Here is a 56709-nt window from a genome sequence, read left to right on the forward strand (position 1 = left end):
TAGCCTTAACCACAAACTGGCTGAATGGATTGTAAAAATCAGCGCGGGCTAATTGCAGCCACAAGCGCAGGATAACGACCATCAGATAGAGGTCAAACAAGGTGCCAATCAGAAAATGCATGGAACTCATGGTGCTTCCCTAAAGTACAAATTAAAAAACCTTACTCATTTCACCAGCACGGTTGACCGCGGCTTGCATGGCGTTGTTAACCAGCTCGCGTAGCCCCTGTTGCTCAAACTGCTCGATGGCCGCTGCCGTCGTGCCGCCTTTGGAGGTAACCTGGGCGCGCAAGGTGGATAACTCAAGATCTGAATTGTGACAAACCATGTGTGCCGCGCCCAGCATCGCCTGCTCTACCAACAAGCGCGCGGTATCTTTGTCAAATCCCATCTGCATGGCTGTATCCTGCATGGCTTCTAAAAATAAGAAAAAATAGGCCGGACTACTGCCTGCGGCGGCGGTGACGGCATCCAGCATGGATTCTTTTTCCACCCAGGCGGTTTTACCTACCTGGCCGAGTAAATCCCCGGCAAAAGTACGGTCTGGCGCATTTACCTGACTATTGGCATACAAGCCTGTCATTCCCAGCCCCAATGCACTTGGGGTATTGGGCATGGTGCGCACCAGTGGATATTGTCCGCCGAGCATAGCCTGCAATCTGCTGACCGGCAGCCCGGCGGCAATTGAGATAAATAATTTACCGTCCAAATTGGTTTGTTGCAGTTGTTCACCCACTTGGGCCATTAACTGTGGTTTCACTGCCAGTACCACGACTTCGGCATTGGCCACTGCCTGCAGGTTATCCTGAGTGATTTGTATGGCAAAATCGCGCTGCAATGCCTCCAGCTTTGGCATGGATGGATTGCTGGCGGTAATCAGTTCAGCCGGATAGCCGCTTTTAACCATACCACTGATAATACTGCGGCTCATATTGCCAGCACCGACAAAAGTAATTTTTCTGTGTTGCATGTTTCTCCCGTTGTGGGTCGAAATGTATTCCGACACCTTTATCATGTGTTTTACAGCGGTTGGCCAGATCTTTAGGTATTTTTTTGTCTTTCCCCAAATATGGCCGTGCCTAATCTTACCATAGTCGAACCGGCCTGAATGGCTGCCTGCATATCCCCTGACATGCCCATGGACAAGGTATCCACCTGAGGGTAACGAGCTCTGAGTAACTCAAACAGTTGATGTAACTGATTAAACACCAGACGTTGTGCCTCTTCATTCTGTTGCGGTGCCGGAATGGCCATCAAGCCTCGCAGGGTCAGATTGGGTAAGGCATTGACCTCTTCTGCCAGGGCCAGCAACTCAGCATTGTCTGTGACGCCAGACTTGCTGTCCTCGCCACTGATATTTATTTGCAGCAGCACTTGTAGCGGCGCTTTTTGAGGCGGACGCTGTGCGCTTAAGCGCTGGGCTATTTTTAGTCTGTCAACCGACTGAACCCAATCAAAATGCTCGGCAACGGCTTTGCTTTTATTTGATTGCAGAGGGCCGATAAAATGCCACTGAATATCGTTAAGGTGTTGCAGAGAGTGGATTTTTTCTATCCCTTCCTGTACATAATTCTCACCAAACAAGCGTTGTCCGGCAGCATAAGCCTGCTCAATCGCCTCAACGGGTTTAGTTTTGCTTACCGCCAGCAAGGCCACCTGCTGTGGTGATTTATTCAGCGCAGTGCAGTGCTGAGCTATGCTTTCCAATGCGCTTTGTAGTCGTTCTGCTATGGTTTTCATGAGTGGATCTTGTGATTGTATCGGGTCAACGACATAAGGTTATGCCAGGGCATACCGAACATACCAGGTTTCTATGGTACACCTTGGCTTTTCAAACAGTTAACAGACGGAGTAGGCTGTGGATATTACCGAACTTTTAGCCTTTAGTGTCAAGAATAAGGCCTCGGACCTGCATTTGTCCGCCGGTTTACCGCCCATCATCCGGGTGGACGGCGAAATGCGTCGCCTGAATGTGCCAGAGCTCGATCATAAACAGGTGCATGCGTTGGTGTATGAAATCATGAATGATAAACAGCGCAAGGAATACGAGGAAAATCTGGAAACTGACTTTTCCTTTGAAGTGAAGGGGCTGTCGAGGTTTCGGGTGAATGCCTTTATTCAGAACCGCGGGGCCGCAGCCGTGCTGCGTACTATTCCCAGTGACGTACTGACGCTTGATCAGTTAGGCGCGCCGCAGATATTTAAAGAAATCATTAATCAGCCGACAGGGATAGTATTGGTCACCGGGGCAACCGGTTCGGGTAAAAGTACCACGCTGGCTGCCATGATTGACCATATTAATACCAACAAGCGTGAACACATCCTGACCATTGAGGATCCCATCGAGTTTGTGCATGAAAACAAGATGAGTCTGATAAACCAACGGGAAGTGCATCGCGACACGCACAGTTTTAATAATGCCCTGCGAAGTGCCCTGCGTGAGGACCCGGATGTGATTCTGGTGGGGGAGCTGCGTGACCTGGAAACCATTCGTCTGGCGATTTCGGCGGCGGAAACCGGCCACCTGGTGTTTGGCACCTTGCATACTAACTCTGCCCCCAAAACCATCGACCGGATTATTGACGTATTTCCTGCTGAAGAAAAAGCCATGGTGCGTTCCATGTTGTCAGAATCTTTACGGGCGGTGATTTCGCAGACCCTGCTCAAACGTATTGGTGGCGGTCGTATTGCCGCGCATGAAATCATGCTGGGTATTCCGGCTATACGTAACCTGATCCGTGAAGACAAAGTGCCGCAAATGTATTCAGTGATCCAAACCGGGCAGGCCCATGGTATGCAAACCATGGATCAATGTCTGCAACGTCTGGTGGCGATGGGGCAAATCAGTGCGCAGGATGCCGCGGCTAAATCCATTGATAAGCAACCTAAGTTTTAGGAGTTAAGCCTATGATGATGCAACCTTATTTGCAGGGCATGGTGGATTGTGGCGCATCGGATCTGTTTATTACTGTGGGCTTTCCGGTCAGTGTCAAAGTGAATGGCAAAATGACACCGCTGGACGAACAACGCCTTAGCACAGATATGTCGCTGGCACTGGTAGAAAGTCTGATGAGTGACAAACAGAAGCACGAGTTTGAACAGACCAAGGAATGTAACTTTGCCGTCGCCCTGGACGGGGTCGGACGTTTTCGTTGCAGTGCATTCTGGCAGCGGGATATGGCGGGCATGGTGATTCGTCGTATTGTCACGCAAATTCCCAAAGTGGATGATTTGGGTCTGCCGCAGGTGCTCAAAGACATCATTATGGCAAAACGCGGTTTAGTGCTGTTTGTGGGGGCCACGGGTACGGGTAAATCCACCTCACTGGCAGCACTGATGGGACATAGAAATCAGCACTCCCACGGACATATTCTGACCATAGAAGACCCCATTGAGTTTGTGCATGAACACGCCAATTGCGTGGTGACCCAGCGTGAGGTGGGAATTGATACCCAGTCGTTTGACGATGCCCTGAAAAGCTCTTTGCGTCAGGCTCCGGACGTGATTTTAATCGGCGAAATCCGTTCCATGGAAATTATGGAATACGCCATGTCTTTTGCCGACACCGGCCACTTATGTGTGGCAACCTTGCACGCCAATAATGCTAACCAGGCGATAGAGCGGATTATGCATCTGGCCCCCCCGGACCAGCATGACAAACTGCGTTTTGACCTAAGCCTGAATATGCGGGCCATTGTAGCCCAGCAACTTGTGCCAACAGTGGATGGTAAAGGCCGGGTGGCGGCCATTGAAGTGCTGTTGAACTCACCTTTTGTCAGGGATTTGATACAGCGTAATGAAATTGGCGGGCTCAAAGAAGCGATGCAAAAGGGCCGCGAAATGGGCATGCAAACCTTTGATATGGCGCTGTACGATTTGTATAAAGCTGGCCGCATCAATCTTGATCAGGCCTTGCACCATGCCGATTCACCCAATGACCTGCGCCTGATGATCAAGCTGGATAAAGACGAAGGTCCCGGACTGGGTTCATTGTCCAATGTGTCTATTGATATGGACTAGCGTGAAGGATTGGCGTTGATCCGACTGTATTGCAGCGAAGACCGATTCCAGATCTGGCAGGTAAAAGAACTGCTGGAAAGTCGCGGTATTCCTTGTTTTGTGAAGAATGAATTTGCCATTGGCGCGATGGGGGACTTAGCCCCTTTTGACTGCGCACCGGAAGTGTGGCTGACCGACGATGAATGGCAACCCAGAGCCAAACGACTGCTTGATGACTGGTTGAGTGAGCAGCGGCAATGCACACAAGAGTGGCGTTGTGCGCATTGCCAGGAAGACAATGGCGGGGGCTTTGAAATTTGTTGGCAATGCGGTGAAGAGCGCCCTGCGGAAACAGAATAAACAGCCTAGGTAAACTATACTCTTGGATGGACAACCAACTGTCTCCAGGAGGTGCCTATGAGTTTGTCCCAACGTGTTATGTCGTATCTGAATGAGCTGGATGTAAGCTACGAAGTGATATCCCATCACCCATCACACAGTTCACTGGGCTCGGCTATTGCCGCGCAGATCCCGTCGAATAAGATTGCCAAGGCAGTGATGCTGGAGGATAGCAAAGGCCATAGAGTGATGGCGGTGTTGCCAGCTGACAGCAAATTAAGCCTCAGTGCACTGAACGAGTCGCTTAATGGGCAGTATCATTTGATGAAGGAACAGCAGGTGTATCAGTGCTTTGACGACTGTGCACATGGTGCTGTGCCACCGATTCCGCAGGCGTTTAATCTGGATTGTATTATTGACGAAAGCCTGGGCGATCTTTCAGATCTGTATATTGAAGGAGGGGATCACCGTTCGCTGGTGCATTTGTCACAGCAAGAGTTTTGCCGATTGATGGGGCAAAATCGCAGCGGCCATTTCAGCCATCAGTTGTATCATTAAGGTCTGCATGTGGGCTTAGGCCCACATGCGTTATCTTTGCTCGGGTAATGTGCCGACATAAGTTCTGACCACTTTACGCAATGCGCCATTTTGTTTCTTACTGGCGATATATTGGTTGAGGCCGGGGAGCATGTCTGCCTTGTTTGGACTGAGTGCCAGTCTTAAGCTGTCTACCGCTTTATGCTGCTCTACCGGCGCAATTTGCAGATCGGGAAAATGCTCTTGCACCAACCAGTAGGCAATCAGTTCATTGACATAAGCAAAATCACAACGCCCACTGGCCAGCATGCGCAGTTGGGCCTCTTCACTGCTGGCATCCACCCTTAACAGGCTGGCAGTGGCGAACAGCTCGTTAAGTGTTGGGTAAACATAGTATTGTCGGGTACAAACACTTTGGCCTGCCCGCCAATGCAAAATATCGTTTCCCTTATCCAATCTGAATAGATAATCCGTGTAGGGCAGTATTTCTTCACTAAAAAGTAATTGCTCCGGATGTTTGGTCCAGGCAGGGCTGAGGACCATAGTGTCCACCTGCCCTGCATACAAGCGGGACTCACCTCCCTGGCGATTATCCAGAACATAATCAATGGCAATACCGTACTCAAGCGCATAGTCCGCCATCAAATCTGCCAGTATGCCGCTGACGTTTTGTTGTTCGTCAACAAAGATGTAGGGGGGAAAGCCTGGATCGTAGACGGCAAATTTAAGTTGCTCAGTTGCACCGCTCTGGCAACTGAACAAACAGAGCATAGAGGCTCTCAACAACATCATTGGCCTTGCGCGATTGATTGTCAGATAACTAACAGAATAGACGCAAATTCCGGGGGCGACGACCTGAAGGCCAAATTGCAACGCAGATCAGCAATGGTCAGCCATCCAGCTTTCCAGAATCAAACAGGCCGCAACGCTGTCGACCTTTTGTTTATCGAGCTTCTTGTAGCCGCCCAACTCAAACAATCTGGCCCTGGCATCGGCGGTGGTTAGACGTTCGTCGCAGGTTTCCACCTGCACTTTGAATCTGGCATGCAGGCGGTTGGCAAACTTACGGGCGCCATGGGTTACCTGCTGTTCGGTACCATCCATATTGAGCGGCAGACCTACCACCACAAGATGTGGTTGCCACTCGTTAAACAGCGCCTCTACTTTTTGCCAGTCGGGTATACCGTCCACGGCTTTTAGCGCGGCTAATGGCGCTGCTGTGCCAGTCACTTCCTGGCCTGCGGCCACACCAATGCTTTTTGTGCCGAAGTCAAAACCGAGTAAGGTACGTGCGGTCAATTTGCTTAGTGCCTCAGATAATTGAAAATGTATGACGAGCTACGAGCTACGAGCTACGAGCTACGAGCTACGAGCTACGAGCTACGAGCTACGCATGACCGACATCTGGTGCCAGTTGCCAGATATCCACACCAAGCTTTTGCACTGCGGCCTGCCATTTCTTGTGAATCGGCACATCAAACAACAACTCGGTATCGGCTTCTATCAGCAACCAGGAATTACGCTGAATTTCTTCTTCCAACTGACCGGCGCTCCAACCGGCGTAACCCAACGCCACCAGACATTTATCTGGCGCTTTGCTGTTACCCAGCACATTAAGAATGTCTTTGGAGGTGGTGACCATTATTTCCGAGGTTAGCTCCAGGCTGGACGCCCAGCCCGGCTGAGTGCTGTGCAGTATAAAGCCACGATCCGGGCTGACCGGACCACCGGCCAGCACGATTTGCTCGGCTTTGTCTTCATCCACCTTGATGGACTCATCTACCTGCATCAGCATTTCTTTCAGATGCAAACCGGTGGGCTGATTAATCACTATTCCCATGGCGCCCTGTTCATTGTGTTCACAGATATAGGTCAGGGAGCGAGAGAAGTAAGGATCTTCCAGGCTGGGCATGGCAATCAGGAAATGATTTTCAAAGCTCTGCATATGACTCTCTGTGCAACGAATTCAGGATTTATATGGGGCCATTAAGGCGTTTTTCAATTGCGTCAAACAGCATGCCGACAATACTGATGGGGTAGGCTGCCTCGATTTCCCTGACGCAGGTTGGACTGGTGACATTAATTTCGGTGAGTTTGTCACCAATAATATCCAGTCCCACAAAGAATAGCCCTTTCTCCACCAAAGTGGGGGCAATGGCTTCGGCAATACGACGATCTGTGTCTGATATGGGCTGAGGACGCCCTGTACCGCCTGCCGCCAGATTACCGCGGGTTTCGCCCTGGCTTGGCAAACGCGCCAAACAATAAGGCACCACCTGACCGTTTACTACCAGCACGCGTTTGTCACCTTCGCTGATGGCCGGTAAATACTCTTGTATCATACACAAACGTTTGCCGTGATTGGTCAGTGTTTCAATCACTACCCCCAGGTTATTGCCGTCTTCCTTGATACGGAAAATCGATGCACCGCCCATACCATCCAGGGGTTTACAGATAATGTCTTTATGCTGTTGGTGGAATTGACGAATCAAACCGGCCTGACGGGTGACTAATGTGGCAGGGCAATGTTCAGCAAACCAGGCGGCAAACAACTTTTCATTGCAATCGCGCAGGCTTTGCGGGTTATTCACCACCAGCAGCCCTTGTTGCTCAGCCAACTCAAACAATTGGGTGGCATACAGAAACTCACTGTCAAAAGGCGGATCTTTGCGCATCAGCAGCACATCCAGTTCTGCCAGTTGCTGATGTTGGACATCTCCCAGTTCATACCAACCAGTCTGACTTTCTTGTACTTTAAGGGAGCGCATACTGGCTTTAGCTATCCCGTGATCAAGATACAAATCGGCCATTTCCATGTAGTGAATTTCATAGCCGCGTTGCTGAGCTTCCAAAAGCATGGCAAAGCTGGTGTCTTTCTTGATGTTGATAGAATGGATGGGATCCATCACGATACCGAGTTTAAGGCGCACAGAAATTCCTTGGTTGGCGGGCAGAGTGACTTAAATAGGCATTCTGCCCGGTAAATTCAATAGGACCTGAGATTTATTGCCGGTATCACAGGGTCTTCAGCTTTTTCTTTACGTCTTTAGCCAGTTTTTTGTCCCTGCTTGATTGTATGCTCTGGTACAGCTGTTTGGCCTCAGCCTTATTGCCTTGCAGTTCATACAGGTTGGCGAGTCGAAACGAAGCCCATGCATGACTGGGTAACTTTCTTGTTAAAGGCGCCTGTTTTAAATAGGTCTGTAATGCGGCTACCCCCTGTTCAACCTGGGTTTTACCCATCACGCTGGCCCGGCCTAATTGATACATGGCGATATAACGGCCGGTCAGGCTCTCCTCATCGGCTGCCGGTTGGTTGATGGCTAGCGTGAACTCGGCAATGGCCTGCGGATACTTTTCCTGTCTGACCAAATCCATACCGGCTTGAACGTAGAAGTCAGGTATCCCAGGAAGGGCCTGCTTGGCGCTACTAAGCAATTGCTGGTAGCCTTGCTGGTCGTCTTCGGCGTTAAGATAGCTAAGACGGGCAGCCATACCGGCTCTTTGATCCAGATTTTCTATTTCTTTGACCTGGGCCAGAGCCAAATCCATATCTCCGCCGGCAATGCCCGGTGCTTGCAGATAAAAATTCATCAAGCCTTGCCGGTACTCAGTGTTGTCTGGCGCCAGCTCTACCGCGCGATTAAAGCTATACAAGGATTTTTCAGCGTAGCTTAGGGCTGAAAACACACTGTTACCGGCCTGCTGCCCCATAATGATGCCGCGGGTGTAATGGGCTTCGCTATTTTGCGGCGCCTGGGCAACGGCCTGCTCAATCCACTGTTCAGCTTCATCAGCATCCTGAGCGAGCCATAAGCGACCGAGGTAGATCTTGGCTTCAGCCTGTTCGGAAGATGCTTCAAACAGGCTCTGGGCACGCTCATCGTCCCCTTGCTCGAAGGCTTCTACGGCTTGTTTAAGATTGGCCTGAACAGATGCACTGCTTATCAATAGTGCCAGCGCGATAATTTTCTTCATGTTCATTTCCCTTGAAATTCTAGTTGGTACTTGCGTGACAGATGGGCTATCACCACGGCACCGATAATGCCGGGAGCGACCCAGAAAAATAGCTGCCAATAACCGGCAGCGGCCAGCACTTGTCTGGCACCAAAGGTTAAAAAAGCAGTGTATGCGCCGATTCCCGAGCCAATCATGGCTCCAAGGTGTTCTATCCACCATTGGCGTGGACCAATGCGGCGACGCCAGCAATAAATTAGCATCTGGCTGCCGATGATGGTGCCTAAAATACCAAAAATAATATGTAAAACTTTGTTGAACCACAGACCCAGGCCAAACAAACTGACACCGCCAATCGTCAGCAGGCTGAGCAGGGCCAGATGTGAGACGCTACGCAGTAAAATACGGTTCTGCTTGACGCGAAGTACCAGCATACCATGACGAACACTGGCCAGTGTTAGCCAGCTCAGATACAACAGAAACAAGGCAAACAAACGTATATTCAGGCGTGCCTGCTCTGGGCTGAGCTTGTCCAGATCAAGGCCATGTATTGCCAGAGGGGCAATCAATACCAGAACACAGATGAGCATGCCGCTACCTGCCACCATATACATGGTATTGGCGTAATAGCGACCAAACTTTATATGGTCCAGGCTACCTTTTCGGTTGATAGCAGGTATCCAGAATAACAGCAGTGCTGCACTACCAACCATGATATGACACATCAATACAATAGAATAAAGCAGGTTCATAGGCCTTCCTCCGATTAATGCGGCTAGTCTATCGTTGCGTGAAATTGGGTATCAGTGCCGAAGGTCACGGAATTAAAAATGACTTATGGCCTATTGGCCGCTCAGGTTTGTAAAGGTATGTTGAGCCTGCAATTGGAGAGATAAATATGATTAAACTCGGCTCATACAGACTGAGTGTGGAAACCATCAGTGGTTTGATAAGTTGGGCGATGGTAGCGGGCTCATCGCTGTATTTTATGCAGCAACGCTTGGGGGTGCTGCACTGGCGTGTGGGTTTATTGGCGGGTTTATATCTGGGCTTTGTGGTGTTTTTTGCCCTCGCGACCCGGGAGCAATGCTATTCCAGAGACAGGCAGGTCAGGTTTGCCTTATTGTTTATCCTGTTTTTATTGGTAGTTGGCATCTACTTCACCAGCCCCTATTTTTACAATGCCATCCTTATGGTGATGTGGTCGGCATTGTTACCCTACTTTATGCCGTTCCGGCTGGCGTTATTGCTCTCGCCACTGTGGTCCGCCGTGCCCTACTTTGTTGGGGAATTTTATTGGCAGGACGATATGTCAGCACTCAGTGCGATGCTGTTCTGGACCTTTAATGTGTTTGCTTTGGTGATGGTTAATGTGTCGCTTAAAGAAAAGAGTGCCAAGGAAGCGGCCAATCAGCTAAACCGCGAATTAATGGCCGCACAGGCTTTACTGAGCGAAGCCAACAAACAGGCCGAACGTACCCGTATTGCCCGCAATATCCATGACTTGCTTGGTCATCATCTGACCGCTTTATCTATTAATTTACAGGTGGCATCACGTAAGGCAGGCGGTGAGGTCAAATTGGCGGTGGATAAATGCCATGCTATCGCCGGCTTGTTGCTCAGCGATGTGCGCGAGGCTGTTTCAGAGATACGTGAAAAATCCGCAATTCAGTTGCGCAGTGCCCTGGAAGTGCTGACCAGAGAAGTCCCAAGGCTGAAGGTGCATCTGGACTGCCAGGTGGAACCGGAAGATATCGAGCAGGCCCATGCTCTGCTAATGTGTGTACAGGAAAGCCTGACTAACAGCTTACGTCATTCCCAGGCCAGCCAGATGCATATCGGTCTGTACCAAACCGAACAGGACGTTATGCTGGAGATGCAGGACAATGGCGGTGGCAAGGGACTATTGGTGCCCGGCAATGGCCTCAAAGGTATTCGGGAGCGAATAGAAGCCGTGGGAGGAAAGGTGGAGTTCAGGTTTAATCATCAAGGCATGTTTACCCGTGCCAGTATTCCGGTAACAGCATGAAGGTATTATTGGTAGACGACCAGACCCTGGTCAGAGAAGGCATTAAGAGCTTGCTGTCGCTGTCGGACAATTTATTGGTCGTGGGGGAGGCCAGTGATGGCGATGAGGTATGTCAGGCAGTAACGAATTTGCAGCCGGATGTGATTCTTATGGATATCCGCATGCCTAGAATGTCTGGTGTTGATGCCTTGCGGGCCATGCAAAAGGCCGGGCTGACACAGCCTGTAATCATGCTGACCACCTTTGATGACCACAAATTGGTGTTGGATGCTGTACAAGCAGGTGCCAAGGGCTATTTGCTTAAAGACGTGTCTCTGGAAACACTGGTGGATGCAATAGAAACAGTATACAAGGGGCAGACTCTTATTCAGCCTGCGGTAACTGAAAAGATCTTGCAAGGTCTTCAAGGGCTTCAACAGCAATTTGAAAGTTATCAGACACCGGAACCACTGACCGATGCGGAACGCAAAATTCTTCGCCTGATGGCTGCTGGATGCAGCAACAGGGAAATCGCCGAGGCATTATTTAAGTCGGAAGGGACCATCAAGAATCAGGTGTCCAGTCTGTTGGCCAAGCTGGGTGTCAGGGACAGGACCCGGGCTGTGCTCAAGGCCATTGAGGCGGGGCTGATTTAAAAAGTTCTGGAAGGGAACTTTTCTGCCAGGCCCTGAACAAAAAGGCGTATTTTGGCTGGCACAAATTGCCTCGACTGATACAGGGCATGTAGTGGGTAGCTGGCCTGCGGATATTGAGGCAACACCCTTAACAATGCCCCTTGTTTAATGGCGTCCCTGAACGCCCAAAGTGGGCCAAGGTGCATACCCTGACCGGCAAGGGCAAGCTCTCGTATGGCAGTGACGCTGTTCACAATGTATCTACCCCGTACAGTGAGTTGCCTGCTGTCTTTGCCGAGGCCAAATGGCAGTGGCTTGGCTGCCTGTGCCCGGGTATAAAAGATAAAGTCGTGCTGTGCCAGGTCTTCAGGCTTTTGCGGTGAACCTCGCTTGGCTAGGTACTCTGGAGACGCCACAATCACCCTTGGTACGTCACCCAAATGGCGACCAATCAGGCTGGAGTCCTGTAACTGACCAATACGGATCGCCACATCAATACCCTGGCTGCGTAAATCTTCAAATTGACTGCCCAATATCAATTCGACATTAAGATCCGGCGCGTTAAGCACCATGTCCTGCAATACTGGGGCAATAAACTGGCTGCCAAAATCGTGGGGAGCGGCTACTTTCAGTAATCCGGTCGGAATTTCCATGCTATTTCGAAGTTTATGTTCCAGTGCTAATTGCTCGTCAAGCAGTTGTCTCAGCCCCTGATAATAAAGTTGTCCTGCTTCGGTGGCAGTGGAGCGACGTGTAGAGCGCTGGATGAGCTTCACTTGTAAACGTTGTTCCAGCGTAGCGATGCGCCTGCTTACATTGGACGGATCCAATCCCAGTTGCTCTGCTGCGGCCTTGAGACTGCCAGCCTCTATGACACGTAGAAACAGTTGCTCATGACTATCCAATATTACGCTTCCGGTTAATTGCGAATATCACACTTTTAAAATGCAAAATATCACTCTACTGGAGATATTCGCAAGGGGCTACTCTGCAATGGTCGAAAAGACAGCATCTTAACTCAACAAGCGGAGAGCATTTATGCAACAGTCTCTTACGGGCAATCAACCTAAAGTCGCCTTAATAACCGGCGCGGCCAGGAATATGGGACGGGCTTTTGCCCTTGGTCTGGCGGAAGATGGGGTAGATATTCTGGTGCACTATCACAGTGACAGTTCTAAGATTCAGGCTTTGGAAACGGCCGAGAAGGTTCAGAATCTAGGGCGTCGGGCACTGACTTATCAGGCTGATTTAACCGATAGTGCCCAGGTGAATGGGTTATTCAGCGCCATCCATCAGGAGTTTGGTCGCCTGGATATTGTGGTGAATAACGCCGGAACAGTGATAAAGAAGCCATTTGTAGATTACACAGAAGCTGATTTTGATAAGGCATTTAATACCAACAGCAAAGCCGTATTTCTGGTGATGCAACAGGCCGCTCGCTACCTACAGGATCAGGGACGGGTGATCAATATGGGCACGTCATTACTGGCGGCTTTTACAGGGCACTATGGTTTGTATGCCGGTTCAAAAGCGCCACTGGAAGATTTCTCCCGGGCTTTGGCCAAGGAAATTGGACATCGGGGTATTACCGTTAACACTGTGGCACCCGGGCCAATTGACACGGCGTTTTTTCATGGCGAAGAGGACGAGCAGAGTACTGCCTATCTGAAAGCTGCCAGTGTGCAGGGAAGACTGGGCAAGGTTGAAGATATCGTGCCGGTTATCCGTTTCCTTGCTTCTCCTCAGGCGGCCTGGGTTACCGGCCAGACCTTATTTGTGAATGGCGGTTTTGTGACCCGCTAACTCAGGAGATACAACATGTCCCCATTATTCCGGCCTCATGGCCATCACCAGATTGAAGTGAAAGAAAACGTACTGATTTGTCGGGTAATGGGGGCATGGAATGCCGAACAGGCAGAGCAGTTTTGTGCATCGTTTACCTGGCAGGTCAAACAGTTGGCCAGGCAAAGATGGATGAGAGTTATGGATATGCAGGACTGGGAGCTTTGTTGTCCAGACGTGGCAGGCATTATTCAGCAAATGGCAGTTTGGGAAATTAAACATGGTTGTGCAGGACGATGGTTTTGCCACACCAGTGCTATGCACCGCCAATTACTGGTAAAAAAGTACGCGGGTTTAGGCTTTATGGAACTAGCTGATTCAGTGCCCGATGCCCTTCAACTTGCAACCAGGCAACTTGAGAACGCTTAGTCAACGAACTATCAGATAAGCGGAAAGCGAACAACAAATTGGCATCCCTGGCCCGGTGCGGATTGGCAACGGATGCTGCCATGCAGAATTTTCTCCACCAGGTCCTTGCAGATATGCAGGCCCAGACCGCTACCACCTCGCTGCTTAGCTGAAGTGAAAAAGGGCTCGAATATATGGCTGAGGGTTTCACTGGTCATGCCCTTACCGTCGTCCTGATAACGCAACTCAAGGTGATTGTCCTGGATTTGTACGGCGACACTGATGTGGCCTGCCTGACCGGGTTCAAATGCATGCATCGCTGAATTCATGATCAGATTAATCAGAATCTGACTAAGTGCGCCGGGGTGGCTGAGTATTTCCAGATCCGGATCCAATTCAAGGCAAAACTGCAGTTTATACTTTTTCAGTTTGGGTTTGAGTGACAAGAGTATCTCGCACACATAGCTACTGAGGTTGAATGTACGCGGTTGCTGATTATGCTGGTCCAAAGATAACTGCTTAAAGGTACTGACCAGTTCTGCACTGCGCTGCAGGTTACGCTCGATAATCAGCATTGCCTCAGCGGATTCATCATAAAAAGCTTTCAGAGCGGATCGGGTAAGCTGGTTTTGCTCAAACAAAAGCCGGGACTTTTGCAATTGTGCCTGCAAGTGGCTGGCGGCCGTGACAGCCACGCCAATGGGGGTGTTTACCTCGTGGGTCAGGCTGGACATCATACTGCCCATCGACGCCAGGTTTTCAATTTCCAGTAAATGTTGCTGAACTTCGTAGCGCTGTTCCAACGCCTGACGCAACTGCTTGTTTGACTTGTCTAACTCACGGTTACGTTGCTGAACCTGCTTCTCAAGCGCAGTTTTAGCCTGACTTAGCTGCTCTGACGCCTGCATTTTTTCAATGATTAGTGCGGCGATGCTGGCTTCGGTTCGAATCAGCTCAAGATCCTGCTCGCTGGGTTCACGGACAGTTGAATAATACATGCCAAAGGTGCCCAATACTTTACCGTCTGTGGCCAGGATGGGATAAGACCAACAGGCACGTAAGTTTGCTTGTTGGCACAGTTCACGAAAAGGTTTCCAATAAGGATGAGTGTGTATATCGGCAGCCACCACAGGTTGGCCGGAATAGGCGCTGGCCCCACAAGAGCCCACCGATGGGCCAATATCCAGGCCGTCGATAGCGTTCAAAAAAAATTCCGGCAAACTGGGGCCGACCAATGCACACATGCTTTTGCCATCTGCATTCATCAGCATAATAGAACATTGCAGATCGTCGCAGGCTGATTCAATGGCGCTGACCAGCGCACACAGTACTTGGTCAATAGGAGCCCCCATTACCCATAGATTGAGGGCATTATTTCGACCAGTTTCCACCGCCTTTTGGCTGATAGCGCTGATTTCCAGGTTTTTAAACGGCGTCTGTGCTTTGACTGAGCTTGGCATAGCTGGCATTCGCATATACAACATCTATCCGGACACCAGAATGCACGCTGTATGCAAAACAAACAACTGTTTTATTGCCTAATGCGACAGCCTTCAGACACCAAATGGTTCTGACTCTGTTGCTCGGACCGCTGATTTACAAACTACTTATAAATCGCCAAAGCGCCCTTGCAGATTGGCAATGGCGGTGAGCGCGGCCGTCTCGGTGCGAAGCACTCTGGGTCCCAGCAACACTGATTGGAATCCTCCTTGCTCGGTCAGGTAAACCTCCTGCTCGCTTAATCCGCCTTCCGGTCCAATTAACAGTCGTACGCCATTATCCGGCTTTGACAGATCGGCCATGCGTTTATCTGCTCGTGGATCCAGGGTCAGGCGTAATTGATTGGTGGATTGTTGTAGCCAAGGGGCCAACGGCATAACGGGGTGTAAAACCGGTAAAACATTGCGTCCGCATTGCTCACAGGCACTTTGAATGATTTTCTGCCACTGCTGATGTTTTTTCTGCCAGCGCTGTTCGTCCAGGCGCACGACACAACGTTCAGTGATAAGTGGAGTGATCTCCGTGACTCCCAGTTCAACAGACTTTTGCAGCACAAAGTCCATGCGATCTCCTTTGGAAATACCCTGGCCAAGGTGAATGGCAAAGGGAGACTCGCAGTTAATCTGCAGTTTAGCGTCAATTTGTACCCAAACCGCACGACGCTCTACTTTATGCAAAGTGGCTGGATATTCGTTGCCATCGCCATTAAACAGCACCAGGGGATGACCTTCTCTTAACCTCAACACATTGCCTATATGGTTGGCTGCATCCTGTTCAAGCTGAAGTTGTTGGTCGACGGCCAGAATGCCGGGAAAAAAGATTCTTGGAATTTGCATAAGTAATACCCGCTAGCGTTGTGCAGGTACGGAAGTCTAAGGCATAGCCTGGCATGGTGCACTCACAATTGTAAGACTGGCGAAATCCACACCGGCAGGCATACTTATAGCCTTCTAGAGCAGGACCGAAGGAAATTCTATGAACAACGCAGTGGGCTGGTTTGAAATTTACGTACAAGATATACAACGCGCCAAAGACTTCTATGAGAATGTGTTGGCGGTAACATTGGAGAAGCTGGGCGGGCCGGAATTCGATATGTGGGCATTTCCCAACGATATGCAGCATTACGGCGCGGGTGGCGCGTTGGTCAGTATGTCTGGCGTTGCATCAGGTGGTAACAGTACCTTGGTGTATTTCAGTTGTCAGGACTGTGCGGTAGAAGAGGCGCGGGTAGAAGGTGCGGGCGGGAAAGTACAACGGCCGAAGATGTCAATTGGAGAATATGGTTTTATCAGTCTGGTTCTGGATACCGAAGGGAATATGTTTGGTCTGCATTCGTTAACCTGAACCAGGGCAAATACACACTCCTTCGCCTCATAAACAGGCAGATTGCGCACAAGCAGCTGTTACTGCTTGTGCTAATCGAGATCGAAACTGTAGTAGAGATCCATGGAGCGCTCCAGGCTGCTGACAGCTTCAAGCCATAGCTGATTGAGCAGGTAAAAACGCACGGTAATCTGCGTGACCGGCTCTAGAATGCCCACCCCATACTTCAGATAGATGCGCTCGCCGATATAGCCGCTGACGGTGGCCAAACTGTCACCGCTGACGGCATCCGTTTCTGTGTCCAGAGTAATATCACTGACCAGTGGAATATTGTTCAGTGCATCGGTTAAGCCACTGGCGCCGGTAATGCCGATACCCTGATTGGCCGCCATCAGAATAGCCATGGAACGGCCGTCTGATTCTCCGCCAGCACCAGGCGGCTTGCCGCGTAATATGTACGACAGAATGGCGCTTTGTTCCATGCCAGGATTAGAAAACAGCTCAACCTGCAGCCCGCTGACCGGACCGCTGACCTGAATACCGGCTTCCACCCCGGTGCCTTTCAGTGGGCGGATCGCCTGCAGTTGAACCACAGGGTTATCAGCCTGGCCAAGAAACTGTAACCGGCCTGACTTCACTTCAAGATTCTGGCCATAGGCTTTGTATAAGCCCTCGGTAAAGGTCAGGGCACCAAATACTTCTAAGGGTTCGGGACTTTTTTGTCTGGCACTTAAGGTGCCGTCAATTTTACCATTGAAGCCAAAACCGCTGACGGCAAAGGGATCTACCAGTTCTATATCGAGCTGCAGATTAACCGGCAGCAGAGCCTTTTTCTGTTTTTCCTGCTGATTAACCAGCACCATATCCTCAGAGACATCCACTGCGGAGGCAGGTAGTTCCTGTAATTGCAATTGGCCCTTATCTATATTGACGCGGCCTTGCAGCAGCAGTCCCTGCTCAAATCGGATATTCAGATTGGGGCTGACGCTGGCTTGTAGTTCGGGTAAGGCATGCACTTGTAACCCTTGCCCCGCCAGTGTCGCTTGTAATGACAAGGCTTTTTGCCAGTCTGTCTGGCTGGTATCCCAATTACCCGAGCCCTGAATCTGCCCTTTGCCGCTGCCCATATGAAACAAACCATCAAAATCGACACTGGTATCGCGAAAACGGGCGCTGAGTTCCAGGTTGTCCAGTGCGGTCTGCGTTCTGGCTACAATCAGGGAGGCTTGCCTGAGCTGAATCTCGCCACTGACGGCCGGATTGTCCAGTTTTCCTTTGATGCTGATATCCGCTGACAACTGGCCATCCAGTTTGCTTAGTTGCGGTGTCAACGCCATCAGACTGGCCAGCGAAAGTGGTGTCAGTTGCAAACGGGCGTCAATGTCTGCATCGGCCTTGCTGCCTAATTGACTGGTAAGCTTCAGCAATGCTTGTCCGTCTTCGCCGGTCAGCTCACCATTTAATTGCAGCTTGCCATCTGACTGGGATTGCAAAACAAACTGACCACCCTGCCATTCCAATAAAGATAAGCTTTGCTCCTGAACCTGTTGGCGGATGTAACCTGGACTGCTATGCAGCCTAACATCCAATTGCGGTTGTCCCTGCTCGGGCAGCACAATATTGGCATCCAGATTAATGGCGCCTGAAATTTGCTGGCCATTTAACTGGCCTGCACTCCAGGCGCCGTAGTCTACACTGGCACTCAGCACAATAGCTTGCTGACCGGGTTGCGTCAGGGGTTCCTTCAGGCAAAGTTGTGAAAACAAGCCCTGCCAGCAATGGGCGGCAACTGAAAACTGACCATCTGTGACCGCTATTGCCAAAGGAGCGGCAAGCTGCCAGTGCTCACCATACATTTTACTTTCAGCCTTGTTCAGTTGTCCCTGCCAGCTTGTTTTGGTCAGATCGGCGCTGCCCTGTAATTCAATCGCGGCATTTAGGTCGCCGTCTATCACCAGTTGCAACTGATGCTGTGGCGCATTACCGCTCAGGTTCAGGCTGCCATGAAAATGCTGGCTGTTATCCACCACCAAGTGGGGAAAACTCAGGTTAAGTTCACCGCTATGTTGTTGCATTGGGTGGTAGCGGGCAGCAATGCTGAGATCCTGCCAATCCATTTGTTGCAAGTTGAGTTGCTTAACCAGTCCATTCAGTTCAATTAGCGGGTCGGCCAGAGCTCCGCTTACCCGAAAATTTGCTTCTGCTTTACCGCTTCCTTCATTTAGCACAGCGCTTAAGTCATCACTGAACGCCGTGCCCTGCAATTGCCATTGCTGATCCGCCTGGCCAGTGATCTTTACCGTGCTGTTAAAGGCCTGTAAGCGCAAATCAATATTACTGACCCTGAGCAGTTCATCCTGGTTAATATCTGCCACCGCGCTTAGTCGCAGCGGCAGATTATTTAAACTGCCATTTAACTGAGTATCATCCAGGCGTACATGCCACTTTTGTTCCGACCAACTGCCCTGGTGATCCAATTGCCCGTGGATATCCCCTTGCACAGGAATAACCGGGCTGTTTAGCACCAACTTTTGTATCTGACTTTGTAGTTGCCATTGCAGCAGCTCGCCATACGCCAGGCTGCCGTTCAGCTCCAGCGCAGACTGACTGGCACTGTCTTCAAACTGAAGCTGCAACTGTTGAACATGACCAGGACTGTGCACGGCGTTAAGGGCCAGGTTTGCGGGTTGGGTCTGACCAAAGCCGAAGCCACTGAAAGCAAAATTCACCCTGGCGTTTTGGCTATGCACATCTCCATTGGCAGATAATGTCATAACGCCAGGCCTGAAATTGGCCTCAGCAGGCAGCTTAACAAAGGTGTTAAGCGGGGCGGTATCCAGGGCCACATCAGCAGAAAAAGGCAAAGCAGGATGGGTTAAGTCGGTTTGCGCCTTGGCAAGTAGTTTAAGGGTGGTGGGTTCACTTATTTGTACATTAAGGGCATTTATGGCGCCAGCCAGCCCCAGTTGCACCGGCTGATTGCCTAATGCTTCTGGCCACCATGCCTTACCTGGTATCAAGCTGGCGTTAATGGCTATTTGATAAGGGCTCTTCAGTGTGGCTGAACCTTGCAGATCCAACCGACCAAAATCCTCAGTCGCAAGCTGTAATCTGTCTACCCCAAGCTTCTTGTCAATCCACTGCAACTGCAGCATGGCATGCTGGATATGTATAGGGCTGGTGGAATGAATAAGGTGAAAATCTTCAACTTGCACATCCTTGATACGCATATCCAGCGGCGCGGGTAGATCAGTCAGGTTAGCCAGTGGCCAGGGGGACGAAGGGGGTTCAGGCGCATCGATGCTGGGCAGCAAGGTCAATTCAGTTTGCTGCAACAACAGATTGTTTAAGGTAAACAGCTTATTTTTGAGCTGGGCATTGAGGCTCAGATGCTGCCAGGCCAATTCCAATGTGGGCAGATTCAACTGACTGTGGTTAATTTCCAGTTGTTGGATCCGCGCTGTAGGCAACCAGTCGGGAATGGGCAGTTGTATATCGGTTGGTGCGTCAGTACCTTGGGGAGGGGCAGTGTCGTGCGACAGACTGATATCTATCCGCAGCTCGTTGACCTTGAGCTTTTGCACCACCAGATGGGGTAATAACAATGCCCGGGCGGATATATCCAGCTCCAGCTGCCTGGCATTAACGTCAAGGTTAGTCTGTTGATAATGCAGATCGCTTAAGGTTAAGCCGAACAACAGACTGCCCTGATGCTGACCAACTTTCAGTCCAGGCACATTTGCTTGCGCCTGCGTTAACAACCAGCCGGTCCCGCTTTGGGTTGCCAATAACCAGTAACCACCCAGCAACAGCAAGGTCAATAGTAACGCCAGACCCAGCAGCAAAGCGCGTAGCAGGGGTTTCAATGATATGTATCTGGCCATCAGAGTTCCGCCCCCATGCTAATATGCACACGCCATGGTGGATCATCCTCGCTGACTCCATAAGCCAGTTCAAGTCGCACCGCCCCCACGGGTGATAACCAGTGAACGCCAGCGCCAACCGATTGCACCGGATTGAAGTTATTGCGATTAAAGGCGTTACCGGCGTCGGTAAAAATCGCCATGCGCCAGTCCGGGGTCAGGTAGTATTGATATTCTGCCGACCCTACGGCCAACATCTTTCCTCCCACTACCTTGGTTTGCAGGCCTTCGCTGGTTTGCACTTCGGCGGTGGGGCCTAAGCTGTTGTAATCAAAACCGCGAATGCTCTGATCGCCGCCGGCGAAAAAACGCAGTGAGGGAGCCAGGTCTTCCACCGTATCGATACCCGTGATATTGATACCTGCTTGTCCTTTGAGGACCAGTCTGTGGTTGCCAAAACGATGTAACCATTTCCAGAACGCACTGACCCGCAATAGTCGGCCATCTGAGCCCAACAGCTTATCTGTCGCCTCAATCTGGTAATTCTGTAAGAAGCCTTCTTCCGGGTCGCGGATTGGGCCCTGGCGCCGGGTCCGCGACAAGGTCAGGCCGGGTAGCAGATAACCAGCCTGAAAATCCAGACCGTCCAGGCTCCACTTTTCGTCCAGCCAGCGCAACTGGGCGGCCCAAATCCATTTGTGTGCGGTTGACTGGCTGACCACGGCGGCATGCTTTTGGATGCTGCTCAAATCGCCAAAGTCATTTTGTTCCAATCCCAGCTTGAGTTGATAGCTGTGGGTCAGTGGATCATCGCCAGGGATCTGGTACAAAAAGCTGGCATAAGGGTTGACGGTGGAGTAACGCAGGGTGGTTTCCTGGCTATGTCCATAGCGATTAACTCTGGGGGTGCGCCAGTTTATCTGTGCTCTGGGGCCTGTGTCGGTGACATAGCCAAGGCCGACCTTAAAACTGTGACTTGGTGCATCGGTCAGGGCCACATTCACTGGTACATGATAATCTTCAATGGCGTTCAGGTCAGGGGTCACCAATACGTCGGCGAAATAACCAGAGCGGCGCAGTGCTGATTCCAGCGCACTTAAATGACTGCTTTGATAATATTCTCCGCTGGTGAGCGGTGACAGACGGGACAGCAGCTCGGGGGTCATATCAGAGCCCTGAAAATTAACCTCACCCAGCCTGTGTCTGATACCGGAATCGTAGACCAGATACACATCGGCTTGCTGCGTTTCTGTATTAACTTTCAACTCATGTTGTTGCCACTTGCCGGACAGATAGCCATGACTGCGAGCATAGTTTTGCAGTTCACTCTTCCAGGTTTCATAGCGGCCGTGATTGAGCACTTGCCCTTTATGAGTCTGCATATTTTGGATGAAGGCCTGAAAGTCCTTATCCTGACTGGCATCGCCTGGTACCTCAACATTCATCTGTCTGATATGCGTGGCAGGGCCGGGCTCAATCTGGATCAGCAGCCGCAGCGGCGTCAGTTCCCGTTGTACCTTAGTGTTGATGTTGGCGTTGTTGTAGCCAAGTGCAACCAGTGCCTTTTGGGTCTTGTCCCGGGCCTTGGCGATATAACTGTTCAGTTGCGCCGATGCTTCAGGCACCGGCCCCAGGTGGGCAAGGATATTCTGCTGCTGTTGGTCGCTAGCACCTTCTATCTTGACCTCAAGCAAGGCCTGAGCGCTGACAGACAGGCTGATAATGTATAAACAAAAGAACAAACACCAATAAAGCATCAGGTTAGAAACAAGTCGGCGGTTAAAACTGAAGATTTGCAAGCGGGCCGGCTCCGATAAAACGAGCTTGAAAAAAATGCACTGAAGAACGCCTAAGTTAGCACTGACCGGCCATATAACCAAGGACAGACAGGGCCAAGCTGACAATATCCGGGGTGAAGGTATATGAAATAATGCTGGCCTGCCAGCTTTTGCATACACTATGCTAGCGTGAACGTGATGCATGCATCATGTCAGCAAGTCGCCAATACGGCGCAACAATAACAAGTTCAAATCGTTTTGATGGAGAGTATCCATGTTTCATCCGGATAAAGTGGCCGAAATGGTCGATACCTATGTGATCCCATGGGGTATTAACATAGCCCTGGCACTGCTGATTTTTATTATTGGTCGCATCGTGGTTGGCGTCCTGATAGGGCTGTTTGGCAAAGTGATGGCCCGCTCTAAGTACGACAATATGTTGGTGGAGTTCGTTAAATCCATCCTTAATGCCGTATTGATGTTGTTTGTGGTGGTCGCCTCGTTGGATCAACTGGGCGTTGATACCACGTCATTGGTGGCGCTGTTGGGTGCCGCTGGCCTGGCGATTGGCTTGTCCATGAAGGATTCTCTGGCGAACTTTGCCGCCGGAGTGATGCTGTTAGTATTCCGCCCCTTCAAAGCCGGAGATTATGTGGAAGCAGGGGGGACCGCCGGCTCGGTAAAAACCATCGGGATTTTCACCAGCACATTCAATACACCGGATAACAAGTTAGTGATTGTACCCAATGGCGCCATTTATGGTGGCAATATCACCAATTTTTCCGCCCAGGAAACCCGTCGGGTGGACATGGTGTTCGGTATCAGTTACGACAGCGATTTGCGTAAGGCCAAGCAAATTCTTATCGACATGCTGGATGCTGAACCTCGTGTGCTGAAAGATCCTGCACCGCAGGTTGCGGTATCTGAACTGGCGGACAGTAGTGTGAACTTCGTGGTCAGGCCCTGGGTGAAATCTGCGGATTTCTGGGCAGTAAAATTCGACCTGACCGAAGCGATTAAATTACGTTTCGATCAGGAAGGAATCAGCATTCCTTTCCCGCAAATGGATGTTCATTTGCATAAGGAAGACTAGCGTATTTCGCGCTTCCACCGTTCCTGGTGGTCGTATGTCGGTGTGACAGGGTGCTCACACCGACCTTTGTCAGGCTTTGCCACAATCGGGGCGATTAGGGCTGGCCTGATAATCCTTACTGGCAGCAGGCAGGTTTTTGCTTAGTAGCTGGATACGGGTTTGCGGCGCCGGGTGAGTGGACAAAAACTCCGGTTGACGCTGGCCACCATTAGCTTTTTCCATATTTTCCCATAGCTTAACGGACTCTGCAGGATCAAAACCGGCCCTGGCCATTAATTGCAGCCCAATCAAGTCGGCTTCTGACTCATGCGTGCGGCTGAAAGGCAATTGAATCCCGACCTGGGTGGCCAGCCCTAATCCGGCCATAATCATATTGCTTTGCGCAACCTGCTGCGATTGTAAGATCTGATTGGTGGCCTCCATGCCCATGCCGATTAAGGCACTGTTGGACATGCGCTCGTTGCCGTGTTCGGCAATCACATGACCGACTTCATGACCCAGCACGGCGGCAAGCTGGTGCTGATTCTGTGCGACTTTTAGCAGGCCGGTGTAAACACCAATCTTGCCACCGGGCAGGGCAAAAGCGTTGACTTGGTCATCCTCAAACACCACCACTTCCCACTGGCCATTAAATACGCCATCAGGCACCTGATGAACAATGTTCTCCGCCACACATTTCACAAAACGATTTTCCACTGGTTTAGCCGAGACTTTCTGCTCGCTTTTCATCCCGTCAAAGGCCTGTGCGCCCATTTCCGATAATTGACTGGACGAATACAGTTTCAATTGGTTGCGGCCGGTGGGCGACTTAGCGCAGGAAGCCAGAAGTGCGGTGGCACAGATGGCCAGAGTAATATGCTTGAGTTTCATCCGTATTCTCTTGATGATGGAATGCCTGAGGCTATTTTTGCCCAGCCGCACAACAATTACCAGAATCCCATGGGAATTCTAAGGAAGCCTGATGACCTGGCTGCAAATGCTGATGTTGTTTTTATCTATGGCGGGCCTCGCTGCGCTACCCAGTGCCAGTGTGGCCTTAGTCATCACCCGCAGTATCAGCCAGGGGCCCAGGCAGGGTATATGGGTAGCCTTGGGGATCCTTTGTGGCGACCTGCTTTTTGCCTGGTTGGCCATTGTGGGGATGTCGTCACTGTCACACTGGCTTGGTGACGTGTTTCAGGTCGTTCGCTGGTTAGCGGGCGGCTACTTGCTGTGGCTGGGCTGGCAATTGCTACGCTCGGGCCCCGGACAGTGGCAGGGTAAAAGCCAAAGGGGAGGGAGCAGCTTTGTCAGCGGGTTATTGCTGACCCTGGCCGATGTTAAGGCCATATTCTTTTATGCCAGTTTGTTTCCGGTTTTTGTCGACCTGGACCGTTTAACCCTGATGGACATAGCCAGCCTGGTATGGATTACCATAGGTGCGGTTGGCGGCGTCAAAGTGGCTTATGCATTACTGGCAGCACGCTTGGCCGAGCGGCTTTCGCAAAAATTTGCGATACCGCTTTTAACTAAGCTGAGCGGCGCAACGATGCTGGGTTTTGGTGGTTATCTGTTGAGTAAGCATTAATGGTCATTCAAGCGGATAATAAAACGCCGGGGAATCCCGGCGTTTGATTTGAGCGCGTTCTGAGTTTTATAGCGCGCTGCGCAGGGCCTCGGCCTTGTCGGTGGCTTCCCAGGGAAACTCTTCGCGACCAAAGTGCCCGTAAGCGGCGGTGGCCTGATAGATAGGTCGTTCCAGATCCAGCATTTTAATCAGGCCGTAAGGGCGCAGATCAAAATGCTCTCGCACCAGTGCAATCAGGGTATCTTCATCCACCTTGCCAGTGCCGAAGGTATCAATACTGATAGAGGTGGGTTCTGCCACACCTATGGCGTAAGAAACCTGAATTTCACATTTATCCGCTAAACCTGCCGCGACAATGTTCTTGGCCACATAACGGCCAGCGTAGGCGGCAGAACGATCCACTTTGGATGGGTCCTTACCGGAGAAAGCGCCACCGCCATGACGGGCCATACCGCCGTATGTATCAACAATAATCTTACGGCCGGTCAGACCGCAATCCCCCATTGGGCCACCAATCACAAAGCGACCTGTGGGGTTAATAAAGAATTTAGTCTGACTGGTCAGCCACTCACCAGGCAGCACGGGTTTGATGATTTCTTCCATCACCGCTTCCTGCAGGTCTTTGGTGCTGATGGAATCGCAATGTTGGGTGGATAGCACCACCGCATCGATACCCACTGGCTTACCATCGGCATACACAAAGGTCACCTGACTCTTGGCATCGGGGCGCAGCCAGTTCAGCGTGCCGTTTTTGCGCACTTCGGCCTGACGCTTTACCAGTAAATGCGAATAGGTGATAGGCGCTGGCATTAATACGTCGGTTTCATTGGTGGCATAGCCAAACATCAGGCCCTGATCGCCGGCACCCTGTTCTTCAGGGCGGGTTCTGTCTACACCCTGATTGATATCCGGGCTTTGCTTGCCGATGGCGTTAAGAATGGCGCAGGAGTCGGCATCAAACCCCATATCTGAATGCACATAGCCGATTTCCCGCACCGTTTTGCGGGTCAGCTCTTCAATATCCACCCAGGCTGACGTAGTGATTTCGCCACCGACCAGTACCATACCTGTCTTAACATAGGTTTCACAGGCAACTCGGGCCTTCGGGTCCTGGGTCAGAATGGCATCAAGAACCGCATCAGAAATCTGATCGGCAATTTTATCCGGATGACCTTCGGATACAGACTCTGAGGTAAACAGATGCTTGGCCATAATTCTTCCTCATTCACAAATTCATTACTGACCGATAGGTTAACGGCCACATTACCGCGCATTTTACCCAAGCGATTAAAAAAAACCAGTCTTTACTTCTAGACGTCTAAATGTCTGTGTCAGTTTTGCTTGCCACAAGCCGCACTCCCGGAATAAATACAACGGCCTCGTTCGCAGGGGGAGCCAGCTGGGAAAATTGTGCCATTACTGCAGGGTACTCACCGCCTCTGGTGAGCAGACGTTGGATGTATTCATGGCGTGCTACGACCTTTTCGAATATCAGCCATGACATTTCTTAGTAATAACACTGGGGCAATAACTTATTCACCTTTGGCATTGCGGAATCTGCCAAGGACGTTGCAGTTGAGCCGGGGCTGGGTAAGAATAGGTGCCCGTTTTTGCCAAGAACAGTCCAGGCCGCCTAGAGGGCCTGTCAGCAGGAGTCAGTATGCCCCAATCGTCACAAGTCGCTCGTCGCGAATTAGCCAATGCCATTCGTGCCTTATCCATGGATGCGGTGCAAAAAGCCAAGTCTGGCCACCCAGGTGCCCCCATGGGCATGGCGGATATTGCCCAGGTCCTGTGGTGTGATTTTTTAAATCACAACCCGGCCAATCCCGATTGGACCAACCGTGACCGCTTTGTGCTATCTAACGGCCATGGTTCGATGCTGATTTATTCGCTGTTGCATCTGACCGGCTATGCCCTGCCAATGGAAGAGCTGAAAAACTTTCGCCAGTTGCATTCCAAGACCCCAGGCCACCCCGAATACGGCTACGCGCCAGGGGTAGAAACCACTACTGGACCGCTGGGTCAGGGCATCAGTAATGCTGTGGGTATGGCCATTGCCGAGAAAGCTCTGGCGGCACAGTTTAACCGTGATGGCCATGACATTATTGACCATTTTACTTACTGCTTCTTGGGCGATGGCTGCCTGATGGAAGGGGTGTCACACGAAACCTGTTCACTGGCTGGCACCCTGGGTCTTGGCAAATTGATCGCATTTTGGGACGACAACGGTATTTCCATTGACGGGCACGTGGAAGGCTGGTTTACCGACAATACACCAGAGCGCTTCCGCGCCTATGGCTGGCATGTGATTGAAAGCGTCGACGGGCATGACCCTGAACAGGTAAAAGCCGCTATCGAAGCGGCCAGGGCAGAAACCAACAAACCGACACTGATTTGTACTAAAACCATTATTGGTTTTGGTTCGCCGAATAAATCCGGCAGCCATGATTGCCATGGTGCGCCTTTGGGCGACGATGAAATTGCCGCGGCCCGTGAATTTCTTAATTGGCCCCATGCACCTTTTGATATTCCGGCCGAGGTTTACGCCGGTTGGGATGCCAAAGATAAAGGGGCCAGATTGGAGCAGGACTGGAACGCCAAGTTTGACGCTTATGCCAGTGCCTATCCGGAGCTGGCGGCTGAACTGAATCGCCGTCTGGCTGGCGAACTACCTGCCGATTTCAGCGATAAGGCCAATGCCTTTATTCGCCAGTGCCAGGACAAGGCCGAGAATATTGCCAGCCGCAAGGCTTCGCAAAACGCCATTGAAGCCTTTGCCGCATTGTTACCAGAAGTGATTGGCGGCTCTGCCGATCTGGCCGGTTCCAATCTGACACTATGGTCCGGCTCCAAAGGCCTGACTGCGGATGATGCCAGCGGCAACTACATCTACTACGGTGTGCGCGAGTTTGGTATGAGTGCCATTATGAACGGCATTGGTCTGCACGGCGGTTTCAGACCCTACGGCGCCACCTTCCTGATGTTTATGGAATATGCCCGTAATGCCGTGCGTATGTCGGCATTGATGAAAGTGCCGAATATCTTCGTGTATACCCATGACAGTATTGGTCAGGGCGAAGACGGCCCCACCCATCAGCCGGTGGAGCAAGTGGCTAACCTGCGCCTGACTCCGAATATGGATACCTGGCGTCCTTGTGATGCCGCCGAAACTGCGGTGGCCTGGAAAGCAGCCCTGGAACGCCGTGACGGGCCAAGCTCACTGGTCTTCAGCCGCCAGAACCTTAACGCTCAGGCGCGTAGCGATGAACAGCTTGCCAATGTTGCCCGTGGTGGTTATATCCTTAAAGACTGTGATGGTCAGCCAGATTTGCTGTTGATTGCCACAGGTTCCGAAGTGGATATCACCGTGCAAGCTGCGGCGCAGTTAAGCGAGCAGGGTCATAAGGTTCGCGTGGTGTCTTTGCCCAGCACCTCGGTATTTGAGCGCCAGGACGCGGCCTATAAAGAAGCCGTTTTGCCTGCCGCCGTCACCCGCCGGGTGGCCGTAGAAGCCGCGCATGTGGATTACTGGTACAAATATGTGGGCCTGAACGGCAAAGTGGTGGGCATGTCCAGCTTTGGTGAGTCGGCTCCGGGTGGTGCGCTGCTGAAATACTTCGGCTTTACAACGGAAAATGTGGTGGCAACCGCCTTGTCCTTGCTTGGCGAATAAACAAAAACGTACAATACGGGCGCTTTGATAGCGCCGAATGTGCTCATTCTGCGCTCGAGCCCTTTGTTTTCTCTGTCTCGCCGGTGTTATGCCGGCGTGAACAACACTGAGTCGTCCTGAATGTTACGTATTGCTATCAATGGTTTCGGACGCATAGGCCGCAATGTACTGCGGGCCTTATATGAAACCGGTCGCAACGACCAAGTGCGGATTGTGGCTATTAATGAGCTGGCCAAACCTGAAGGTATTGCGCATCTGCTCAAGTACGATACCTCCCATGGTCGTTTTCCCTTCGCGGTCTCTCTTGAGGGCGATAAGCTGTGTGTGGCTGGTGATAGTATTCAACTATTGAATAAGGCCGACATTAGCGAGCTGCCCTGGTCTGAACTTGACGTTGATCTGGTGCTGGAATGCACCGGTGTATTTGGTGAGCGCGCGTCCGGTCAGGCTCATCTTGATCAAGGCGCTGGCAAGGTACTGTTTTCGCAGCCCTGCAGCGGCGATACCGATGTAGACGCCACAGTGATTTACGGCATCAATGACCACTTGCTCAGCCCTGAGCATCGCATTGTGTCTAATGGTTCCTGTACCACCAACTGTATCGTGCCGGTGATCCAGGCGTTGGATCTGGCCTTTGGAGTGGACAGCGGGACTATTACTACTATTCATGCCTCTATGCACGATCAGCAGGTTATCGATGCCTATCATGCCGACCTGCGCCGCACCAGAGCCGCCAGCCAGTCGATTATTCCGGTGGATACCAAACTGGCGCGCGGTATTGAGCGTATTTTGCCCAAATTCGCCGGGCGGTTTGAAGCCATTGCCGTGCGGGTGCCCACTATCAATGTTACGGCCATGGATCTCAGTGTCACTCTGGATACCGATGTGAATATCCAGTTAGTCAACCAGGCCCTGATGCAGGCGCGTGAAGGGCGATTGGCAGGCATTCTGGGCTATACCGAGGAACCTCTGGTGTCGGTGGATTTTAACCATGATCCGCACTCGGCCATAGTGGATGGCACTCAGACCAGAGTGAGTCATAAACGTCTGGTCAAAACCCTGGTGTGGTGTGATAACGAGTGGGGCTTTGCTAATCGTATGTTAGATACCGCATTAGCGATGGCCAGGGGCTGTCGCTAGGTACAAAGAATCCTGCGGTGGACAGGCAGTCCGCCGTGCAATATTGCAAAATGTGGAGAAATGCCATGAAGGTTTTGAAAATGTCAGATCTGGATCTGGCTGGTCAGCGCGTGTTGATTCGCCAGGATCTGAATGTACCGGTGAAAGACGGCAAGGTGACCTCAGATGCCCGTATCAGAGCGTCCCTGCCAACATTAGAACTGGCGCTGAAAGCCGGAGCCAGGGTGATGGTGATGTCGCATCTTGGTCGTCCCACAGAGGGCCTGGTAGAAGAGGAATATTCCCTGGCACCGGTGGTGGAGTACCTGGCATCCGCGTTGGACTGCCCGGTACGCCTGGCCAAAAACTACCTTGACGGTCTGCAAGTTGAGGCGGGTGAACTGGTGGTGCTGGAAAACGTGCGTTTCAATAAGGGCGAAGGCAAAGACGATGAACAATTGTCCCGTCAATATGCGGCCCTGTGTGATATCTATGTCATGGATGCATTCGGCACTGCCCACCGCGCGCAGGCTTCAACCCATGGCGTTGGTTTATATGCGCCTGTGGCCTGTGCCGGTCCGTTGCTGGCCGATGAACTGGAAGCATTGGGCAAAGCATTGGACAACCCAGCCCGGCCGCTGTTGGCCATTGTTGGTGGCTCTAAGGTATCCACCAAACTGACTGTACTGGAGACCTTATCAGATAAGGTAGACCAGTTGATTGTCGGCGGTGGTATTGCTAATACCTTTATTGCTGCTACCGGCAAGCCTGTAGGTAAATCTCTGTATGAAGCTGATCTGATCCCTGAGGCACAGCGACTGTTGGCTAAAGCACAGGCCAGTGGTGGCGATATTCCGGTGCCGGTAGATGTGATTGTCGGCCAGGAATTTTCCGAATCCGCTCTGGCTACCCATAAGCAGGTGGATGAGGTGAGTGAGTCGGATATGATCTTTGATATTGGCCCACAGACCGCCGAGATTCTGGCTAAGCTGATTAAGCAGGCTGGCACTATTGTCTGGAATGGTCCGGTGGGCGTATTCGAGTTCGATCAATTTGGCGGTGGTACCAAGGCCTTGTCGCTGGCCATTGCTGAAAGTCGGGCATTTTCTATTGCCGGTGGTGGCGACACCCTGGCGGCGGTAGATAAGTATGCCATCGCAGATAAGATATCCTATATCTCTACCGGCGGTGGTGCTTTCCTGGAATTCCTGGAAGGCAAGGTATTACCAGCCGTGGCCATGCTGGAAAAACGCGCTTTGTAGGTTCGAATTTATTCGAATAAAGATGATAAGAAGGGCTTCAGCCCTCACTGAGATAGAACATCAATAGTACCCAGGCCTTTGGGCCGAAACCAAAAAGGAGTGTTGCCGATGGCAGCCGAAGCCAAGACAGAAATGCTGAACAAAGTACTTAACCAGGACGGTTTTATCGCTGCACTGGATCAAAGTGGCGGCAGTACCCCGAAAGCCCTGAAACTTTACGGTTTGAGCGAATCAGACTGGTCAGGGGATGAGCAGATGTTTGACATGGTTCACCAGATGCGTACCCGTATTGTTACCAGCCGTGCGTTTGCCGGTAACCGGGTATTAGGTGCCATCCTGTTTGAAAACACTCTGGACCGCGAAATCGAAGGTAAACCCTCTTCGCGTTACCTTTGGCAAGAAAAGCAAGTTGTGCCCTTCCTGAAAGTGGACAAAGGCTTGCTGGATGAGACTGACGGCGTGCAATTGATGAAGCCAATGCCAGGTTTGGATGCGTTGCTGAGTAAAGCCGTGGCCCAGGGCGTGTTTGGCACCAAAATGCGTTCGGTCATTAAGCAGGCCAATGCGGCGGGTATCAGCGCTGTGGTGGCACAGCAGTTTGAAGTGGGTAAGCAAATTCTGGCGGCTGGCCTGACACCCATTATTGAACCCGAAGTGGATATTCACTGCCCGGATAAAGCCGAAGCCGAAGCCTTGTTAAAGCAGGCGTTGCTGGCCGAGCTGGATAAACTGGAAGCCGAGCAGAAAGTCATGCTGAAACTGACCCTGCCAAACGAAGACAACTTCTACCGCGAGTGCATTGAACATCCCAATGTAATTCGTGTTGTGGCGCTGTCTGGCGGCTACAGCCGGGATGATGCGAATCTTAAGCTGAGTCATAATCAGGGCATGATCGCCAGCTTTTCCCGCGCCCTGACCGAGGGCTTGTCGGCTAAGCAGTCTCAGGAAGAATTCGATTCTGCCTTGGACAAGGCTATCGAAAGCATTTATCAGGCATCGAAAGCCTGAGTCGCAGTAACATGATAAGGGCGCAGAAGCGCCCTTTTTATTGCGCTAATGAGAGCATATGGTGTTTGGTGAGGCATTTGTTGCGCACCCTGAATTCGTATGTATCTGGTAAATACGGGAATAATTTACCATTCGATTAAAAAACATACGAAAAAAGCTGAGACAAAATCCGTGATTTAGTTACAATTGCCGCTTGAGAGCTTATGAGGACCCGCCTGATGATGAAAAAATCCGCTTTAACTGTATTTGCCGCTATGTTTGTCGCATCTGCCGCCCAGGCCGATGCATTGGATAATTTATTTGCTGCGGATGTCAGCGTACCTGAAGAAGCGGAAAAGCCCTTTAGTCTGGATGGGGAGTTGGGGCTGATTTCAACCACGGGTAATACCAAAGCGACCAGTTTTAAAGGGCGTTTGAATGCGCATCAGGAACTGGAATCCTGGAGCAACGATTACATAGTCGAAGGTTTCTATAAGAAAGACGAGAAAACCATCGACGAAGATAAAGTGTCTGAAACCACGGCACAGAAAATCTTTGGTTCTGCACAGGGTAACTACAAGTTAGAAAACCCTGACCACCGGGTCTTCGCCTTTGGTTCCTATGAAGATGACCGCTTCAGTGGCTTTGAATATCAGGCCACAGTGGCTGGTGGTTGGGCCCATCAGCTGTGGAAAAACGATGTTTCGGCGTTTAGCTACAGCATAGGTCCGGGTTATTCTTTTGCTGAGCGGGATACCGGTGAAAGTGCCAATGGTGCCATTGTGCGTGGTGCGTTGGATTACAAGTGGAAGATTTCCGACACCGCTAATTTCCGCCAGTTGTTCAGTACGGAAGTGGGTAGTGACAACACCAAGTCCAAGTCAGAAACCTCTTTATCGGCACAAATCAATGGCTCGCTGGCCATGAAGGTTGCACTGATACTGAACCACAACACCGATGTGGCGGACGATGTGGAAGAACTGGACACCCAGACATCGGTGACACTGGTTTACAGCTTCTTCTAAGCGACTTAAGACAGAACGATTTAAAAGTATAAAACCGCCAAAGACGCTTTTATATCCAGGGATGGATGGGCTGAAAACTGCTCCTGCGTTTTCTGCACTTCCACCGTCCGTGGTGGTCGTATGCCGACGTTGCAGGAGCATTCGTCGGCGATATCCAGGGATGGAAGTGCAAATAACTGCTCCTGCGTAATTTGCACTTCCACCTTCCATGGTGGTCGCTTGTCGGCGTAGCACGGAGCACTCGCCGACAACTGCAGAGATCGACTCAGTCAATCTGCGCTTTTAAGCCACGACGAATCAGCAGTGCATCTGTCGTGGGTTCCTGACCGCGGAATTGGATATAAGACTCCATTGGCGGGCGGGAATTGCCCACTTTCAGTATATGTTTACGATACAACTCGCCATTTTCGCGGGTTAAGCCGCCGCGTTCACGCAGATAAGCGAAGGCATCGGCCGCCAGAATTTCACTCCACATATAGGCATAGTAACCAGCAGAATAACCGCCTCCGATGGAATGTGAGAAATAGGTGGATTTATAACGCGGTGGCACTGCAGGCAGGTTTACTCCATGTTTTGCCAGTGCCTTGGCCTCAAACGCTTGCACATCCTGAAGTGGTGCATCGGCTGCCAGCGAATGCCATTCCATATCCAGCAAGGCCGAAGCCATATATTCGAGGGTGTCAAAGCCCATGTTAAAATTCTTGGCCTTCATTACTTTCTCCAGTAACTCGGCAGGAATCGGCTGGTCGGTTTGGTAATGACGGGCATAGTTGGCCAGTACTTCAGGCAGGGCGGCCCAGTCTTCTTCAAAGGTAGATGGGAATTCCACAAAGTCGCGGGATACCGCCGTACCGGCCAGTGACGGATACTTCACTTTGGAGAACATACCGTGAATACCGTGCCCAAGTTCATGGAACATGGTGGTGACATGGTCAAAACTCACCAAGGTAGGTTCACCTTCAGGTCCTTTGGGAATATTCATCACGTTGACCACAACCGGCGTCTGTCCAAGCAGGTTGGATTGACCGACAAAGGAGCTCATCCAGGCACCGCCACGTTTACCTTCTCGGGCAAAATAATCCGCATAGAAAATCGCCAGGCTCTTACCGCCATGATCGAATACCTCAAAGGCCTGAACATCTGGATGGTAAACCGGTAAGTCAGGTCTGGGCTCAAAGCGGATGCCATACAGACGGTTCATGGTGTAGAACAAGCCGTCATGCAAAACCCGGTTGAATTCAAAATACTGACGTACCTCGTTTTCATCTAAGTCGTATTTTTCCTGGCGAACTTTTTCAGCGTAATAGGCCCAGTCCCAGGGCTGCACCTCGAAATTGCCGCCCTCACGTTGGATCATGGCCTGGATATCCGCTTGCTCTGCCTGGGTATTGGCCACTACCGCTGGCACCATGGAATTGAGCATGTTAAAGACATTGGCTGGCGTTTCAGCCATGGTGTTTTCAAGCTGATATTCGGCCCAGTTGTTGTAGCCCAGCAAGGCTGCCTTTTGAGCGCGGATCTGGGTGAGTCTGGCTACCAGCGGGCGATTGTCCAGTTCGCCGTCGGTGCCGCGATATGCTGATGCTTCCCACACCTGCTGACGCAATGCCCGGTTGTTTAGTGATGCCAGAATGGGCTGGCGCGTGGTATTGGTGATACTCAGCAGATATTTACCACTGTGACCTGCTGCTTCGGCCGCTGTCGCCGCGGCTTTGAGTTGACTGTCTGACAATCCGTCCAGGTCTTGTTTGTCTTCCACCACTACCGCAATAGCCTTACTGAGTTTCAGCAGGTTCTGGCTAAATTGGGTGGTCAGCTTGGAATGCTCTTCATTCAGGGCACGTATGGCAAGTTTCTGTTGTTCGGTCAGCTTGGCGCCAGCTTTAATAAAGCGTTGGTAATAAACTTCCAGCAAGCGCGCAGATTCTGCATCCAATTTCAATGCGTCCCGCTGCTGATAAACACTTTCCACCCGGGCAAACAGAGCCGCATTTAAGTTGATATTGTCCGAGTGGGCGGCCAATCTGGGGGCCAGCTCACTTTGCAGAGCACGTCGTGCTTCATTGCTGTCGGTGCCAACCAGATTAAAGAAAATACGTGAGACGCGGGTTAACAGGGGGCCGGCTTTTTCCATTGCCACAATGGTATTGTCGAAACTGGCGGGCTGTGGGTTATCAATAATCGCCTGAATATCCTGAAGGTGCTCTGCCATTCCTTGTTCAAAGGCGGGCAAAAAGTGCGCATCTTTAATCTGGCTGAAGTCAGGCGCCTGATATTGCAGGGGGCTGGCACTCAGCAGTGGATTGATTTGCTGCGCAGCGGCGGTTTGTGATGTGCTTTGCGTAAGGTTTGTCGATGGCTCTGAACAGGCGGTCAGGAATAGACTGGTGCTGATGGCAACCGCGAGCATGGAATAACGCATGCGCTTCTCCGTTATCTTTATTGTTAGGGGGGCGTTAATTTGAGGGGGGATTATGTAGCTATGAAATGTTATGTTGTAACAGTTTTCTGTCAATCGTTGAAGTAATACGACAAATAGCCGATGATGGACGGCTATTGAGTCTGGAGTTGTTAAAATGAGAGTATTGTTTGTCCTGACTGGTCTGATTTTACTCAGTGCCTGCGTGAGTCAGACAGAACGGGAAAAAATGCAGCAAATGGGGATGGAAGTGAATCCTTGCAATGGCAATCTTGAGCAACAATATGAAGCCAGTATTCGCCTGGATGAAGATGCCAAAGTGGAATCGTCAATTAAAACCCATTGTGAACCTCAGCATATAGAAACGCAGACCGAGTTTGAAAAAGACAATCGCGATCCTGCCCAACGTCGCTGGTAAACAAAAAGTTGACTTTGGCAAAGCAAAAAACGTCTGGCCAGTGTTAACCATTGGTTTGGTTGGCACATGCCAGCGTTTTTTCCTGATTGAATGCCCAGGCACCAGCCACAACCGCCAGGGCAAGTAAAACAAACAGTGCAAAGGTCTGACGTAATCCAATCCACTCAGCGATAAAGCCAATCAATGGTGGACCGAGTAACATACCGCCATAGCCAAAGGTGGCGACACTGGCAAGTCCGGCGCCGGCTTTCATTTGTGTATTGTTCGCTGCATTGGCGTATACCAATGGCATAACAATAGAATAGCCAACCCCCAGCAATAGCAGTCCGGCATAAGCCTGATAAAGAGTCTGGGATGTCAACAGCAGTAAACTACCGAGCAGCGCGGCACCACCACAAAATCTGACCGTATGGCTTGCCCCAATTTTATTTACCAACCCGTCTCCCATCAGCCGGGTTGCAACCATAGCGACAGAAAACAATGCATAGCCCATGGCAGCCTGGCCATGATCGCTATTCAGTACATCAGTCAAAAAAACCGCACTCCAATCCGCCATAGCGCCTTCTCCTATGGCACAACACAAGGCGACCAAAGCAATTACCAGGAGACTACCTCTGGGGAGCTGAAAACCACCTTTACTGGCTTGAGGATCTGTTTTGTGGAATTGCCATGGGATCCAACACAATCTCAGCAGTGGCAGGAGTATCAGAACGATAACAATAAAAAACTCCCGGTAGGGCAATACCAGCCAGGCTGAAAGTGAGCCCAAGCCAGCCCCTATACCGGCCCCAACACTGAACATGGCATGGAAGAATGACATTGTTGAACGACCCAGTGATTTCTCTACCTCACTGGCCCAGCTATTCATGGCGATGTCCAACGCACCATGTAAGGCGCCAAACAGAAAGAGTGCAGCTGCCAGGTAAAGAACATTGCTGGCCATGCCCACCATTACCAATGCCGGGCAAACCATAAGGGCCAGCACTTTACTGAGTCTTGCTGCGCCTAGGCGGTCAGACAGATAACCAGCCAGAGGAAAGGCCAAAATAGCCCCCAAAGCCAATAGCAACAACAACATGCCCAGTTCGCTTGCGGACAGATGTAAACCTTGTTTAAGGGAAGGGATCCTGGATGCCCAGGCCCCAAATAATGCGCCATTAAATAAAAATACAACGGACACCGCGAGCTTGGGGCTGTACCGCTCAGACATAAACAACCTCCACGCCTTTGGTTAAGAATGTCTGGCACTGTTCCTGGGTTGCGTCGGTTAGCAACACATCTAACTCTTCGCAGCTTAGTACTTTGTGCCTGGCCCGGCTGTGCAGTTTTTCGACGCCCGCCAGAGCTATCACTTTGCTGGCATTGAGCGCCATTTGTCGTTTGACACTGGCTTCGGCAAGATCATCGGCTGACAGCCCAAATTGCGGATCCAGCCCGCAGGTGCCCAATATACACAGATCAGCAGCGCAGGCCTGTAATTGCGCTACTGTATCGGCACCACATGCTATCCCTCCCAGCCCATGCAGTTTTCCGCCAATCAGCATAGTGTCGATAGCTTTGCTCTGTAGCTCAATGGCCACATAAGGAGATGGGGTAATAGCCAATCCGCAAAAATCCCGTGGTAGTGCTTTGGCAAAATGCAGTACCGACACACCGCCGTCCAGAAACAGGGTATCTCCTTTATGGACCAGATCATCTATCACTTCGGGGAGCCTTTGTAACCAGCTTTCAGGTTGAGTAATGCGTTGGTGCATTGGCACCGCTGGAAGATTTACCGGTAACGCGCCGCCCTTTACTCTTCTTAGTAAGCCTATGGATTCCAGGGCGATTAAATCCCGGCGTATGGTGTCCGGTGAGACGCCAAGCTCCTCAGCCAGGGCTTTTGCCACCAATGGTCCCTGTCCTAGTTTTTCCGTTAGCAGGGCCTGGCGGGTATCAGGATTATTCAGGTCAAGATGAGATGGCATTGAGAGCCTCAGCAGCAACACATGCATCACATTGTGCATTTTTGTGCAATATTATGCAATTGCACGCACCTTTTTGCATTTTTAATTTCATGGCAATGCGCAAGAAGCGGATCGAAGCCGTTTTGTGGCCAACCTATTATCTGTGCCTGATTCCCATGTTTATCTACTAAGGCGTTAGTCATGCAATTATTGAAAAACAAGACGTTTATCATTACCGGTGCCAGCTCCGGTATCGGCCGGGCTGCTGCCCTGTTGTTTGCTCATCAGGGTGCCAATTTGGTGCTTGGTGCCAGGCGGGAGTCTCTGTTACAAGAATTGATAGACGAAATTCGTCAGGCGGGAGGCAATGCGCAATACCTGGCCGGTGATATCAGTGAGAATGAGGTCGCCGAAGCTTTGGTGGCACTGGCTGAAGAAAAATTCGGTGGATTGGATGGGGCCTTTAACAATGCGGCAATGCTGGGAGAGATGCAGCCAACGGAGGTCATGTCATTGGAAAACTGGCAGCGGGTGATTGCGGTAAACCTTACCAGTGCCTTTCTGGCCGCTCGTTGTCAAATTCCCGCGTTACGTAAACGGCGTGGTGGATCTTTGATTTTTACTTCCACTTTTGTTGGCTACACTGCTGGCATGCCAGGAATGGCAGCCTATGCAGCCAGTAAGGCGGGCCTGATTGGGCTTACTCAGGTACTTGCCTGTGAACAGGGAAATCACAATATCAGGGTGAATGCACTATTACCTGGCGGCACTGATACCCCCGCTGGTCGGGAGTTTGCGGATACGCCCGAGGCGTTAGATTTTGTCGCCGGATTGCATGCGCTTAAACGTATGGCCAGACCCGAAGAAATCGCCCAGGCAGCATTATATCTGGCGTCAGACATGGCGAGTTTTGTCACTGGCAGTGCCATGTTGGTGGATGGTGGCGTGTCAATCAACAAGCTCTGACCCAAGTCTTGACTGATTATCTTAATGGCGCAAACTGGTGGCCGATGTTGTTTTTGCTAAGACCTACATGCCACCCAGTTTGCGCCATTTTCTGATTATTCTTAACCCGCTGGCCAATGATAATGCCAATCGCTATTTACGGACTTTGCTCAGCGCCTTGCAGCAACTTGGCGATACCTATGATATTTGGCAAACCACAGCCAATGAGCAAGCTAACCTACGCCATCTGCAACAATGCCGTGAGCAATATACTGACTGGGTGGTATTGGGCGGCGACGGCACCCTGAATCTGGTGGTGAATGTTCTGGCGCACAGTGATGTACCACTGGGCTTAATACCCTTTGGCAGTGGGAATGATTTTGCCCGAAATTTGTATGCTGGGCAGGACGACCCTGTGGCTGTGGTGGTGGGGGAATACTGCAAAAAAGTCGATCTTGGCCTGTGCAATGAACGTTATTTTGCTAATGTGCTTGGAGTGGGATTTGATGGTGCGGTGGTAGCCAGTCTCTATAATGACCAACCAAGACGATTTCGTCGCTGGCGCTATTTGCAAGCTGCGCTGATTAAGCTTTTTACTTACCCCGAGCAGGAGCTTCATCTGACCAGCAGCAAGATTAAAAGAGAACCCGCATTTATCGCTGCCTTTGCCAATGGACGTTATTTTGGCGGCGGTATGCAAATCGCCCCGCAGGCGCATTTAGACGACAATATGCTGGATTGCTGCTGGGTAGGTCACACTTCTTTACCCACGAAACTTTACTACCTGAGTCGAATATTCAGTGGCTCTCATATTTGTGCTGCAGCCGTGGACTACTGGCAGGACAGTGTCTTTGAAATACACACTGCAGGATTACCCATCGAGGGGGACGGTGAGTTCTTTGGCGTAACACCTGCCCAAGTTTGTGTTGTACCAGGGGCTTTATGCCTGAAAGTGCCCTGCGTGGGGGACAGGGTCAATACTGACCCTGTCTGTCAGGATTAGACTGCCACATGCAGGCGTACATCAATGTTACCGCGAGTGGCATTGGAATAAGGGCAAACCTTATGCGCCGCTGCCACTAACGCCTCGGCCACTGCTTGTTCCAACCCTGGCAACTGGATAAACAAGTCAATATCCAAACCGAATCCGCCTTCAATCTGGCCGATGCCTACTTCGGCGCGAATATTCAGATTGGCTGGTAGTGCCTGTTTTTTACCAGCGGCAACAAACTTTAAGGCGCCAATAAAACAGGCAGAGTAACCTGCTGCGAATAGTTGTTCCGGATTAGTGGCATGACCACCGGCACCACCTAATTCTTTTGGGGTCGTGAGTTTCAGATCCAGAATGCCATCGCTGGATTTGGCCTGGCCATCACGGCCACCGGTTGAAGTAACGCTGGCTTTGTATAGTACTTGCATAATGATTTCCTCGTATAACTGAACAGGGGTTGTTGGTCTACGAGAAATAGATTATCGCAATAATTATTATCGCGATAATATTAAAAGACGATGAAACTAATCAATAAATTAGATTCAGGTTTATCCGGTTGAAATATAAATATTTTATCCACTTGAAGCTTGGCTGAGATTGGCGCGCAGGCTATCCAGTTGTTGTTTCAGACTGGCCAGTTGTTCAAGCTGCAAGCCACTGGCGCAGAGCACTTCACCCGGTAACTGCTGAGCCTGGTCACGCATGGCCTTGCCTTGGCCGGTTAAAAACAACTGCACCCGGCGTTCATCTTCAGCACTGCGACGCCTTTCCAGCAGGCCCTGATTCTCCAGGCGTTTGATGACCGGGCTCAGTGCGCCCAGATCTTGCTGCAGGCGTTTACCCATATCGGTGGATGTCAGGCCGTCTTCCTCCCATAGCACCAGCATCATCAAGTATTGTGGATAGGTCAGTCCCAGACGGTTGAGCAATGGTTTATAGAGTTTTCCCATTGCCAGGGAGGTAGAGTACAAGGCAAAACAGAGTTGATTGTCCAGTCGCAGGGCTTCGCAGGGCGTGCTGTTCATGGGAACTCCTAAGGGTAGCAATACCCTGAATATCCTGCCTTAGCAGACTTTTTTCAAGTAATTTGCCGTATTGTCAGGTGATCTGATATTAAACCCATCGCCACTGCGGAGTTGGTTGTAAAGCAATATATAGCTCGTGAGCGGGTTCATCAGCGCCTTGGCTATAACCGAAATCCAGTTTCAGGTCTGACACTGGCATATGCTGAGCTCTGGCCCAATTCAACATAGCGGCAAAAGAATCGGCGATAGCGGTTGCAGGACCGCTATGGGTGTAATGTATATAACTGGCGGGGGGAATGCAGACTGCGGCCATGCCAGTCGGTATAGTTGCCGATGCCGTGACCTGGCAACTGACCAATTGCTGATACAGTCCCTTCTGACATTGCAGTGATGCATCGACCAGAATGGGGTCTGGATCCTGATCAATTTCCCACAGTCGGCCAAACAACTGTTGCCAGGCTTGTGGCATCTGCTGCCACAATGCGTCCCAGGGGGCTTTAACACTAATCCCCAACAACATAATCTGTGGCTGTGTAACAATGTCCATCTTTGCTCCTTGCTTGTCAGTGCTACCACTGGGCAACCAGTAGGACATTACTGAATATCTGAGATTTTTACAAAAAAATAACAAGTGTTGCGTGGGATTTCTGTCAAAAAATGTAATCTGGGGTGCGAGATGCGAGATGCGAGATGCGAGATGCGAGATGCGGGTTGCAAGGTTGATCCGCCCCTTTTAGTCGCAAAGGGCGATTGTTGGACTTAAGTCCAACCTACATAGGGTAAGTCTGAGTCAGGCTGTTCTGAGTCTCAGGTTAGCTTATGGTTTTGAGTCCAATGCCAGACCCAGCAGGTGGAAGTACTCTGCTAGTTGTTGTGCAAGCTGTTGACGTAAAGGTTGCATTGGATACAGCCCTATTTCTGCTTCACGACTTTGTTTTGTGCCCTGTACCAGAAAAGCATTCTTCAGGCTGTGATCCTGAATCATGGCTTCAAACGCTCTGGCCGCCAGCTCTTGTGGCTGCGCGTAATAGAAAATATTTAACTTCTTGTCGATGGCCACGGCGCGCTTAAGGTACTCACTGCCCTGGCCATTCTGCAGGAAGCATATCTGGAAATATTGGCAGAGGCGCTGATTTAGTGGATGAGGGGTGAGTTTGCGGCCTTTCAGCCAGCAATCCGAGGCAAAGTCATGGGGGCTGGCATCGGCAAAAAGTTTGCGACAGATATAATGATCAAAGGCATGAAACCATTCATGAGCCAGTGCACCGCCCCCGGCATTTTTAGCCAGTGCCAGGGTGCGGCTGGTGGATTCGTAATGTGCACTGCTGTGTTTGTTGCCGCCGCTGCCAAAAGCCAGCGACAAAGTACCGTTTAAGGAGATCACCTGTTCCGGTACCGCCAGAATAGTCATCAAATCGCAAAGCGCATCGAAAAATAAATTGGCTGCCAGTTGCTGTTCTTGTTTGCTGACCCATTTACCAATGCTGACAGTGCGAAAGCCAAAAGTCCGCACAATATCAGCAAATCCAACATCCTGACCTTCCCTGTGATCCGCCCCGTTACGAAAATACGGGCGATGCAGTCTGGACTCTGTCATTAATCAGGGCAGGTTCAGGTGACGGCCACCATCCAGCGGTATGACACGGCCTGTCACATAGTCGGATGACAACAGCCAGTCGATAGTTTTAAGCACTTCCTGTTCGCCCGGCTCAATACCCAGCAGCGACTTTTGCAGGGTTTTTTGCCGATATGCGATATCGTCCCATTCGTTGAAGCAAATCAGCGCCGGGGCAATGGCATTGACCTTTATGCCTGGCGCCAGTTTGCGGGCAAAGGACAGGGTCAGATTCTCCAGTGCCGCCTTTGATGCAGCATAAGCCATATGTTTGGCACTGCCGGTTTGGGCGACAAAATCGGTCATATGAATAATATCGGCTTTTTCAGCGCAGAGCCGGGGCGACAGGGCTTGGTTGATTAGAAACGGAGCTTTGGCATGGATGGCCATCATGGCATCAAACACTCCGTCAGGATCGCTGTCATTATCGGCATGCCAGTCTGAGGCATTATGGATAATGGCCCGCAGTTCGCTGTAGCGCCCTAGCACCTGCTCAATAAACGTCTGTACCCCTTGTGCAGTGGCAAAATCGGCCTGGATACAGTCTATGCCACTATTTTGCAGTTCGTCTATCAGGGGGCGATAGCGGCGGTAACTGATGACTACCTGATGCCCTTGTTGATGCAGGGCCTTGGCGCAATACAGACCAATACGCTGGGCAGCGCCGGTTATCAGAATGGGGGCTTGCTTCATTGCTTATTCATTCACTTGTTGCAGTTCATCCAACAGCTGGTTGACCCACTGATGAATGCGGGCATCGGTTTGCTCAAATTGGTTTTCATCGTCCAGCGACAAGCCGACAAAATAACTGCCATCTTCTGTTAGCGCTTTAGATGCACTGAATTCATAGCCCTGATTGGGCCAGTAGCCAATCACCTGACAACCCAGCAGCAGGAGCTCGTCATGCAACATACCCAGAGCATCCTGGAACCAGTCGGCGTAACCCAGTTGGTCGCCAAGTCCATACAAGGCAACGGTTTTACCATTTAAGTCCAGTTGGCGGATATCCTGCCAATGCGACTCCCAGTCTTCCTGCAGCTCACCAAAGTCCCAGGTGGAAATACCAAAAATCAGAATGTCATAGTGCTGAGTTTCTGTCAGCGGAACATCTTTGATATTGTGCAAGTCCACCCATTCCTCACCCAATGCGGCACGGATTTTTTCACCTGCCATCTCGGTATAACAGGTGGTGGAGCCATAAAAAAGTCCAATCTTTATACTGCTGTCTGTCATTGCCTGGAGTTTCTGTAAAACCGGGCCGCTATTGTGCCAGAGAAAGCCTTTGTCTGCATGGCACTACAAGCCCAATTGCTTAATATGGGCTTCCATTTCTGCACCGATTTTTTCACGCATCTGCACCAGACGCAGCGCAGACTCGCGTAAATACTTGTCTTCTTCGGTTTGTGGCAACCATTCCGGGACGGCGGTGGGCTTACCTTGCTCATCAACCGCCACCATAATCACAATGCAGTGGGTAGTAAGCAGGCGCTCACTCAGCTTGGGATCCCCCGCCATAACATCCAGCGCCAGATGCATGGACGTGCGGCCTGTATAGATTATCCGCGCTCTGACTTCCACCAGGCTGCCCACCTGAATCGGCCGCACAAAACGAATGCCACCTGCATAAGCGGTGATACAATACTTACCACTCCAGCCAGCCGCACAAGCGTAAGCTGCCAGGTCTATCCACTTCATCACGGCCCCGCCATGTACTTTGCCACCAAAGTTGACATCGGCCGGTTCGGCCAGAAATCTTAACGTTAGTTCTCGTTGTTCGCCTGCCATTTAGCACCTCCAGTAGCACGGTGAGTTAGCCTTGTCTCCAGGGCAAATAAAGCGGCTGAAAACACATATGCAAAAGATAAGCAGCCAGACTCAATTCAGCCAGATTTTATAGCAAGATATGGGCTAAAATAGCGCGGCAAATAAGTCGTGGGATACAGATATTGGCGATAAAAAAGCAAGCAGCGGAAATATCTGCCGGAGATCAGGCGCAGATTGACGGTTTTATTGATGCATTGTGGTTAGAAAAAGGCCTGAGCGACAATACCTTGTCTGCCTATCGCACTGATTTGGTCAAGTTCTGTCAGTTCCTTGCAACGCAATCGGTAGAGCTGGTCCTGGTTCAAAGTGAGCATATTCAGGCTTATCTTGCCTGGCGCTATGACCAACAGTTGTCGGAGCGTAGCAACGCCCGTTTCTTATCCAGCCTGAGGGCTTACTTCGCCTATCTGTTGCGGGAAAAACAGCGCCAGGATGACCCAACCGCCATTCTGCAGAATCCCAAGTTGGGTAAACCACTGCCGAAAACCTTATCGGAACGCCAGGTCGAGCGCTTACTTGAAGCGCCGAATATTGATGATGAGGTGCAGCTCAGAGACAAGGCCATGTTGGAACTCTTGTATGCCACCGGGCTGAGGGTTAGTGAACTGGTCGGGCTGAAACTTGGACAGATAAGCACGGTGCAGGGTGTTATCCGGGTGACAGGTAAAGGCAATAAAGACAGATTAGTGCCGATGGGGGAGGTGGCACTGGAGTGGTTACAAACTTACCTGAAACAGGGGCGTGCATTGCTGCTGAAACAGCAAACCGATGTACTGTTTCCTTCCAGCCGCGGTCAGCAGATGACGCGTCAGACTTTCTGGCACCGGATTAAATACTATGCGCCCCAGGCCGGCATTGCGCTGCAGAACTTATCTCCTCACACCCTGCGCCATGCCTTTGCCACCCATTTACTTAATCACGGTGCAGATCTGCGCGTGGTGCAAATGTTATTAGGGCATTCCGATTTATCCACCACCCAGATTTATACTCATGTAGCCACCGAGCGTTTGCAAAGCCTGATCGACGAACATCATCCCAGAGGCTGAGACAAAGATAAAAGCGGGTGCAAGCAGCACCCTGGATAATAGGGTTTGGATGCGTGACACTGGCCGTCCCTGGCTTGCGGTGAATACAGCTGCGACATTCAGTTGCAAAGAGAAGTTCCACTTTAACTCTTCTTTATATTCAATTTTTATAGTGATAACAGGCTGTTACATAAGGGAATTGGTGTTCTGCCGGATGCCGGGTAAGATGCACTTGGGGACGTTTCAAGCCATTGGAGTGTATATGGATAAGTTAGTGGTAAGTGATGACAAGGCGTTGCTGGATCAGCACAGAATCTATGATTTTCTGACTCATCAGAGTACCTGGGCAATGGGTATTTCGCTGTCCGTGGTGCAGAAATCCATACAGCACTCAATCTGTATCGGCGCTTATCTGGACGGTTTACAAGTGGGGTTTTGTCGCGTCATTACCGACCAGGCGACGTTTGCCAATTTGGTGGATGTGATGGTCTGGCCGGAGTATCGTGGTATGGGGATTTCCCACCGTTTGATGGAAGCCGTGTCTGAGCATCCTGCATTGCAAGGTGTGCGGCGTTTTACCCTGGCTACATCAGATGCCCACGGGTTATATCAGAAATATGGTTTTACCGCGTTACACAAGCCACAGACCTTTATGGAAATTTATCGCCCCGACATTTACCAACGCGACACCCGGGAAACGGCCTGATGATTGACCCCATCATTAAATTTCAGCGTTGGTGGCATGCTGCCCTGCACGACTCTCCGCTACAGCAAAAAAGCGCAGTATGTGTATCTACCGTGGATGCACAGGGAATACCTGATGGGCGTTTTGTTGACCTTAAAGCGGCAGATTATAGCGGTTTTGTATTTTGTACAAACCTGGATTCCCCCAAAGGTCTGGCCATATCAGACAACCCTAATGTCGCCATGACCATATGGTGGGATCATATGGGGTATCAGGTGCGTATTGTTGGTCAGGCGCAAGCCATTCAGGATAAAATGGCTGACCAATATTGGCACAGTCGCCATCGTGACGCGAAAATCAGCACGCTGGCATTGCAACAAAGTCAGCCAGTGGCAGACGAGCAACTGCTGTGGGAACAGGTGACTTGCTTCAGTGAGAAGTTTGCAGAGCAGGAAATCGCCCGTCCGGTCAATTGGGGCGGCTATACTGTGGTGCCTCAGCGCATTGAGTTTTTGACCTTTCGGGAATCACGCGTGCATCTTCGCGAGCTGTATATCAAACAACAACAAAGTTGGCATTATCAATTGTTGCAGCCCTGATTCTCTGCTGGAACGCGGTTGTCTGTCGCTCGCCACATTTGTATTTAAGGAAACATTATGTCTAAGAAAGTCTACTGTATTGCTCAATTCCAACCCAAACCGGGCAAGGAAGCGGAATTATTCAAGGTGTTGCAATCCCTTGAACCCAACACCCTGCGTGAAGACGGTTGTCTGCAATACGTGGTGACCCGGCATCTCAGCAGTCCCTTTGCCGAGGGCAAAAGCTTCCCTATTGCCTTTAACGAAATCTGGGCCGATATGGCCAGTTTTGAAGCGCACTGCCAGCGTAAGGAAATTGCAGACTTCTTTGCGACTTACTGCATGGCCGAAAATGGTTTAGCCGCGGATTGGAACGTCTGCATCTATAGCGATGAACCCAGTGATTTCGACGCCCCGCTGTTGGCTGGATAGAAATGACCAGCAGCACTCAGGTTGCACTGGCCGAACTGCGCCAGAAGATGCAAAGTTATGCGCCGTTGTCTGACCAGACCTGGCAGGCAATGCGCGAGATTTGCCGGACTCAAATGTTACCCAAGGGCACCTACTGGCTGAAACCCGGCCAACAACCTGACCGCTTTGCTTTTGTGCACCGAGGGCTGCTGCGTATCTACGTGACGGACGGGCAGGGCCGCGAATACAACAAAATGTTTTTTGCCGAGGGCAGTTTCCCTGGCAGTATGGCGGCGCTTTTAGAGAAACGACAGTCTGATTTTGGCCTGCAGGCATTAGAGGACACCTGCCTGCTGGAAATTGATTTTGCCGCCTATCGCAGCTTACTGCAGCGTTTCCACGATCTGGCCCTTTATCAGGTGCACTACCTGGAAACCAACTGGTTACGCGCCAAGGATGTGCGCGAAGTGGCGTTGGTGCAGGAGGATGCCGCCAGCCGATATACTCGTTTTATGGATGAATTTGGCTATCTTGCCCATCGGTTACCTCAATATCATATCGCCTCGCATCTGGGCATTACGCCCACCCAGCTTAGTCGTATAAAAAAAGCCGGCATTATCAACCTATGTAAATGAGTCAGCTGTGGCAGACCCTTATGCTTTTCCTACTGATTCAAACAGAGGAAAAACATAATGTCTCTCATCGAAGCATTAAACTGGCGCTACGCAGTACGCACGTTTTCTGAACAAAAACTGGACGACATGCAGGTTCTGCAGTTGCTGGAGGCCACCAGCATGAGCGCTTCGTCCTATGGCCTGCAACCTTATCGTATTCTGGTGGTGCAGAATGACGGGCTCAGAGAAAAGTTGCTGAAGCATTCATTTGGTCAGAATAAGGTCAAGGATTGCTCGCACCTGCTGGTCTTTGCAGTGACTACCAAACCGGCGATTGGCTTAGTGGATGAGCATTTCCAGCGGGTCAGCAGCATCAGAGACGAAGCGATTGACCAATATGTCGGCTACGCCAACCATATGAAGTCTGTGCTGGGGGGAATGAATGAACAGGCACAGCGGCAGTGGGCCCATGAACAAGCCTACATTGCCCTCGGGACCTTGCTGACTAGTGCGGCGATGTTACGTATTGATAGCTGCCCCATGACAGGTATTGACCGGCAAGGTTTTGACCAGGAATTGGATCTGGCCCGTTTTCAATTGACTACCTCCTTTATCTGTACCTTAGGTTATCGCCATCCTGATGATCTGGCCGCCAGCAAGGCTAAAGTCAGGGTGCCACTGTCTGATCTGGTGGACTGGCAATGAAACTGCTAGGCATTCTGGCGCTTTTAGCGGGGGCTGCCATTGCCACTCAGGCCAGCATGAACGCGCAACTTGGTGTGTTGTTACGTAATTCTTTGCTGGCCACCGCCATTGCCTTTACCGGCAGTATGTTGGTAACCCTGTTGGTACTGCTTAGCAGCAGCGCCCATTTGCCTAAACTGGATACCTGGTTGGCAGTACCTGTGCACTTATGGTTTGGTGGTGTGTTAAGTGCATTAGGCGTGGGCTTGTTTTATTACCTGATCCCTAAAATGGGCGTAGGGCCGATGATGTCATTTGCACTGACCGGGCAACTGCTGGTGGCGATGCTGGCCAGTCATTACGGGTGGTTTGGACTGCCGGTAAAGTCGCTGGATGGCATCAAGTTTTTGGGCATTGCTGCCCTTATCACCGGGATACTGCTGATTAACTGGAGAAATGCATGAATAAATCCTCCCTGTTATGGCAGGCGAATATCGATAACCAAGTGGCCCTGTGGCGATTTATGGGGGCTGACACCCTTAACCTGCAAGGTGAACTCTGGCATACATCTGTCAGTTGGCCGAATAAGCTCTGGCCTGACAAACTGCATAATGGTTTGGGTGAAGCTATGCTTCACTTACTAATAGATGAGCTAGCACCCTGCACTGTGGTGCCTGTGTGGACCGGGTTGCATCAAGAGTGCCCTGAAACTTTACCTGGACTGGTTAAAACCGGCGAGTTGGTGCAAATGTACCTTGATCTACAGGATTATGAGCAGTCCATAGGCACAGATAAGGTGGAGCTGGTGCATGTACAGGACCAAACTAGCTTACAACAGTGGTGGCAGATATGTCAGCAAGCCTTCGGCTACGACATCGATATTGAAGTGATGCGCAGATTGATGGCGGAATCTGCGGTGAGAATACTGATGGCGGTAAATAACGGACAGCCCCAGGGTACAGCATTGTTGCTGACAACCGGCAGGGTGGTTGGGCTGCATCAGTTTGGTGTGGCACCTGCTTTTCAGGGGCAAGGCTTAGCCAAACAGATGCTGCTGCAGATACTGGCACTGGCCAAGACCTGGCCAGTTGATTATATGACATTGCAGGCATCCAGTGCCGGGTTAGGGTTATATACAAAGCTGGGGTTTGTTCAACAAGGCAAAGTACATAGCTATATGCTCAATCCCGTATGACTGCAGATGGTCTGACTGGATGCGGTGTCCGGCGTTTGTGGCTTTGACACCCTCTGACAAGGGGGTACAATGATTATCTTTGTAACTTTCAGGCCAACGGACAGGTCTACTATGTCAGTATTCGGAACAATTGGAAATACGATGCAAAAAGCCAAGTTAACGATCTTTGCTGCCTTGTTGGGAATGATTTCTCTGGGCGCGCAAGCCAAGGAAGACTACAGTCAAATCAAAGCCAAGCTGGTGGAAACGCTGGGGCTGTCGGTCAGTAATATTGAACCCGCCCCTGTGCCTGGTTTGTTGCAGGCGCTGACCAGTCGAGGCCTGTTCTACATCAGTGAAGACGGTAAATACCTGGTGCATGGCAGAGTGTTTAACTTGGATAATCAACTGCTGAATGAAACCGAAATGGCGCTGGGCTCGGTGCGGGCCGAGGGCATTAAGAAGTTCGATGATTCCATGGTGGAATTCAAAGCCAAGGATGAAAAGTACAAGGTCACGGTATTTACCGACACCACTTGTGGTTATTGTCGCAAATTACATTCGCAGATAGATCAGTATAACGATATGGGAATTACCGTACGTTACCTGGCCTTTCCCCGCGGAGGTGTAAACAGTGAAGGTTATCAGGACCTGTTGTCTGTCTGGTGTGCGGATAACCCGAAAAAAGCCATGACCGACGCCAAAGCAGGTAAGGACATCGCCAGTAAAAGTTGCAACACCAAAGTCAGCGAACAATATGACTTTGGCCAGCAAATTGGCATAAATGGTACGCCAGCAATAATTCTGGAAGATGGCACGCTTATCCCAGGCTACCAACCACCATCTGCGTTGAAAGCCCTGTTAGACGAACACCACTCCTGATAAAGGGCGCGCAAGCGCCCTTTAAAATGTCCTATGCTGAATATTCGTTACCGACAAGCCGAATCCTGGCTGGAGCAAGAGGCTCCACTGCATCCGCGTTTAAAACAAATCTATGCCGGCCGGGGTATCCGCCAGATGGCGCAATTACAGCACAGCACCAAAGCTTTGCTGCATTACCAACAGCTAAACGGCATTGAGCAGGCTGTGTCTGTGCTGGCCAGTGCTCTGCAGCAAGCCAGAAAGCTGGTCATTATCGGCGATTTTGATGCCGATGGGGCTACCAGTACCGCCCTGTGTATGCTGGCCCTTAAACAAATGGGGGCGACGCAGGTTGATTACCTGGTGCCGAATCGTTTCGATTTTGGTTATGGCCTGAGTCCGCAGATTGTTGATATGGCCCATCAGCAAGGGGCTGAATTGCTGATTACGGTGGACAATGGTATTGCCTGCCTGGCGGGGGCCAGACGCGCCCGCGAGCTGGGCATGCAATTGCTGATCACCGACCACCATCTGCCGGGCAGTGAGTTGCCCCCGGCAGATGCCATAGTGAATCCCAATCTGACCAGATGCGATTTTCCGTCGAAAAACCTGGCCGGGGTGGGGGTGGCATTTTATCTGATGCTGGCTTTGTGTCGTCATTTGCAAAACACTGGCTGGTTTACGCAAGCTGCAATACCTGTGCCTAATCTGGCCGACTTGCTGGATTTGGTGGCCCTTGGCACTGTGGCCGATGTGGTCCGTTTGGACCAAAACAACCGTATCTTAGTGCATCAGGGGCTGCAGCGAATTCGCAGCGGCCGCTGTCGACCTGGTATTCGCGCTATGGTGGAAGTGGCCGGACGGGAATGCGGACAAATTGCTGCATCTGATCTGGGGTTTGTACTGGGCCCCAGATTAAATGCCGCCGGCAGACTGGATGATATGGCGATGGGCATTGAATGCCTGTTAGCAGAGGAAGAAGGCAAGGCCAGACGTATGGCGGTGGAGCTGGATAGCCTTAACCGCGAGCGCCGGGAAATCGAAAGCAGTATGCAGGCCGAAGCCCTAAAAACCCTCGAGTTGCTAAGCTTTAACGAGCAGCAACTGCCGTCCGGATTGGTGTTATATCAGGCTGATTGGCACCAGGGAGTAATAGGTATACTTGCCGGGCGGATCAAAGACCGCTATTTCCGCCCCACCATCGCCTTTGCCCATCAGGATGACGAGGTGCTAAAAGGCTCGGCTCGTTCTATCCCTGGCCTGCATATTCGTGATTTACTGGAAGAGATCAACAGCCGCTATCCGGGCATTATTGAAAAGTTTGGCGGTCATGCCATGGCGGCTGGCCTGTCGCTTAAAGCCGAAAAGTTACCGGCTTTTGAACAGGTATTTCAGCAGGTGGCGGACGAATGGTTGCAAGGAAAATCCCTGCAGGGAGAACTGTGGTCAGATGGTCAATTGGACGGCAGTGAACTGAATCTGGACTTCGCGCAGTTGTTGAAAGAATCTGGTCCCTGGGGCCAGGGCTTTGAAGAGCCATTATTTGACGGTGAATTTGAACTGCTGGACCAGCGACTGGTAGGTGATAAACATCTGAAAATGATGGTAAAGCAAGGCTCCGGGCCGCTGTTGGACGCCATTGCGTTTAATGTTGATTTGGCGGTATGGCCAAACCGGCAAATCAAGCAGGTGCAGCTTGCCTATCGGCTGGATATTAATCATTTCCGCGGCAAAGTCTCCCTGCAGCTTATGGTAGAGGCATTAGCAGCATTATGAGCAAAGCCAACAAAGCCGTGCAGCAAATGTTGCAACGCCATCCTGATTTAGTCCATTCCCAGGATATGAAAGTCCGCTCTCATGTGCAGCGGGAAGAAGATGAATGGTTGGTCAACACCCTGATGCTGGAGGGGCAGGATGTGCCGTTTAAATTCCGTCGCAAAAAGCGTTATCGCAGTTTGCAGGGGGCGCGCATCAATATTACTTACTATCCGGATACCGAAGTGGTGGCCGGACTGGAATTTGAATATATGAAAATCGTGCGGATTCGCCAGAGCTGAACGACTTTTACCCCTGACTACTGCTATTATGCACGGATTCTGACAATCGGGTATCCCCCTTGAATCACAGCAGTTTCGAAGCCTTTGTGCTGCACCGTCGCCCTTACCGGGAAACCAGCTTTCTGGTGGATATATTCAGCCGTGAGTCTGGTCGCATCAGCCTGGTGGCCAAAGGGGTACGTAACAGTAAAAGCGCCAACCGCAGTCTGTTGCAACCTTTTGTGCCCTTGCAAATTAGCCTGGTGGGGCGTCATGAGCTTAAGAACCTTAAACAGGTAGAAAGCACCGGTCGGGCCATCCCGTTACAGGGTACCGCGCTGTTTTGCGCTTTGTATCTCAATGAACTGTTACAACGTTTGCTACCCTTGGAATTGTCGGCGGAAAACCTGTTTGATGCTTATGTACAATCTCTGCTGAAGCTGCAAGCCGGTCAGGCTTTTGAGCCGTTGTTAAGGGAATATGAACTGCTACTGTTGGCCGAGTTAGGTTATCAGATTGATTTCTATCATGATGCTGAGTCAGAGCAGGCCCTGCGCGGAGACAAATTTTACTGCCTTGATATTGAGCAAGGCTTTGTGCTTAGCCCGGTACAAAAAGCCAGTGCCTCGGATTTTCTCGGTGAGTGGTTGCTGCAGATTGCCGGGGGGGATTGGCAGCCCCATGCGCTACGTAGCGCCAAATTAATTAACCGTATGATGCTTAGGCCCTTACTCGGGAATAAGCCTTTAAAAAGTAGAGAGCTTTTCCAGAGCAATTAGTGGAGTGTAGATGCAATGAAAGACATTTTGCTGGGGGTCAATATTGACCATGTGGCTACCTTAAGAAATGCCCGGGGAACGGCTTATCCCGATCCTGTGCATGCAGCCGAAATAGCAGAAAGAGCCGGAGCGGACGGCATTACTATTCATCTGCGTGAAGACAGACGTCACATTATTGACCGTGATGTGGAAATTTTGCGTCAGACTTTGCAAACCCGCATGAACCTGGAAATGGCGGTTACCGAGGAAATGTTGTTGATCGCATCGCGTATCCGCCCCGAATTTTGCTGTCTGGTGCCGGAAAAACGTGAAGAATTGACCACTGAAGGTGGCCTGGACGTGGCAGGTAATCTGGAAAAGATCCGACTGGCCTGCGGCCGTCTGGCAGCCGAAGGCATACTGGTATCTTTGTTTATTGACGCTGATAAAGCGCAAATTGATGCGGCGAAACAGTCAGGTGCCCCCTATATAGAATTGCACACAGGCGCTTATGCCGAGGCGCGCAACGAACATGAACAGCAACAAGAACTGGCCAAGATCGCAGAGGGCGCGCGCTACGCTCACAGCCTGGGTTTAAAGGTCAATGCCGGCCACGGTTTGACATACCACAATGTCAAGCCCATCGCTGCCATTCCTGAGATGTTCGAGCTGAATATTGGTCATGCCATTGTCGGCCGCGCGGTGTTTGACGGCTTACCTAAAGCGGTGGCAGACATGAAGCGCCTGATGCTGGAAGCCAGACTGTAATGATAATTTCCACAGAGACCCGGAGAACACAGAGGTGACCACAATAAAGATGGATTCGCCGCTTAGGCCAGTTGAATTGCAGGCAACTACAGACTGGTCGGGCGATAGTGCCGGGAATATACCTTCTCTGAATACTCTGTGCATTGTGTGTCTCTATGGTGACGTAACGATATGGCGATAATTGGTCTTGGCACTGACATAGTGGAAATTGCCCGTTTTCAGGAGCCGCTGGAAAAGTCCCGTCGTTTGGCCCAAAGGGTGCTGAGCGACGAGGAATTACTGGAATTTGATCAGCATAATTTCCCGGCCCGTTTTCTGGCCAAGCGTTTTGCTGCCAAAGAAGCCATGGTTAAAGCCATTGGCACTGGCATTGGCAATGGCGTTAGTTTCCGCCAGATGGAAGTGCGCCATCATGCCAGTGGTGCACCTTATCTGCATATCAGTGGCTATTTGCAGGAGTTATGTGTGAGCCGGGGAGTCATCTCAACCCACCTTAGTATTGCCGATGAACAGCACTATGCTGTCGCCACGGTAATATTGGAGAGCTGAACAAGCATGGTACAGATTTACAAAGCGGCCAAAGGCCGCAAGCCTGGACCGGTCAGTCTAGCCAATCAGCTTCTGACTATTGATGAGCTGGATCATGCTGGTATGGGGGTATGTCGCAGCCATCAGCCGGTGGTTTTTGTGGAAGGCGCATTACCCGGTGAACAGGTAGAAACGCGCATCATCCAAAAAAAATCCCGCCACTGGCAGGGGCAGGCGGTGAAAGTATTGCAATCCAGTCCCGAGCGGATCGAGGCATTTTGCCCGCATATAAACCAATGTGGTGGCTGTCAGAATCAGCATATTGGTCAGACTGATCTGCTTGCACACAAGCAACAGGCGGTGGCGCAGTTGCTAAGTCGCCAGTCAGGGGTATCTGCACTGCCCTGGCAACCCCCTTTACAAGGGGACGATCGTCACTACAGAAGAAAGGCCAGACTGGCTGTCGATGCACAAGGCAAAGGCGGGCCAAGTGTCGGTTTTCGTGCTAAAGGTAGCGACAAGGTAGTGAACATCCGGCAATGCGCTATTCTAACTCCGGCATTGCAGTCAGTGCTCACGCCGCTGCTACAAGCTGTGAAGGCGTTAAAGGGCGTTAGAGCCATCGGACATATTAGTTTGCTGGATGCCGACAATCAGCTTCAGGTATGTTTGCGAGTTACCCGGGATTTACCGGCAACCGATCTGGCGCAATTGCGAAGTCTGGCAGAGAAGTGCAAAGTTTCCCTGCTATTGGAAACGGCACCGGAACGCTTTGAATACCTTTCAGGTGAAAGGCTGAATGCCAGTTATCAGCCTGCCACTGGACTGAACCTGACAATCGGCCCCAATGACTTTATTCAGGTCAATAGTGCCATCAACCAGGCAATGGTGGCACAGGCTTTGGAATGGCTCGATGTCGCGCCAGGTGAACAGATATTGGATTTGTTTTGTGGTGTGGGTAACTTCAGCCTGCCGCTGGCCAAAGCTGGCACCAAGGTCGTCGGCATTGAAGGTGTTCAGGCCATGGTAACGCGTGCCAGGGACAATGCGCAGAATAACGGGCTGGCGGTGGATTTTCGCTGTATGGATCTCAGTGACAGTCAGGCATTACTTAGTTTACCGGTCAAGGTGGATAAGGTGCTGCTTGATCCGGCCAGAGCTGGCGCCCTTGAGCTTATGCCTGTGCTACACAAACTAAAGCCCGGGGCGATTTGTTATGTGTCCTGCAATCCGGCAACCTTTGCCCGCGACATCGCCATACTGGCCGAAAAAGGCTGGCGCATAGATAAGATCAATCTGATGGATATGTTTCCCAATACCGCTCATACCGAGTTGATGGCGCTACTAAAACCTTCCGGGGCAACGGGCAAAGCATAAGGCGTTTGATAGTGTTCGACCTGATAAAGCTTGAACTCCCGACCCCGACAGGATGAAATGACAACTGACAACTGACAACTGACAACTGACAACTGACAACTGACAACTGACAACTGACAACTGACAACTGACATTATGGTTTCCATACGTAAGGTACATAAGCAAACTCTGGCCTTCTCCCAGTGGCTGGCTTCATTGCATCTGCCGGCAGACACCGCCGCCAGACTAGCAGCGCTTCAGGAACGCTTTGACTGTCCGCTGATGGGACGGGAAATGGTGGAAATCCTGCATGAACTGCACATGGATGACGATACCCTACAAGCGGCCTTAATGTTGCCGTTGATTGAACAGCAGCAGTGGCAGGAAGAACTCATTGCTGAGCGGCTGGGTAACGACATGCTGGGGTTAGTGCAGGGGGTGAGACGCATGGAAGCCATTCGCACCTTACACAATAATAAGCAGGCCCGTACCGACGAAGCACAGATAGACAATTTACGTCGTATGTTACTGGCGATGGTGGAAGATGTGCGGGCGGTCGTGATCAAACTGGCCGAACGTATATGTACCCTGCGCGACGTTAAAAACGCAGACGAAGAAACCCGGGTACTGGTGGCGCGGGAGTGCGCCAGCATTTATGCGCCTTTGGCTAACCGTTTAGGCATTGGTCAGCTGAAATGGGAACTGGAAGATCTGTCGTTTCGTTATCTGCACCCGGAAACCTACAAGCAGATAGCGGGATTACTGGATGAGAAGCGTGAAGATCGCGAGCAATATATCAGCGATTTTGTCAGTAATTTGCAACAACAGTTGGTTGAACAGCAAATTCGCGCCGAAGTGTATGGCAGGCCGAAGCATATCTACAGCATCTGGAAAAAGATGCAGAAAAAACACCTGGGTTTTGAACAACTGTATGACATCCGTGCGGTGCGTATTATTGCCGAGCGTTTGCAGGATTGCTACGGCGCGCTGGGGATTGTGCACGCCAACTGGAAGCATATTCCTCGCGAGTTCGATGATTATATTGCCACGCCTAAGCCTAACGGCTATCAGTCTATTCATACTGTGGTGGTCGGGCCACAGGGTAAGGCGGTAGAGATCCAGATCCGTACCCAGCAAATGCATCAGGACGCAGAACTGGGGGTTGCCGCCCACTGGAAGTATAAGGAAGG

The 56709-nt window shown here is 51.0% G+C and carries 62 protein-coding genes (2 of these 62 running past the window's edge); 35 read left to right on the top strand and 27 right to left on the bottom strand.

Annotation, left to right across the window (positions count from 1 at the left end; genetic code table 11):
* From ABD028_RS01435 to ABD028_RS01445, 3 genes are all read right to left on the bottom strand, one after another.
* A protein-coding gene (locus tag ABD028_RS01435; protein WP_343840881.1) for a YggT family protein crosses the window boundary here: on the bottom strand, positions 1-130 show its start. Its footprint begins 419 nt before the window's first position; only the first 130 of its 549 coding nucleotides appear in the window; the start codon lies at positions 128-130; the stop codon falls past the left edge of the window.
* 21 nt (positions 131-151) lie between these two features.
* Entirely contained in the window at positions 152-970 is an 819-nt protein-coding gene (proC, locus tag ABD028_RS01440; RefSeq protein WP_343840883.1) for a pyrroline-5-carboxylate reductase, read from the bottom strand.
* Between the two features lie 71 nt (positions 971-1041).
* The gene (locus tag ABD028_RS01445; RefSeq protein WP_343840886.1) at positions 1042-1740 is read right to left on the bottom strand and encodes a YggS family pyridoxal phosphate-dependent enzyme; all 699 of its coding nucleotides are present in this window, start codon (positions 1738-1740) and stop codon (positions 1042-1044) included.
* A 118-nt stretch (positions 1741-1858) separates the two neighbouring features.
* On the opposite strand from ABD028_RS01445, the gene ABD028_RS01450 reads away from it, so the two are divergent.
* The 4 genes from ABD028_RS01450 to ABD028_RS01465 are packed head-to-tail and all read left to right on the top strand — an operon-like array spanning position 1859 to position 4896.
* Entirely contained in the window at positions 1859-2896 is a 1038-nt protein-coding gene (locus tag ABD028_RS01450; RefSeq protein WP_102797985.1) for a type IV pilus twitching motility protein PilT, read from the top strand.
* An 11-nt stretch (positions 2897-2907) separates the two neighbouring features.
* Entirely contained in the window at positions 2908-4020 is a 1113-nt protein-coding gene (locus tag ABD028_RS01455) for a PilT/PilU family type 4a pilus ATPase (protein WP_102797986.1), read from the top strand.
* 15 nt (positions 4021-4035) lie between these two features.
* Positions 4036-4359: a putative signal transducing protein gene (locus tag ABD028_RS01460; protein ID WP_245921763.1), complete on the top strand. Its 324-nt coding sequence runs from the start codon at positions 4036-4038 to the stop codon at positions 4357-4359.
* A gap of 57 nt (positions 4360-4416) precedes the next feature.
* Positions 4417-4896, top strand: coding sequence for an aminoacyl-tRNA deacylase (locus ABD028_RS01465; protein WP_102797987.1), 480 nt, complete (start codon positions 4417-4419; stop codon positions 4894-4896).
* Positions 4897-4926: 30 nt separating this feature from the next.
* Here ABD028_RS01465 and ABD028_RS01470 read toward each other — a convergent pair whose 3' ends face one another.
* The 6 genes from ABD028_RS01470 to ABD028_RS01495 form a co-directional block, all read right to left on the bottom strand.
* Positions 4927-5667, bottom strand: coding sequence for a substrate-binding periplasmic protein (locus tag ABD028_RS01470; RefSeq protein ID WP_343840891.1), 741 nt, complete (start codon positions 5665-5667; stop codon positions 4927-4929).
* An 87-nt stretch (positions 5668-5754) separates the two neighbouring features.
* On the bottom strand, positions 5755-6174 hold the full coding sequence (gene ruvX, locus ABD028_RS01475) for a Holliday junction resolvase RuvX (RefSeq protein ID WP_245921765.1): 420 nt from the start codon (positions 6172-6174) through the stop codon (positions 5755-5757).
* An 88-nt stretch (positions 6175-6262) separates the two neighbouring features.
* Positions 6263-6820, bottom strand: a complete 558-nt coding sequence (locus tag ABD028_RS01480) for a YqgE/AlgH family protein (RefSeq protein ID WP_102797990.1) — start codon at positions 6818-6820, stop codon at positions 6263-6265.
* Positions 6821-6848: 28 nt separating this feature from the next.
* Positions 6849-7805 carry a glutathione synthase gene (gshB, locus tag ABD028_RS01485; RefSeq protein WP_343840894.1) on the bottom strand — a complete coding sequence of 319 codons (957 nt, stop codon included), beginning with the start codon at positions 7803-7805 and terminating at the stop codon, positions 6849-6851.
* Between the two features lie 85 nt (positions 7806-7890).
* Positions 7891-8853 (bottom strand): tetratricopeptide repeat protein, encoded by a 963-nt coding sequence (locus ABD028_RS01490; protein ID WP_343840897.1) that lies wholly within the window; start codon positions 8851-8853, stop codon positions 7891-7893.
* 2 nt (positions 8854-8855) lie between these two features.
* A complete protein-coding gene (locus ABD028_RS01495) occupies positions 8856-9584 on the bottom strand; it encodes a hypothetical protein (protein ID WP_343840899.1) in 729 nt (242 codons plus the stop codon).
* A gap of 146 nt (positions 9585-9730) precedes the next feature.
* On the opposite strand from ABD028_RS01495, the gene ABD028_RS01500 reads away from it, so the two are divergent.
* Entirely contained in the window at positions 9731-10861 is a 1131-nt protein-coding gene (locus ABD028_RS01500) for a sensor histidine kinase (protein ID WP_343840901.1), read from the top strand.
* Complete coding sequence (locus ABD028_RS01505) at positions 10858-11496, top strand: response regulator transcription factor (protein WP_343840903.1); 639 nt, start codon at positions 10858-10860, stop codon at positions 11494-11496. The genes ABD028_RS01500 and ABD028_RS01505 overlap by 4 nt, the downstream gene beginning before the upstream one ends.
* Here the strand turns inward: ABD028_RS01505 and ABD028_RS01510 are convergent.
* Positions 11493-12380 (bottom strand): LysR family transcriptional regulator, encoded by an 888-nt coding sequence (locus tag ABD028_RS01510; protein ID WP_343840907.1) that lies wholly within the window; start codon positions 12378-12380, stop codon positions 11493-11495. The two genes, ABD028_RS01505 and ABD028_RS01510, sit on opposite strands and share 4 nt — an antisense overlap.
* Positions 12381-12513: 133 nt before the next feature.
* Between ABD028_RS01510 and ABD028_RS01515 the strand changes: the two genes are divergently transcribed.
* On the top strand, positions 12514-13278 hold the full coding sequence (locus ABD028_RS01515) for an SDR family oxidoreductase (RefSeq protein WP_343840910.1): 765 nt from the start codon (positions 12514-12516) through the stop codon (positions 13276-13278).
* A 15-nt stretch (positions 13279-13293) separates the two neighbouring features.
* Positions 13294-13686, top strand: coding sequence for a hypothetical protein (locus ABD028_RS01520; protein ID WP_343840913.1), 393 nt, complete (start codon positions 13294-13296; stop codon positions 13684-13686).
* Positions 13687-13697: 11 nt separating this feature from the next.
* Here ABD028_RS01520 and ABD028_RS01525 read toward each other — a convergent pair whose 3' ends face one another.
* Positions 13698-15149, bottom strand: a complete 1452-nt coding sequence (locus ABD028_RS01525; protein WP_343840916.1) for an ATP-binding protein — start codon at positions 15147-15149, stop codon at positions 13698-13700.
* Between the two features lie 123 nt (positions 15150-15272).
* Positions 15273-16001 carry a 16S rRNA (uracil(1498)-N(3))-methyltransferase gene (locus ABD028_RS01530; RefSeq protein WP_102797999.1) on the bottom strand — a complete coding sequence of 243 codons (729 nt, stop codon included), beginning with the start codon at positions 15999-16001 and terminating at the stop codon, positions 15273-15275.
* Positions 16002-16140: 139 nt separating this feature from the next.
* Here ABD028_RS01530 and ABD028_RS01535 point away from each other — a divergent pair, with 139 nt between their 5' ends.
* Positions 16141-16509: a VOC family protein gene (locus tag ABD028_RS01535; protein WP_343840921.1), complete on the top strand. Its 369-nt coding sequence runs from the start codon at positions 16141-16143 to the stop codon at positions 16507-16509.
* A 71-nt stretch (positions 16510-16580) separates the two neighbouring features.
* Here the strand turns inward: ABD028_RS01535 and ABD028_RS01540 are convergent, their stop codons facing one another.
* Positions 16581-20372, bottom strand: coding sequence for a translocation/assembly module TamB domain-containing protein (locus ABD028_RS01540; protein ID WP_343840924.1), 3792 nt, complete (start codon positions 20370-20372; stop codon positions 16581-16583).
* Positions 20372-22150, bottom strand: a complete 1779-nt coding sequence (locus ABD028_RS01545) for an autotransporter assembly complex protein TamA (RefSeq protein ID WP_343840927.1) — start codon at positions 22148-22150, stop codon at positions 20372-20374. Before ABD028_RS01545 ends, ABD028_RS01540 begins: the two co-directional genes overlap by 1 nt.
* A gap of 253 nt (positions 22151-22403) precedes the next feature.
* On the opposite strand from ABD028_RS01545, the gene ABD028_RS01550 reads away from it, so the two are divergent.
* Positions 22404-23222 (top strand): mechanosensitive ion channel family protein, encoded by an 819-nt coding sequence (locus tag ABD028_RS01550; RefSeq protein ID WP_102798003.1) that lies wholly within the window; start codon positions 22404-22406, stop codon positions 23220-23222.
* A gap of 69 nt (positions 23223-23291) precedes the next feature.
* Here ABD028_RS01550 and ABD028_RS01555 read toward each other — a convergent pair whose 3' ends face one another.
* Positions 23292-24092, bottom strand: coding sequence for a M48 family metallopeptidase (locus ABD028_RS01555; protein ID WP_102798004.1), 801 nt, complete (start codon positions 24090-24092; stop codon positions 23292-23294).
* 91 nt (positions 24093-24183) lie between these two features.
* On the opposite strand from ABD028_RS01555, the gene ABD028_RS01560 reads away from it, so the two are divergent.
* Positions 24184-24789, top strand: a complete 606-nt coding sequence (locus ABD028_RS01560; protein WP_343840933.1) for a LysE family translocator — start codon at positions 24184-24186, stop codon at positions 24787-24789.
* Between the two features lie 66 nt (positions 24790-24855).
* Here ABD028_RS01560 and metK read toward each other — a convergent pair whose 3' ends face one another.
* Positions 24856-26001, bottom strand: a complete 1146-nt coding sequence (metK, locus tag ABD028_RS01565) for a methionine adenosyltransferase (protein ID WP_102798007.1) — start codon at positions 25999-26001, stop codon at positions 24856-24858.
* Positions 26002-26449: 448 nt separating this feature from the next.
* On the opposite strand from metK, the gene tkt reads away from it, so the two are divergent.
* The 5 genes from tkt to ABD028_RS01590 all read left to right on the top strand — a co-directional run bounded on the left by tkt (position 26450) and on the right by ABD028_RS01590 (position 32858).
* Complete coding sequence (gene tkt / locus ABD028_RS01570; protein WP_343840936.1) at positions 26450-28465, top strand: transketolase; 2016 nt, start codon at positions 26450-26452, stop codon at positions 28463-28465.
* Between the two features lie 120 nt (positions 28466-28585).
* Complete coding sequence (gene epd / locus ABD028_RS01575; RefSeq protein WP_343840938.1) at positions 28586-29605, top strand: erythrose-4-phosphate dehydrogenase; 1020 nt, start codon at positions 28586-28588, stop codon at positions 29603-29605.
* A 65-nt stretch (positions 29606-29670) separates the two neighbouring features.
* Positions 29671-30846, top strand: coding sequence for a phosphoglycerate kinase (locus ABD028_RS01580; RefSeq protein ID WP_343840940.1), 1176 nt, complete (start codon positions 29671-29673; stop codon positions 30844-30846).
* A gap of 108 nt (positions 30847-30954) precedes the next feature.
* Entirely contained in the window at positions 30955-31854 is a 900-nt protein-coding gene (locus tag ABD028_RS01585; RefSeq protein ID WP_102798011.1) for a fructose bisphosphate aldolase, read from the top strand.
* 254 nt (positions 31855-32108) lie between these two features.
* Positions 32109-32858 (top strand): DUF481 domain-containing protein, encoded by a 750-nt coding sequence (locus tag ABD028_RS01590; RefSeq protein WP_425427711.1) that lies wholly within the window; start codon positions 32109-32111, stop codon positions 32856-32858.
* A gap of 20 nt (positions 32859-32878) precedes the next feature.
* Here ABD028_RS01590 and ABD028_RS01595 read toward each other — a convergent pair whose 3' ends face one another.
* Together ABD028_RS01595 and ABD028_RS01600 are read right to left on the bottom strand one after the other, a co-directional pair.
* Complete coding sequence (locus ABD028_RS01595) at positions 32879-33055, bottom strand: hypothetical protein (protein ID WP_343840944.1); 177 nt, start codon at positions 33053-33055, stop codon at positions 32879-32881.
* A gap of 68 nt (positions 33056-33123) precedes the next feature.
* Positions 33124-35280 (bottom strand): M3 family metallopeptidase, encoded by a 2157-nt coding sequence (locus tag ABD028_RS01600; RefSeq protein ID WP_343840946.1) that lies wholly within the window; start codon positions 35278-35280, stop codon positions 33124-33126.
* Positions 35281-35434: 154 nt separating this feature from the next.
* Between ABD028_RS01600 and ABD028_RS01605 the strand changes: the two genes are divergently transcribed.
* Entirely contained in the window at positions 35435-35695 is a 261-nt protein-coding gene (locus ABD028_RS01605) for a hypothetical protein (RefSeq protein WP_343840948.1), read from the top strand.
* 43 nt (positions 35696-35738) lie between these two features.
* On the opposite strand, the gene ABD028_RS01610 is transcribed toward ABD028_RS01605, so the two are convergent.
* Positions 35739-36905 (bottom strand): MFS transporter, encoded by a 1167-nt coding sequence (locus ABD028_RS01610; protein ID WP_343840950.1) that lies wholly within the window; start codon positions 36903-36905, stop codon positions 35739-35741.
* Positions 36898-37662 carry a DeoR/GlpR family DNA-binding transcription regulator gene (locus ABD028_RS01615; RefSeq protein ID WP_343840953.1) on the bottom strand — a complete coding sequence of 255 codons (765 nt, stop codon included), beginning with the start codon at positions 37660-37662 and terminating at the stop codon, positions 36898-36900. Before ABD028_RS01615 ends, ABD028_RS01610 begins: the two co-directional genes overlap by 8 nt.
* 180 nt (positions 37663-37842) lie before the next feature.
* Here ABD028_RS01615 and ABD028_RS01620 point away from each other — a divergent pair, with 180 nt between their 5' ends.
* Together ABD028_RS01620 and ABD028_RS01625 are read left to right on the top strand one after the other, a co-directional pair.
* On the top strand, positions 37843-38607 hold the full coding sequence (locus ABD028_RS01620) for an SDR family oxidoreductase (RefSeq protein WP_343840955.1): 765 nt from the start codon (positions 37843-37845) through the stop codon (positions 38605-38607).
* 37 nt (positions 38608-38644) lie between these two features.
* Positions 38645-39589, top strand: coding sequence for a diacylglycerol/lipid kinase family protein (locus ABD028_RS01625; protein ID WP_343840958.1), 945 nt, complete (start codon positions 38645-38647; stop codon positions 39587-39589).
* On the opposite strand, the gene ABD028_RS01630 is transcribed toward ABD028_RS01625, so the two are convergent.
* The 7 genes from ABD028_RS01630 to ABD028_RS01660 form a co-directional block, all read right to left on the bottom strand.
* Positions 39586-40005: an organic hydroperoxide resistance protein gene (locus ABD028_RS01630; protein WP_343840960.1), complete on the bottom strand. Its 420-nt coding sequence runs from the start codon at positions 40003-40005 to the stop codon at positions 39586-39588. The genes ABD028_RS01625 and ABD028_RS01630 overlap by 4 nt on opposite strands.
* A 144-nt stretch (positions 40006-40149) precedes the next feature.
* Positions 40150-40602, bottom strand: coding sequence for a MarR family winged helix-turn-helix transcriptional regulator (locus ABD028_RS01635; protein WP_343840963.1), 453 nt, complete (start codon positions 40600-40602; stop codon positions 40150-40152).
* A gap of 88 nt (positions 40603-40690) precedes the next feature.
* Positions 40691-41149, bottom strand: a complete 459-nt coding sequence (locus tag ABD028_RS01640; RefSeq protein WP_343840966.1) for a GyrI-like domain-containing protein — start codon at positions 41147-41149, stop codon at positions 40691-40693.
* A 270-nt stretch (positions 41150-41419) separates the two neighbouring features.
* Positions 41420-42199: a CLCA_X family protein gene (locus ABD028_RS01645; protein WP_343840969.1), complete on the bottom strand. Its 780-nt coding sequence runs from the start codon at positions 42197-42199 to the stop codon at positions 41420-41422.
* Positions 42200-42202: 3 nt separating this feature from the next.
* Entirely contained in the window at positions 42203-42910 is a 708-nt protein-coding gene (folM, locus tag ABD028_RS01650) for a dihydromonapterin reductase (protein WP_343840971.1), read from the bottom strand.
* 3 nt (positions 42911-42913) lie between these two features.
* Positions 42914-43450, bottom strand: coding sequence for a flavodoxin FldB (gene fldB / locus ABD028_RS01655; protein WP_102798023.1), 537 nt, complete (start codon positions 43448-43450; stop codon positions 42914-42916).
* A 63-nt stretch (positions 43451-43513) separates the two neighbouring features.
* The gene (locus ABD028_RS01660) at positions 43514-44002 is read right to left on the bottom strand and encodes an acyl-CoA thioesterase (protein WP_102798024.1); all 489 of its coding nucleotides are present in this window, start codon (positions 44000-44002) and stop codon (positions 43514-43516) included.
* A 158-nt stretch (positions 44003-44160) separates the two neighbouring features.
* Between ABD028_RS01660 and xerD the strand changes: the two genes are divergently transcribed.
* From xerD to relA, 16 genes are all read left to right on the top strand, one after another.
* Positions 44161-45087 carry a site-specific tyrosine recombinase XerD gene (gene xerD / locus ABD028_RS01665; RefSeq protein ID WP_425542045.1) on the top strand — a complete coding sequence of 309 codons (927 nt, stop codon included), beginning with the start codon at positions 44161-44163 and terminating at the stop codon, positions 45085-45087.
* A 241-nt stretch (positions 45088-45328) separates the two neighbouring features.
* On the top strand, positions 45329-45772 hold the full coding sequence (locus ABD028_RS01670) for a GNAT family N-acetyltransferase (protein WP_343840980.1): 444 nt from the start codon (positions 45329-45331) through the stop codon (positions 45770-45772).
* Positions 45772-46350: a pyridoxamine 5'-phosphate oxidase gene (gene pdxH / locus ABD028_RS01675; RefSeq protein ID WP_343840983.1), complete on the top strand. Its 579-nt coding sequence runs from the start codon at positions 45772-45774 to the stop codon at positions 46348-46350. The genes ABD028_RS01670 and pdxH overlap by 1 nt, the downstream gene beginning before the upstream one ends.
* A gap of 57 nt (positions 46351-46407) precedes the next feature.
* Positions 46408-46761 carry a putative quinol monooxygenase gene (locus ABD028_RS01680; RefSeq protein ID WP_343840986.1) on the top strand — a complete coding sequence of 118 codons (354 nt, stop codon included), beginning with the start codon at positions 46408-46410 and terminating at the stop codon, positions 46759-46761.
* A 2-nt stretch (positions 46762-46763) separates the two neighbouring features.
* Positions 46764-47375: a Crp/Fnr family transcriptional regulator gene (locus ABD028_RS01685; protein WP_102798030.1), complete on the top strand. Its 612-nt coding sequence runs from the start codon at positions 46764-46766 to the stop codon at positions 47373-47375.
* A gap of 57 nt (positions 47376-47432) precedes the next feature.
* Positions 47433-48059 carry an NAD(P)H-dependent oxidoreductase gene (locus ABD028_RS01690; RefSeq protein WP_343840990.1) on the top strand — a complete coding sequence of 209 codons (627 nt, stop codon included), beginning with the start codon at positions 47433-47435 and terminating at the stop codon, positions 48057-48059.
* Complete coding sequence (locus ABD028_RS01695; protein ID WP_102798032.1) at positions 48056-48502, top strand: DMT family transporter; 447 nt, start codon at positions 48056-48058, stop codon at positions 48500-48502. Before ABD028_RS01690 ends, ABD028_RS01695 begins: the two co-directional genes overlap by 4 nt.
* Positions 48499-49233, top strand: a complete 735-nt coding sequence (locus tag ABD028_RS01700; protein WP_343840992.1) for a GNAT family N-acetyltransferase — start codon at positions 48499-48501, stop codon at positions 49231-49233. Before ABD028_RS01695 ends, ABD028_RS01700 begins: the two co-directional genes overlap by 4 nt.
* Before the next feature lie 141 nt (positions 49234-49374).
* Complete coding sequence (dsbC, locus tag ABD028_RS01705) at positions 49375-50094, top strand: bifunctional protein-disulfide isomerase/oxidoreductase DsbC (RefSeq protein ID WP_343840995.1); 720 nt, start codon at positions 49375-49377, stop codon at positions 50092-50094.
* Positions 50095-50127: 33 nt separating this feature from the next.
* On the top strand, positions 50128-51849 hold the full coding sequence (recJ, locus tag ABD028_RS01710; RefSeq protein WP_343840998.1) for a single-stranded-DNA-specific exonuclease RecJ: 1722 nt from the start codon (positions 50128-50130) through the stop codon (positions 51847-51849).
* The gene (locus ABD028_RS01715; RefSeq protein WP_102798036.1) at positions 51846-52130 is read left to right on the top strand and encodes a hypothetical protein; all 285 of its coding nucleotides are present in this window, start codon (positions 51846-51848) and stop codon (positions 52128-52130) included. The genes recJ and ABD028_RS01715 overlap by 4 nt, the downstream gene beginning before the upstream one ends.
* A gap of 59 nt (positions 52131-52189) precedes the next feature.
* Positions 52190-52888 (top strand): DNA repair protein RecO, encoded by a 699-nt coding sequence (gene recO, locus ABD028_RS01720; protein WP_343841001.1) that lies wholly within the window; start codon positions 52190-52192, stop codon positions 52886-52888.
* A 15-nt stretch (positions 52889-52903) separates the two neighbouring features.
* Positions 52904-53635: a pyridoxine 5'-phosphate synthase gene (gene pdxJ, locus ABD028_RS01725; RefSeq protein ID WP_343841004.1), complete on the top strand. Its 732-nt coding sequence runs from the start codon at positions 52904-52906 to the stop codon at positions 53633-53635.
* A 171-nt stretch (positions 53636-53806) separates the two neighbouring features.
* Entirely contained in the window at positions 53807-54184 is a 378-nt protein-coding gene (gene acpS, locus ABD028_RS01730; protein ID WP_343841007.1) for a holo-ACP synthase, read from the top strand.
* 6 nt (positions 54185-54190) lie between these two features.
* Positions 54191-55540: a 23S rRNA (uracil(1939)-C(5))-methyltransferase RlmD gene (gene rlmD, locus ABD028_RS01735; protein WP_343841010.1), complete on the top strand. Its 1350-nt coding sequence runs from the start codon at positions 54191-54193 to the stop codon at positions 55538-55540.
* A gap of 135 nt (positions 55541-55675) precedes the next feature.
* Positions 55676-56709, top strand: the start of a protein-coding gene (gene relA / locus ABD028_RS01740) for a GTP diphosphokinase (RefSeq protein ID WP_343841013.1). It continues 1114 nt past the right edge of the window; the window shows 1034 of its 2148 coding nt (coding positions 1-1034); it begins with the start codon at positions 55676-55678; its stop codon lies off the right edge, out of view.

Source organism: Bowmanella denitrificans (genome assembly GCF_039522935.1).
Classification (GTDB): domain Bacteria; phylum Pseudomonadota; class Gammaproteobacteria; order Enterobacterales; family Alteromonadaceae; genus Bowmanella; species Bowmanella denitrificans.

Coding starts and splice junctions, on each gene's coding strand:
- ABD028_RS01715 (WP_102798036.1), top strand. CDS start 51,846: ATGAGCAAAGCCAACAAAGCCGTGCAGCAAATGTTGCAACGCCATCCT.
- ABD028_RS01455 (WP_102797986.1), top strand. CDS start 2,908: ATGATGATGCAACCTTATTTGCAGGGCATGGTGGATTGTGGCGCATCG.
- ABD028_RS01525 (WP_343840916.1), bottom strand. CDS start 15,149: ATGTTGTATATGCGAATGCCAGCTATGCCAAGCTCAGTCAAAGCACAG.
- ABD028_RS01645 (WP_343840969.1), bottom strand. CDS start 42,199: ATGACAGAGTCCAGACTGCATCGCCCGTATTTTCGTAACGGGGCGGAT.
- folM (WP_343840971.1), bottom strand. CDS start 42,910: ATGAAGCAAGCCCCCATTCTGATAACCGGCGCTGCCCAGCGTATTGGT.
- dsbC (WP_343840995.1), top strand. CDS start 49,375: ATGCAAAAAGCCAAGTTAACGATCTTTGCTGCCTTGTTGGGAATGATT.
- ABD028_RS01585 (WP_102798011.1), top strand. CDS start 30,955: ATGGCAGCCGAAGCCAAGACAGAAATGCTGAACAAAGTACTTAACCAG.
- ABD028_RS01670 (WP_343840980.1), top strand. CDS start 45,329: ATGGATAAGTTAGTGGTAAGTGATGACAAGGCGTTGCTGGATCAGCAC.
- ABD028_RS01660 (WP_102798024.1), bottom strand. CDS start 44,002: ATGGCAGGCGAACAACGAGAACTAACGTTAAGATTTCTGGCCGAACCG.
- ABD028_RS01520 (WP_343840913.1), top strand. CDS start 13,294: ATGTCCCCATTATTCCGGCCTCATGGCCATCACCAGATTGAAGTGAAA.
- proC (WP_343840883.1), bottom strand. CDS start 970: ATGCAACACAGAAAAATTACTTTTGTCGGTGCTGGCAATATGAGCCGC.
- ABD028_RS01580 (WP_343840940.1), top strand. CDS start 29,671: ATGAAGGTTTTGAAAATGTCAGATCTGGATCTGGCTGGTCAGCGCGTG.
- ABD028_RS01490 (WP_343840897.1), bottom strand. CDS start 8,853: ATGAAGAAAATTATCGCGCTGGCACTATTGATAAGCAGTGCATCTGTT.
- ABD028_RS01695 (WP_102798032.1), top strand. CDS start 48,056: ATGAAACTGCTAGGCATTCTGGCGCTTTTAGCGGGGGCTGCCATTGCC.
- ABD028_RS01495 (WP_343840899.1), bottom strand. CDS start 9,584: ATGAACCTGCTTTATTCTATTGTATTGATGTGTCATATCATGGTTGGT.
- ABD028_RS01505 (WP_343840903.1), top strand. CDS start 10,858: ATGAAGGTATTATTGGTAGACGACCAGACCCTGGTCAGAGAAGGCATT.
- ABD028_RS01515 (WP_343840910.1), top strand. CDS start 12,514: ATGCAACAGTCTCTTACGGGCAATCAACCTAAAGTCGCCTTAATAACC.
- ABD028_RS01685 (WP_102798030.1), top strand. CDS start 46,764: ATGACCAGCAGCACTCAGGTTGCACTGGCCGAACTGCGCCAGAAGATG.
- metK (WP_102798007.1), bottom strand. CDS start 26,001: ATGGCCAAGCATCTGTTTACCTCAGAGTCTGTATCCGAAGGTCATCCG.
- ABD028_RS01480 (WP_102797990.1), bottom strand. CDS start 6,820: ATGCAGAGCTTTGAAAATCATTTCCTGATTGCCATGCCCAGCCTGGAA.
- ABD028_RS01700 (WP_343840992.1), top strand. CDS start 48,499: ATGAATAAATCCTCCCTGTTATGGCAGGCGAATATCGATAACCAAGTG.
- ABD028_RS01635 (WP_343840963.1), bottom strand. CDS start 40,602: ATGAACAGCACGCCCTGCGAAGCCCTGCGACTGGACAATCAACTCTGT.
- ABD028_RS01550 (WP_102798003.1), top strand. CDS start 22,404: ATGTTTCATCCGGATAAAGTGGCCGAAATGGTCGATACCTATGTGATC.
- epd (WP_343840938.1), top strand. CDS start 28,586: ATGTTACGTATTGCTATCAATGGTTTCGGACGCATAGGCCGCAATGTA.
- ABD028_RS01560 (WP_343840933.1), top strand. CDS start 24,184: ATGACCTGGCTGCAAATGCTGATGTTGTTTTTATCTATGGCGGGCCTC.
- ABD028_RS01445 (WP_343840886.1), bottom strand. CDS start 1,740: ATGAAAACCATAGCAGAACGACTACAAAGCGCATTGGAAAGCATAGCT.
- pdxJ (WP_343841004.1), top strand. CDS start 52,904: ATGAAAGACATTTTGCTGGGGGTCAATATTGACCATGTGGCTACCTTA.
- ABD028_RS01600 (WP_343840946.1), bottom strand. CDS start 35,280: ATGCGTTATTCCATGCTCGCGGTTGCCATCAGCACCAGTCTATTCCTG.
- ABD028_RS01465 (WP_102797987.1), top strand. CDS start 4,417: ATGAGTTTGTCCCAACGTGTTATGTCGTATCTGAATGAGCTGGATGTA.
- ABD028_RS01530 (WP_102797999.1), bottom strand. CDS start 16,001: ATGCAAATTCCAAGAATCTTTTTTCCCGGCATTCTGGCCGTCGACCAA.
- pdxH (WP_343840983.1), top strand. CDS start 45,772: ATGATTGACCCCATCATTAAATTTCAGCGTTGGTGGCATGCTGCCCTG.
- recJ (WP_343840998.1), top strand. CDS start 50,128: ATGCTGAATATTCGTTACCGACAAGCCGAATCCTGGCTGGAGCAAGAG.
- ABD028_RS01500 (WP_343840901.1), top strand. CDS start 9,731: ATGATTAAACTCGGCTCATACAGACTGAGTGTGGAAACCATCAGTGGT.
- ABD028_RS01615 (WP_343840953.1), bottom strand. CDS start 37,662: ATGCCATCTCATCTTGACCTGAATAATCCTGATACCCGCCAGGCCCTG.
- ABD028_RS01680 (WP_343840986.1), top strand. CDS start 46,408: ATGTCTAAGAAAGTCTACTGTATTGCTCAATTCCAACCCAAACCGGGC.
- ABD028_RS01535 (WP_343840921.1), top strand. CDS start 16,141: ATGAACAACGCAGTGGGCTGGTTTGAAATTTACGTACAAGATATACAA.
- ABD028_RS01630 (WP_343840960.1), bottom strand. CDS start 40,005: ATGCAAGTACTATACAAAGCCAGCGTTACTTCAACCGGTGGCCGTGAT.
- acpS (WP_343841007.1), top strand. CDS start 53,807: ATGGCGATAATTGGTCTTGGCACTGACATAGTGGAAATTGCCCGTTTT.
- tkt (WP_343840936.1), top strand. CDS start 26,450: ATGCCCCAATCGTCACAAGTCGCTCGTCGCGAATTAGCCAATGCCATT.
- ABD028_RS01605 (WP_343840948.1), top strand. CDS start 35,435: ATGAGAGTATTGTTTGTCCTGACTGGTCTGATTTTACTCAGTGCCTGC.
- rlmD (WP_343841010.1), top strand. CDS start 54,191: ATGGTACAGATTTACAAAGCGGCCAAAGGCCGCAAGCCTGGACCGGTC.
- ABD028_RS01640 (WP_343840966.1), bottom strand. CDS start 41,149: ATGGACATTGTTACACAGCCACAGATTATGTTGTTGGGGATTAGTGTT.
- ABD028_RS01540 (WP_343840924.1), bottom strand. CDS start 20,372: ATGGCCAGATACATATCATTGAAACCCCTGCTACGCGCTTTGCTGCTG.
- ABD028_RS01590 (WP_425427711.1), top strand. CDS start 32,109: ATGTTTGTCGCATCTGCCGCCCAGGCCGATGCATTGGATAATTTATTT.
- ABD028_RS01555 (WP_102798004.1), bottom strand. CDS start 24,092: ATGAAACTCAAGCATATTACTCTGGCCATCTGTGCCACCGCACTTCTG.
- fldB (WP_102798023.1), bottom strand. CDS start 43,450: ATGACAGACAGCAGTATAAAGATTGGACTTTTTTATGGCTCCACCACC.
- ABD028_RS01610 (WP_343840950.1), bottom strand. CDS start 36,905: ATGTCTGAGCGGTACAGCCCCAAGCTCGCGGTGTCCGTTGTATTTTTA.
- ABD028_RS01620 (WP_343840955.1), top strand. CDS start 37,843: ATGCAATTATTGAAAAACAAGACGTTTATCATTACCGGTGCCAGCTCC.
- ABD028_RS01690 (WP_343840990.1), top strand. CDS start 47,433: ATGTCTCTCATCGAAGCATTAAACTGGCGCTACGCAGTACGCACGTTT.
- ABD028_RS01470 (WP_343840891.1), bottom strand. CDS start 5,667: ATGATGTTGTTGAGAGCCTCTATGCTCTGTTTGTTCAGTTGCCAGAGC.